Source organism: Dactylosporangium sp. NPDC050688, assembly GCF_040654515.1.
In the GTDB taxonomy this organism is placed as follows: domain Bacteria; phylum Actinomycetota; class Actinomycetes; order Mycobacteriales; family Micromonosporaceae; genus Dactylosporangium.
This window is the reverse complement of the sequence record NZ_JBFAIC010000009.1, coordinates 160,133-212,165: the sequence shown is the minus strand read 5'-3', so window position 1 is coordinate 212,165 and position 52,033 is coordinate 160,133. Positions and strand designations below refer to the sequence as shown.

At 71.9% G+C, this 52,033-nt stretch carries 44 protein-coding genes (1 of these 44 only partly in view); 19 read left to right on the top strand and 25 right to left on the bottom strand.

Features of this window, described 5'->3' with window-relative positions:
• Window positions 1–344 precede the first annotated feature (344 nt).
• The 12 genes from AB0H83_RS12085 to AB0H83_RS12030 all read right to left on the bottom strand — a co-directional run bounded on the left by AB0H83_RS12085 (window position 345) and on the right by AB0H83_RS12030 (window position 12,455).
• On the bottom strand, window positions 345–1,853 hold the full coding sequence (locus tag AB0H83_RS12085) for a GAF domain-containing protein (protein ID WP_360091045.1): 1,509 nt from the start codon (window positions 1,851–1,853) through the stop codon (window positions 345–347).
• Between the two features lie 336 nt (window positions 1,854–2,189).
• The gene (locus tag AB0H83_RS12080; protein ID WP_360091042.1) at window positions 2,190–2,399 is read right to left on the bottom strand and encodes a hypothetical protein; all 210 of its coding nucleotides are present in this window, start codon (window positions 2,397–2,399) and stop codon (window positions 2,190–2,192) included.
• Between the two features lie 306 nt (window positions 2,400–2,705).
• The gene (locus AB0H83_RS12075; RefSeq protein ID WP_360091039.1) at window positions 2,706–5,054 is read right to left on the bottom strand and encodes a LuxR C-terminal-related transcriptional regulator; all 2,349 of its coding nucleotides are present in this window, start codon (window positions 5,052–5,054) and stop codon (window positions 2,706–2,708) included.
• A 370-nt stretch (window positions 5,055–5,424) separates the two neighbouring features.
• Window positions 5,425–6,162 carry a GAF and ANTAR domain-containing protein gene (locus tag AB0H83_RS12070; protein WP_360091036.1) on the bottom strand — a complete coding sequence of 246 codons (738 nt, stop codon included), beginning with the start codon at window positions 6,160–6,162 and terminating at the stop codon, window positions 5,425–5,427.
• Window positions 6,159–6,767: a GAF domain-containing protein gene (locus AB0H83_RS12065; RefSeq protein ID WP_360091073.1), complete on the bottom strand. Its 609-nt coding sequence runs from the start codon at window positions 6,765–6,767 to the stop codon at window positions 6,159–6,161. The genes AB0H83_RS12070 and AB0H83_RS12065 overlap by 4 nt, the downstream gene beginning before the upstream one ends.
• Window positions 6,768–7,125: 358 nt before the next feature.
• Complete coding sequence (locus AB0H83_RS12060; protein WP_360091033.1) at window positions 7,126–7,281, bottom strand: hypothetical protein; 156 nt, start codon at window positions 7,279–7,281, stop codon at window positions 7,126–7,128.
• Between the two features lie 102 nt (window positions 7,282–7,383).
• Window positions 7,384–7,818: a hypothetical protein gene (locus tag AB0H83_RS12055; protein WP_360091030.1), complete on the bottom strand. Its 435-nt coding sequence runs from the start codon at window positions 7,816–7,818 to the stop codon at window positions 7,384–7,386.
• Between the two features lie 207 nt (window positions 7,819–8,025).
• On the bottom strand, window positions 8,026–8,886 hold the full coding sequence (locus AB0H83_RS12050; protein WP_360091027.1) for a sigma-70 family RNA polymerase sigma factor: 861 nt from the start codon (window positions 8,884–8,886) through the stop codon (window positions 8,026–8,028).
• A 173-nt stretch (window positions 8,887–9,059) separates the two neighbouring features.
• Window positions 9,060–9,575, bottom strand: coding sequence for an inorganic diphosphatase (locus AB0H83_RS12045; RefSeq protein WP_360091024.1), 516 nt, complete (start codon window positions 9,573–9,575; stop codon window positions 9,060–9,062).
• 263 nt (window positions 9,576–9,838) lie between these two features.
• Window positions 9,839–10,849 carry a glycosyltransferase gene (locus tag AB0H83_RS12040; RefSeq protein ID WP_360091021.1) on the bottom strand — a complete coding sequence of 337 codons (1,011 nt, stop codon included), beginning with the start codon at window positions 10,847–10,849 and terminating at the stop codon, window positions 9,839–9,841.
• On the bottom strand, window positions 10,846–11,976 hold the full coding sequence (locus AB0H83_RS12035) for a glycosyltransferase (protein ID WP_360091018.1): 1,131 nt from the start codon (window positions 11,974–11,976) through the stop codon (window positions 10,846–10,848). The genes AB0H83_RS12040 and AB0H83_RS12035 overlap by 4 nt, the downstream gene beginning before the upstream one ends.
• Window positions 11,977–12,203: 227 nt before the next feature.
• Window positions 12,204–12,455: a hypothetical protein gene (locus AB0H83_RS12030; RefSeq protein WP_360091015.1), complete on the bottom strand. Its 252-nt coding sequence runs from the start codon at window positions 12,453–12,455 to the stop codon at window positions 12,204–12,206.
• Between the two features lie 587 nt (window positions 12,456–13,042).
• On the opposite strand from AB0H83_RS12030, the gene AB0H83_RS12025 reads away from it, so the two are divergent.
• The 9 genes from AB0H83_RS12025 (at window position 13,043) to AB0H83_RS11985 (ending at window position 24,831) form a co-directional block, all read left to right on the top strand.
• Window positions 13,043–14,074 carry an acyl-CoA desaturase gene (locus AB0H83_RS12025; protein ID WP_360091012.1) on the top strand — a complete coding sequence of 344 codons (1,032 nt, stop codon included), beginning with the start codon at window positions 13,043–13,045 and terminating at the stop codon, window positions 14,072–14,074.
• Window positions 14,075–14,095: 21 nt separating this feature from the next.
• Window positions 14,096–14,560 carry a DUF5994 family protein gene (locus AB0H83_RS12020; RefSeq protein WP_360091070.1) on the top strand — a complete coding sequence of 155 codons (465 nt, stop codon included), beginning with the start codon at window positions 14,096–14,098 and terminating at the stop codon, window positions 14,558–14,560.
• A 173-nt stretch (window positions 14,561–14,733) separates the two neighbouring features.
• On the top strand, window positions 14,734–15,390 hold the full coding sequence (locus tag AB0H83_RS12015; protein ID WP_360091009.1) for a GAF and ANTAR domain-containing protein: 657 nt from the start codon (window positions 14,734–14,736) through the stop codon (window positions 15,388–15,390).
• Window positions 15,391–15,430: 40 nt separating this feature from the next.
• A complete protein-coding gene (locus tag AB0H83_RS12010; protein WP_360091006.1) occupies window positions 15,431–16,159 on the top strand; it encodes a GAF and ANTAR domain-containing protein in 729 nt (242 codons plus the stop codon).
• A gap of 615 nt (window positions 16,160–16,774) precedes the next feature.
• The gene (locus AB0H83_RS12005) at window positions 16,775–17,713 is read left to right on the top strand and encodes a nitroreductase (protein ID WP_360091003.1); all 939 of its coding nucleotides are present in this window, start codon (window positions 16,775–16,777) and stop codon (window positions 17,711–17,713) included.
• Between the two features lie 464 nt (window positions 17,714–18,177).
• On the top strand, window positions 18,178–19,938 hold the full coding sequence (locus tag AB0H83_RS12000; RefSeq protein WP_360091000.1) for a thiamine pyrophosphate-dependent enzyme: 1,761 nt from the start codon (window positions 18,178–18,180) through the stop codon (window positions 19,936–19,938).
• Window positions 19,939–19,943: 5 nt separating this feature from the next.
• Window positions 19,944–22,976: an FAD-binding and (Fe-S)-binding domain-containing protein gene (locus AB0H83_RS11995; protein WP_360091067.1), complete on the top strand. Its 3,033-nt coding sequence runs from the start codon at window positions 19,944–19,946 to the stop codon at window positions 22,974–22,976.
• Window positions 22,973–24,082, top strand: a complete 1,110-nt coding sequence (locus AB0H83_RS11990; protein WP_360090997.1) for an enolase C-terminal domain-like protein — start codon at window positions 22,973–22,975, stop codon at window positions 24,080–24,082. Before AB0H83_RS11995 ends, AB0H83_RS11990 begins: the two co-directional genes overlap by 4 nt.
• 140 nt (window positions 24,083–24,222) lie before the next feature.
• Window positions 24,223–24,831, top strand: coding sequence for a hypothetical protein (locus tag AB0H83_RS11985; RefSeq protein ID WP_360090994.1), 609 nt, complete (start codon window positions 24,223–24,225; stop codon window positions 24,829–24,831).
• Window positions 24,832–25,035: 204 nt separating this feature from the next.
• On the opposite strand, the gene AB0H83_RS11980 is transcribed toward AB0H83_RS11985, so the two are convergent.
• On the bottom strand, window positions 25,036–27,459 hold the full coding sequence (locus AB0H83_RS11980; RefSeq protein WP_360091064.1) for a choice-of-anchor D domain-containing protein: 2,424 nt from the start codon (window positions 27,457–27,459) through the stop codon (window positions 25,036–25,038).
• Window positions 27,460–27,578: 119 nt separating this feature from the next.
• On the opposite strand from AB0H83_RS11980, the gene AB0H83_RS11975 reads away from it, so the two are divergent.
• A complete protein-coding gene (locus tag AB0H83_RS11975; protein ID WP_360090991.1) occupies window positions 27,579–28,463 on the top strand; it encodes a hypothetical protein in 885 nt (294 codons plus the stop codon).
• 190 nt (window positions 28,464–28,653) lie between these two features.
• Here the strand turns inward: AB0H83_RS11975 and AB0H83_RS11970 are convergent, their stop codons facing one another.
• From AB0H83_RS11970 to AB0H83_RS11960, 3 genes are all read right to left on the bottom strand, one after another.
• Window positions 28,654–28,806: a hypothetical protein gene (locus AB0H83_RS11970; protein WP_360090988.1), complete on the bottom strand. Its 153-nt coding sequence runs from the start codon at window positions 28,804–28,806 to the stop codon at window positions 28,654–28,656.
• Window positions 28,807–28,998: 192 nt separating this feature from the next.
• Window positions 28,999–29,418, bottom strand: a complete 420-nt coding sequence (locus AB0H83_RS11965; RefSeq protein WP_360090985.1) for a DUF1801 domain-containing protein — start codon at window positions 29,416–29,418, stop codon at window positions 28,999–29,001.
• Between the two features lie 22 nt (window positions 29,419–29,440).
• Window positions 29,441–29,893, bottom strand: a complete 453-nt coding sequence (locus AB0H83_RS11960) for a carboxymuconolactone decarboxylase family protein (protein ID WP_360090982.1) — start codon at window positions 29,891–29,893, stop codon at window positions 29,441–29,443.
• 165 nt (window positions 29,894–30,058) lie between these two features.
• Between AB0H83_RS11960 and AB0H83_RS11955 the strand changes: the two genes are divergently transcribed.
• Window positions 30,059–32,317: a helix-turn-helix domain-containing protein gene (locus AB0H83_RS11955; protein ID WP_360090979.1), complete on the top strand. Its 2,259-nt coding sequence runs from the start codon at window positions 30,059–30,061 to the stop codon at window positions 32,315–32,317.
• Window positions 32,318–32,468: 151 nt separating this feature from the next.
• Here AB0H83_RS11955 and AB0H83_RS11950 read toward each other — a convergent pair whose 3' ends face one another.
• Window positions 32,469–34,337, bottom strand: coding sequence for an adenylyl cyclase (locus tag AB0H83_RS11950; protein WP_360090976.1), 1,869 nt, complete (start codon window positions 34,335–34,337; stop codon window positions 32,469–32,471).
• 400 nt (window positions 34,338–34,737) lie between these two features.
• Between AB0H83_RS11950 and AB0H83_RS11945 the strand changes: the two genes are divergently transcribed.
• From AB0H83_RS11945 to AB0H83_RS11930, 4 genes are all read left to right on the top strand, one after another.
• Complete coding sequence (locus AB0H83_RS11945) at window positions 34,738–35,511, top strand: RICIN domain-containing protein (protein ID WP_360090973.1); 774 nt, start codon at window positions 34,738–34,740, stop codon at window positions 35,509–35,511.
• A gap of 48 nt (window positions 35,512–35,559) precedes the next feature.
• Window positions 35,560–36,111, top strand: a complete 552-nt coding sequence (locus AB0H83_RS11940; protein WP_360090970.1) for a GTP-binding protein — start codon at window positions 35,560–35,562, stop codon at window positions 36,109–36,111.
• Window positions 36,112–36,311: 200 nt separating this feature from the next.
• Window positions 36,312–38,384 (top strand): fibronectin type III domain-containing protein, encoded by a 2,073-nt coding sequence (locus AB0H83_RS11935; RefSeq protein WP_360090967.1) that lies wholly within the window; start codon window positions 36,312–36,314, stop codon window positions 38,382–38,384.
• A gap of 266 nt (window positions 38,385–38,650) precedes the next feature.
• Complete coding sequence (locus tag AB0H83_RS11930; RefSeq protein ID WP_360090964.1) at window positions 38,651–39,262, top strand: FMN-binding negative transcriptional regulator; 612 nt, start codon at window positions 38,651–38,653, stop codon at window positions 39,260–39,262.
• A gap of 20 nt (window positions 39,263–39,282) precedes the next feature.
• Here AB0H83_RS11930 and AB0H83_RS11925 read toward each other — a convergent pair whose 3' ends face one another.
• The gene (locus AB0H83_RS11925; protein WP_360090961.1) at window positions 39,283–40,323 is read right to left on the bottom strand and encodes a suppressor of fused domain protein; all 1,041 of its coding nucleotides are present in this window, start codon (window positions 40,321–40,323) and stop codon (window positions 39,283–39,285) included.
• A 59-nt stretch (window positions 40,324–40,382) separates the two neighbouring features.
• On the opposite strand from AB0H83_RS11925, the gene AB0H83_RS11920 reads away from it, so the two are divergent.
• Window positions 40,383–40,847: a PPOX class F420-dependent oxidoreductase gene (locus AB0H83_RS11920; RefSeq protein WP_360090958.1), complete on the top strand. Its 465-nt coding sequence runs from the start codon at window positions 40,383–40,385 to the stop codon at window positions 40,845–40,847.
• A 581-nt stretch (window positions 40,848–41,428) separates the two neighbouring features.
• Here the strand turns inward: AB0H83_RS11920 and AB0H83_RS11915 are convergent.
• The 4 genes from AB0H83_RS11915 to AB0H83_RS11900 form a co-directional block, all read right to left on the bottom strand.
• Window positions 41,429–44,320 (bottom strand): tetratricopeptide repeat protein, encoded by a 2,892-nt coding sequence (locus AB0H83_RS11915; protein WP_360090955.1) that lies wholly within the window; start codon window positions 44,318–44,320, stop codon window positions 41,429–41,431.
• Between the two features lie 35 nt (window positions 44,321–44,355).
• Window positions 44,356–45,174 carry a hypothetical protein gene (locus AB0H83_RS11910; protein ID WP_360090952.1) on the bottom strand — a complete coding sequence of 273 codons (819 nt, stop codon included), beginning with the start codon at window positions 45,172–45,174 and terminating at the stop codon, window positions 44,356–44,358.
• Between the two features lie 161 nt (window positions 45,175–45,335).
• Window positions 45,336–46,280 (bottom strand): helix-turn-helix domain-containing protein, encoded by a 945-nt coding sequence (locus tag AB0H83_RS11905; RefSeq protein ID WP_360090949.1) that lies wholly within the window; start codon window positions 46,278–46,280, stop codon window positions 45,336–45,338.
• Between the two features lie 70 nt (window positions 46,281–46,350).
• Window positions 46,351–47,025: an alpha/beta fold hydrolase gene (locus AB0H83_RS11900; RefSeq protein WP_360090946.1), complete on the bottom strand. Its 675-nt coding sequence runs from the start codon at window positions 47,023–47,025 to the stop codon at window positions 46,351–46,353.
• Window positions 47,026–47,078: 53 nt separating this feature from the next.
• Here AB0H83_RS11900 and AB0H83_RS11895 point away from each other — a divergent pair, with 53 nt between their 5' ends.
• Entirely contained in the window at window positions 47,079–48,065 is a 987-nt protein-coding gene (locus tag AB0H83_RS11895) for a YafY family protein (protein WP_360090943.1), read from the top strand.
• Here the strand turns inward: AB0H83_RS11895 and AB0H83_RS11890 are convergent.
• Genes AB0H83_RS11890 through AB0H83_RS11880 form a run of 3 tightly spaced genes read right to left on the bottom strand, consistent with a single transcriptional unit; the run spans window position 48,018 to window position 49,871 of the window.
• Entirely contained in the window at window positions 48,018–48,329 is a 312-nt protein-coding gene (locus AB0H83_RS11890) for a DUF5808 domain-containing protein (RefSeq protein ID WP_360090940.1), read from the bottom strand. The genes AB0H83_RS11895 and AB0H83_RS11890 overlap by 48 nt on opposite strands.
• A 22-nt stretch (window positions 48,330–48,351) precedes the next feature.
• Entirely contained in the window at window positions 48,352–49,533 is a 1,182-nt protein-coding gene (locus tag AB0H83_RS11885; protein ID WP_360090937.1) for an RNA polymerase sigma factor, read from the bottom strand.
• Entirely contained in the window at window positions 49,530–49,871 is a 342-nt protein-coding gene (locus tag AB0H83_RS11880) for a YciI family protein (protein ID WP_360090934.1), read from the bottom strand. Before AB0H83_RS11880 ends, AB0H83_RS11885 begins: the two co-directional genes overlap by 4 nt.
• Window positions 49,872–49,936: 65 nt before the next feature.
• On the opposite strand from AB0H83_RS11880, the gene htpG reads away from it, so the two are divergent.
• Together htpG and AB0H83_RS11870 are read left to right on the top strand one after the other, a co-directional pair.
• Complete coding sequence (gene htpG / locus AB0H83_RS11875; RefSeq protein ID WP_360090931.1) at window positions 49,937–51,790, top strand: molecular chaperone HtpG; 1,854 nt, start codon at window positions 49,937–49,939, stop codon at window positions 51,788–51,790.
• Window positions 51,787–52,033 carry the 5' portion of a nuclear transport factor 2 family protein gene (locus AB0H83_RS11870; protein WP_360090928.1) on the top strand. Its footprint extends 131 nt past the window's final position, so 247 of the gene's 378 nt are visible here — the first part of the coding sequence; the start codon lies at window positions 51,787–51,789; the stop codon falls past the right edge of the window. The genes htpG and AB0H83_RS11870 overlap by 4 nt, the downstream gene beginning before the upstream one ends.

Sequence of the window (52,033 nt, the reverse complement as noted above, 5' to 3'; positions counted from 1 at the left end):
CGGTGACTGGATAACCCCGTGTACCCGATCAATCACCCGAAAAACCGCAAATCATCACACCGGCCGATCACTCGAAGCACCCGGAACCGCAGCACCCGTGATGTGCGGTGTGCTCGCCGAGGACGGCGGCGATGCAGCGCAGTTCCTCCGGCTCGTTGACGAGCGGGAGGCGCTGTCAATCGGCCGAGGCGCGGTGATCTTCACCACCGGCCAGGCGCAGGCAAGCGGTCCAATCGCGCGGCGGTTCTTTCGGTCTCAGGCGTGGCAGCCCGCCCACCGGTGTCATCCAGTCCAGTGGTGGCGAAGCCGTTGTGAGAGCAAGGCGAGCCGCTGCGGCCGCTCACTCAATCGACATCTGCCAGCGCAGGGTCAAACCGCCCGGAGTCGATGTCGGTCGGGAACATGATGCACAGTGACGTCGCCACACCTGCCGGACGTGAGATCTGCAGGCGTCCCCCGTGTGCCTCCACCCAGTCGGTGAGGCCCACGAGTTCCGTGCCGAGGGCCAGGCCGGCTCCTCCGACACCGTCGCCGCGGACCGAGACCACGAGGAACTCGCGCCCGGCCGCGAGGTCGACGGTGACGTCGACGTCGACGTTGATCGAGAAAGCGTCCGTGTCCCCGGCCGCGTTCGCAAGCACCTCGCATACGATGTCGTACGCGGCCACCTCGACGCTGCGGGGCAGCCGGCGCCCGGGACCGGGGCCGATCGTGACCGGGACGGCCGAGCGCCGTGCGAGCGCCTTGAGCGCAGGCATGAGCCCGGCCTGGGTGAGGATGGCCGGGTGGACGCCGCGTGTGATCTCTTCCAGAACCGTGAAGAGGTTTGTCAGGCCCTCGATCGTGCGGGAAAGCCGCGCCTTGAGTTCGTCGAGTTCGCCCGGCACCAGCGCCTCAGCCGCACGAAGCTCCAGGCCGAGCGACACCAGACGCTGCTGGACGACATCGTGCACGTCGTGTTCGAAGCGACGACGGCTCTCCTCGACGCCATGGACGATCCGGGCACGTGACGCGCCGCTCTCGATGTTCGCCACTGTGGTGGCCATGCCCTCGGCGAACTGTGCCAGCCGCTCCTCGGCGCCGGGTGGCGGTGGATCCCGGCCGGACCACAGCACCACCAGGTAGCCCCACATGCGGCCACCCACCGTGATCGGCGCGGCGACCGATGAGTTGTAGCCTTCGCGGCGCGCCAGGTCGGCGAAGGCACCGGGACGATCGTTGTAGCTGTCCACCCTGGCCGGGCGGAAGGCGCGCAGCACCGGCTCCGTAACGTCGCCTTCGACTTGGAATCGCCGACCCAGCCAGGTCTCGGTGCCGGGCTTGCCGTACCCGGCGAGGACGGTGACGGTGCCAGCGGACTCATAGCGCATCAGCCCGGTGGCGTCCGCGTCCAGCAGCGCGGCGGCCTCGGCGACGACCCCAGCGAGCACATCGGCCGGCGGCGCACCGGACGCGACGAGCACCGCCACCCGCCGCAGACCCGCCTGCTCCGTCGCGAGGTCGTGCAGTTCGTCGCGGCTCGTCCGTAAGGACTCGGCCATCGCCTTGTACTCGGTCGCGACTGACAGCAGGGTCTCCAGCTGGGGCACCACGCGTTCGCGGAGGCGCTGCAGGGTCGGCTCGGGCAGGTCGGCGGGGACGAGGAGAGTTCCGAGCCGCGAGCGGTGCCGCAGCGGCAACGCAACCCGGCGCTCGTCGCCTGGGACGCTGTCGAACTCGATCGCAGCGAACGGCAGCCGCAGTTCCCGCGCCAGGCGGCGCGAAACCTCCGGCAGCACCGACCGCGGATCGTCCGCGCACAGCATGAGACGGCTCAGCACGGCAAGGAAGTCGGCCTCCTGGTATGCCTCCATCAGCGGCCCCTTCGCCGACCAGACGTACTGGTGCCACACTATGCCGGTCACCGGGTGGCTACCGGGTGAGGCACTGGGTGACCAACCACCGATCGACCGACCCGACCCCGAACTATCGACGCTTCGGGAAACGCACGTCGTAACGGAGGCAGAGCGAGAAGCTGTCTCACGTGTGCGCGATCTGCCCGCCGGACTCAGCGCGGCGTGACCGAGTCCTCCGAGCACCGGCGCTGCTGGCGCAAGGCGTCCGCCGCCGGTGGCGGCGTCACATGCACGGTGTTGCCTACGACATTCCGGGCGGCTACGGACGATGCCGGTTCAGTTCGGACACGCCGCCTACTCGTGAGGTCCGTTTGCGTCCGGAGAAGGTACCAGCGTCAGGCGCAGGCCATCCCGCAGTTCCTCGATGCGGAAACGTTCCGCTCGGCCGCTGTCGGGCAGCATGGCGTCGTAGAGCTCAGCGTTGCTGATCTCGATCGTGCCGCCTGCCCGACCGATCAGCACCTTGAGGACGGCGCGCAGATTGACGTCACTGAGATACTCCACAGGGACCGCCTCTATCCGTGACGTGTCTGGCGCCAGACGGTACGCAGTGCGCCGCCGTTCACAGATACTACCCGGCTCATACCGCGGCCCGCGGGTTCCGCCGTCACCGGCACCTTCGACACACGACGGTCTGCACGCGCCGACATCTGCGCAGCACCCACCCTGATGGCCGGCACCGGAATGCTTCTCGCCACCAGTGGGACGGCCTTCGGATTCATCGGGGGGCAGGCGCACGGCAACCTGCCCATCGGATTGAGCTGCGGCCGACCGTTGCGCGTCACCGCCACGGCCTGACCCTACGGTCGGTCAGCAGCCTCGTTCTGTGTCGTCCGGCACAGCGCCCGACGGAACCTCATCGATGGGGAGGATGCCGAGGGCGAGTGCGGCGCGAATGGCGTCGCGTCGGGTGTGGACTGCCAGCTTGCGGTAGATCGACGCGACGTGGGTCTTCACGGTGTTCGGGGAGAGGTGCAGCTCGGCGGCGATTTCGTGGACGGTTCGGTGTCCGGTCAGGTGTCGTATGACCGAGTTCTCACCTGGGCTCAAGGGATCGCCGGCCGGCGGGGTGATGGCCGTCAGGGTGAGCTGGTTGGGGGTGGGGCCGAGCAGGTGGTGGTTGGCGTGGAACGGGTGCCGTAGCTGTTCGGGGTCGGCGAGGGCGATGGCCTCGCGTAGCAGGTGTGTGGCGTGCTGCGTGTTGCCGGTGGCGTTCGCCTGGTGCGCCAGGAGCAGGCGGAGCTCGACCTGATGGAACAGCGAGATGTGCGGCTCGTCGAGCAGAGGCCGCAGCAGCTGATCGACGCGGGCCTGCGGTTGCCGGGCGAGCAGGAGCTTCGCGGTGGTGATCGTGGCGGTCGACGCGGGGACGGCGGCGGCGTCGGCACGCCAGTGCCGGTGGGCGTCGTGGAGCCGGCCGGTGGTGACGAGGAGTTCGACCCGCAGCACGCGTGCGGCCCATTGCGGGACCAGCAACGCATCGGCGCCGTCGACGATCAGCCGTTCAACGGCGCCCAATGCGGCGGCATCGTCGTGTTGTTGCTGGCAGAGCAGCGCGGCCTGGAACTGTTGGGCGGCGACGAGCGCAGGGACCGACTGCCACAGTTGGACCGCGAGCGCGTCGAGATGCTGTACGGCCGCGTCGGGTGTGCCACGTTGGACGGCCACCTCGGCAAGAACCAGCCGCGCCCAGCCGTCGTCGTGGGAACCCACGAGGCCGTTCGCGCGAACGTCCTCGCCGAGGGCGTCGGCATGCCGGACCGCGTCGCGCAGCCGGCCGGTCATACGGGCGATGACGGCGTGCAGGCGCAGTATTGTATGGCGCTGCAACGGACTGCGGCCGGTCGCTGCCGCGTCGGAGATCAGCGCGGCTTGCGCCGCTGCGTGAGCCCCGCTTCGTAAGGCACGCCAGATGGGTTGGGCCGAGGGCTGGATCACATCAGCGGGCCCCGCCGCGTCCCACCGGAAGGTGGCCGCCGAGTGCCGGACCGTGGACGGCGGGGCCGCGGTGTTGTCGCTGACGCCGCGGTGCACGGCGAAGGCGTGGGCGAGTGGTGCATCGTTGGCGAGCGACGCCCAGGGACCCGGCGCCGCCGCGGTGACAGCGGCCTGCGGCGTGCCCTCACGGATCTGCATGCCGTGTTGCTGCACGATCCTGATGGCCGACGACCGGTCGGCCGCGGCCAGCGCGTGGCGCAGCCCTTCGGCGGGCTGGGCGTGTGCGGCGTACCAGTCGGCGGCGGTGGCATGCAGGTGACGCGCGTGGGCGGGGTCGTCCTCGCCGAGTGTGGTGTAGAGGGCGGTGCGCCAGAGCCGGTGGTAGCGGTACCAGGCGGACGCGTCGTCAAGGCGGGTGGCGAACATATCGTCGCGGGCAAGGTCGGCCAGGACATCGGCGGCGTCGGCGCGGCCGGTGAGCGCGGCGAACAGGTCCGGGCAGACGGATTCGACCACGCTGGCGTCGCGCACAGCTTGGCGGAGCTCGGCCGGATACCGGCCCAACACATCCCGCATCACATATTCCGACAGCCCCGCGCCGGTGCGCAGCAGTTGCTCCAGGACGCCTTCCGGCTCATGCGGTTGCTCGCTCAGCGCCGCGATCGCGACCACGAGACCCGCAGCCCACCCATCGGTGATGGCATACAGGCGTCTGCTGACGGCCGCCGGCAGGTCAAGCCCTCGCTGAACGCAGAGGGCGGCCGTTTCGGCGGCGGTGAAGGCCAGGTCACGCCCACGGAGCGCGCTGACCCGGTGGTCCAGATGCTGCGAGGAGTCGTCCAGTGGGGCGTGCCTGCCCAGCAGCACGACGTGCAGGCGGTCCTCACCGGCGGCAAGCCGCCGTACCTCGGTCAGGAAGCCGGTGCCGACGACCCGCTCGGTGCCGTCCAGCACCACGATCACCGAGCCGCCAGCGTGTTCAGGGATGTCTTCCTGCAGCGCCTGGGCCAGTTCGGCCGTGTTGACCGGCCACGACGGCCACCACGAAGGTGACCGCAGCGGTGCCTGCCACCATCGGGCGGTGTTGGACGCGGCGAGGTCCACCAACACCGAGCGGTGCTCCGCGCCGACCGCCTCGATCCAGCCCACGACGAGGTCGGTCTTGCCCGCACCAGCCGGAGCGTAGACCGTCGTGATCGACTTTCCGCCCGGCGCGGCCAATGCGGCGTGCAGCCGGGCCCGGCGAAGATGACGTGACCGTGACGCGTTTGCCGCGGCGGCCCGACCACCGACGGCGGTCGCAGGTAATGACACATAACCGGCCATCATGACCCTCTGGGTGATGTCGAATCCGTGACTTACGGAATTCGCCACCGGGGTCCGAGGTGACATCCGACGATATCGCAACCCGGTCGGCCGTTCCAGCCCAGCCGGCAAAGCGGCCGCGCAGGCCCTGCCACGCAGGCTGGATGACGGTGCGGCTCGACCGTGACAGCTTCAGGCGTTGCAGTTCGCGCGGCTGTGCCCTGCGGGCGTCCGATGCGAGGACCGGCGCGCGGGCAGGCTTCGATCAGGGTGCTGCCGCGGTGCGTCAGGTAGTGGTGAGGTCAGGAAGACTGCCCAGGTCGGTGACCACGAGGTAGGCGACGTCGCTGAGCCGCCGGTTGGTCCGCCGGGCGTAGGCCCGGAGCAACTCGAACGCGGCGTCGACGGAGATGCGGTGCGCCTGCGCGACGGCACCTTTGGCCTGCTCGATGACGATTCGGCTGTTCAATGCCCCTTGGAGTTGTTCGGTGAGGATCTCGCCGCGGTGGATCGTCCGTTCCTGCAGCAGGCCGATTGCGGCGACGTCGGCCAGTGCCTGCACGATCTGTACGTCGGTGCCGTCGAGGCCGGTGCTGCCGGTGCTGCCGGTGCCGAAGACGCCCATCGCGCCGATGACGTCGTTGCGCAGCCGCAGCGGGAACGCGTGTACGGAGCGGAACCCGGCGGCCGTGGCGTAGGGCGCGAACCTCGGCCAGCGGGGCCCGGCGACGCTGAGATCGGCGTTGACGACCGGCTCGGCGGCGCGGAACGCGTCCAGGCAGGGGCCGTCCTGCCACTGCAGTTGGAAGAGATCCAGCAGCTTGGTTGTCTCGTCAGAGGCGGCCATGAACCGCAGCCGGCTCTGCTCATCGGCCAGCAGCAGACCCACCGTGGCGGTGTCGATGAGCCCGGCGACGCGGTCGGCGAGCATCTGCATGAACTCGATCAGGTCGAACTCGTCGACGAGGGTGTCGGCAACCTCGACGAAGATCCGCGCCAGGCGTTGCTCGGATACGGTGGTCATGACGGCGTCCCGGCCTTCCTACGATCGTCGTCGCGGTGGTCATGCGTGGTCGGTGTCGAACCGCAGGCGGCGGGCGACGATGTCCGTGGCCACCTTGCCCAACGGCCGATTCTTGGCGTAGGCGTAGGCCCGCATCCACACCAGGGCATCGCCGAGGGGGATGCCCACTGGATCATGACCATGCCCTGGGCCTGGAACAGCTCGGCGCGGTGCTCGAACATCTCGTCGAACTCGCCGGCGCCGGCCCACTCCTGACCGTCCAGCAGCGTCACCACCATCAGGTCGGCGAACGTGAACGCCTGACCCAGCTCCGCTCGGGACAACGAGCCGGGGCGGGCGCGGAACACGTCCAGGACGCCGAGGCGGGCCGCACCGATCTGCAACGGAAACGCGAACACTGCCCGGACCCCGGCGTCCCGGCCCGCGGGCGTGTACATCGGCCATCGACTCGTCGCTTCACCTGCCAGATCGCTCACCAGAACCGGCCGGCCGGACGCGAAGGCGTCGATGCAAGGGCCTTCGCCGAGGGTGAACTGCAGCTCCTCGATCCGCGCGGTACGCGGGTCCGAGGCTACGGCCATGCCGTGCACGCCGTCGCCGGTCATCACGCTCACCCCGGATCCCGAGGCGGACAGCGCCTGCACGACGTCGACGCAGACGCGGCTCCAACAGCTCAACCACGCTGGTCGGCGTGCGTGACAGCCTGGCGTCGCAGATGAGGCGTGGCGCCTGACGTATGAGCATTGACTGCGCCGATCACGGTGGCCCAGGGCAACGGCTTACAACGTCGGGCGACGTGTCGGTAGTGCGTGCGCATCCGCCGCACCCTTCCGCAGACCGGCACTGCCGGCGTCAAGGCAGTCAGGCGTCGAGGCCGACGTCGTGTCGCTGACGCTACTCCCTGCTATGCGCCGAGACAATGCGGGCAGCGCAGGCCGGCGACATGGCCGCGGGCCGGGGCCATCAGCTGCCCGGCGCCGCGCCCCAGTGCCCGAGCAGCCGCGGCTTGACCCGCTCCGGGGCGAGCGGCTCACGCAGCAGCGGGTTGCCCATCAGGTAGATCTGCGGCTGGACAGGAAACCACTCCACCACGTCACTCAGGGCACGTATCAGGAGCATCCCGCGGTCACCCGCGCCGAGACCATCGAGCGGCCCGCAGCCCTGTCCCGGCTCAGGTGCCACGACGCCGGAACCGGTAGATCCATCCGGTCGCCGGGTGCCTCAACGGTCATGACCGGCGCCCGCGGAGCGTGCGAGCAGCGTGTCCAACTCCATCTGGATCTGCCGATCAAACATCGCCCGCAGATCCATCGGCTGTTCGTCCTCCAACGCTACGGCCATACGGGCGGCCCAACGGTCCCCGGCGCGCCTGGCGGCAATGGCGTAGATCCACCCGACGGCGTCGGTCTCACGCTCGGGGGAGCGCCCGGCCAGCCGCCAGACCTCGATGAATGTGGCGTTGGTGACGGCAGCGACGTCGGCCGGCCCGAGCGGCACCGTGGCTACGTGCGTGGCCAATCCCGGGCGCAGTTGCGCGTGCAGCCTGGCGAACGCGGCCCGATCTGCGCGCGCGATCCGGATCATGAGGGCGGCCAGCCCGTTGGTGTTGACAGGGTTGACATGTCGAGGCTGAGCGCGATATGTCCGGAATGTCACGACGACTCCCTCGGTTCGAGACGTGACCGCCTCGCCACCGGGGTCTGGGGCGGCTGCCGTGTGCGATCGTCACGCTACTCGGTCAGTTCGATCCGTGCAGCACTTCGAAGTCGGGCATCGCGAATCACGCGACCAGCGGCCATGCGGTCCGGACCGAAGAGACGACGCCAAGGATCGCCTGGGTGGCGGTGGGTCGATGGTGCCTCCTCATCGCCTGAGCGTGACCGGCCGTGGCGGCTCGGGGACCGCGCCGGACGGGTTCCCGATGCCGGACCGCAGCTCGTGCAAGGAGCGTCGCAGCAGCCGGGACACGTGCATCTGCGAGATGCCCAGCTCGCCGGCGATGGACGCCTGGGTCATCTCGTCGGTGAACCGCATGGCCAGGATGCGCTGCTCACGGACCGGCAGCGTTGCGACCAGCCGGCCGAGCAGTCCGTGCGAAAGGCGCTCGTCGACGGCGGCGAGCCGCGGGTCGGTGGCGCCGACCACGTCGAGCAGGCCGGCACCGTCGTCGGTCAGGCCGGTGTCGAGCGAGCTGAGGCGGTACACGTCCCTGGCGCCGATCGCGACGGCCAGCCGGCCCGCCTCGACATGCAGATGTGCGGCGAGTTCGGCGGGCGTGGGGGTGCGGCCGTGCAGCTGCTCGAGATCGCCGGTGGCGGTCCGCAGGTGCATGGTGAGCTCCTGGACGGCGCGCGGCACCCGCATGGCCCATCCGGCGTCGCGGAAGTGGCGTTTGAGCGCGCCGGTGATCGTGGGCACGGCGTATGCGACGAAGGATGCGCCCCGCGACGAGTCGTAGCCGTCGACGGCCTTGACCAGTGCCAGTGCGGCGACCTGCGCGAGGTCTTCGAGGCGTTCGCCGCGTCCGGCGTACCGCCGCGCCAGCCGGTTGGACATCGGCAGCATGCCGAGAATCGCCTGCGTCCGCAGTGTCGAGCGGAGCGGGTCGCCGGCCGGCAACCAGTCCCGGGCGTGCAGCAGCTGCTGCACGCTGGCCGAGGCGCCCGGCACCTTGCCCGCCCGGGGTCGTCCGGCGGTCGCGATGGCGATCGGTGTCGATGGCATGGAAAGACCCCTGTCGGTGGGCGCACGTCCATCCCGGATGGACCGCCGGCCGCCGAGGTCCGGAGCAGCAACACCCACCCTACGCCGGTTGGCGTCGGAGACACCCGATCCCGGAGGCCACCATGTAGCCTGCCCCGCCGGGGTGCCACGGCCGGCGACGCACCGGCGGGCGGCTACCCTACGGGGCCGTGCACGACGGACACGGCCCGCGCGGCGCGCATCCGGGACCGGGTGACCTCCGCCTCGGCCTCCGCTCGGTCGGCCCAGACGCCGTGTTCGGTGTCGATGGTCTTGTCCGGCTCGAGATTCTCGTAGATCTCGAAGAAGTGCTGGATCTCCAGCTTGTGGAACGGGTCCAGGTCCGAGAGGTCCTGCAGGTAGGCAAGGCGCAGATCGGCGGTGGGGACGCAGAGCACCTTCGGGTCCTCGCCCTTGGCGTCGCGCATCCGGAACATGCCGAACGCCCGGCAGCGGATCTGGCACCCCGGGAATGTTGCCTCACGCACCAGCACGAGCGCGTCGAGCGGGTCGGTGTCCTCACCGAGGGTGTCCTCGATGAAGCCGTAGTCCTCCGGATACTGCGTGGCGGTGAACAGGGTGCGGTCCAACCGGATCCGGCCGGTGGGCCGGTCGACCTCGTACTTGTTGCGGGTGCCCTTGGGGCTTTCGATGGTCACGTCGAATTCCATGTGTGCCACGTCTCCCCGCTCACCGCGGTGCGGTCGGGGGCTCCTCGGCGCGGCTCGCCACATCGGGCGCGGCGGGGACTCTGGACTTCGCGGTGGTCATGGCTGCCTTCATGGTGCGGCTGAGCCTGGCGGCCGCCCGGGACCGGGCGGCACGTCCCCACGGTACGCCTGATCGGCGGCGAGCGCCGCGCCGCCGGCCGGGGCGGCGCAGGGCATCGTCGCCGGCCGGGCGCCGTCGCCGGGCGCTGCCGTGACGCCGCGGGTCAGCCCTGCCGGTGGGCGTGCTGGAGGGTGGCCAGTAGGGCCAGGGTGGACTCGGCGCCCTGGTTGGCGTTGTACCCGCCGGCGGTGAGCCCGTCGTAGCCCCCGCCGGTGTCCGGATCGCGGAGGCTGACGCCGCCGTCGTTGTCCCCCAGGAACCAGTCGACGGCGCAGACGAGTCCGGCCTTCCACCGTGCGTCGCCGGTGACGTCGAGGGCGCGCGCGCATGCCTCGGCGATGGCGGCCGCCTCGATCGGTTGCTGGTCGAACGCGGGTGGCCGCTCGCCGGGCCGCCGACCGCCGACCGGCGTGCAGGACAGGTGCCCGTCGAACGTCTCCTGGTCCAGCAGCCAGTCCAGCATGTGCAGCCCGTCGGCGAGCACGGCCGGGCGCCCGAGGTGCTGACCGGCCGCGATCACGGCATCCGCGAGCAGCGCGTTGGCGTAGGTCAGCCCGGGCTCGGGCCACGGCCAGCCCGGGTCGGCGCGGATCGGGCCGATCGTCGCCGCGGCGTCGTTGAGCAGCCACCGCGCGCCGGTGTGATCGGGGCGCACCGACAGGATCTCGGCGGCGCCGAGCGCGGCGTACGCCATCGACCGGGACCAGCGGGACCGGCACCGCGTGGCGAGTTCGAAGCACGCCATCGCGGTCTCCCGCACGGCTCGCCGGGGGCTGCGCGCGGCAGCGGTGCCGGCCCCCCACATCGCGCGTCCCCACCAGTCGCCGGTGCTGGGCTCGTCCAGCCAGCGCCGGTCGTACCCGAGCCGGTTGTGGAACGTCCCGTGCGAGGACTGGGCACGCACGATGAAGGCGAGGTAGATCTCCGCCTGGCGCAGCAGCCGCTCGGACGGGTCCGGCTCCCGGCAGATCACCACCAGGCCGCGCGCCACGTCGTCGACGCAGTAGCCGTGGCGGTGCCGGGGCTCGGCGTGGTCGGCGTGCTCGAGCAGCCCGACGTCGTCGCTGAGCCGCAGTAGGTGGTCGAAGGAGAGCGGCGGGTACCGGCCGGTCACAGCGACACCGGCGTCCGGCTCAGCAGTGTCGCCGCCAGCGCGCGGTAGCACTCGGCGACGGTGCTCCAGCCGCTGTGCTGAGCGATGCGGCTGGCCTCGTCGTGCATGCCGGCGACGAGGGCGGGTTCGGTGAGCACTCGCTTGAGGGCGGCGCCGATCGCCGGGCCGTCCCGATGCGGCACCAGCATGCCGGCGCCGCCGCCGAGCGCCTCCACGGCGTGGGGAAAGGTGGTGGCGATGACGGGCTTGTGCGCTGCCAGCGCCTCGACGAGCACACCCGAGGTGGCCTGGTCCGGCGAGTCGTACGGCAGCAGCACCACGTCGGCGCGCTCGATCAGCCGGTCGAGGCGGTGCTGCTCGAGGTAGGCGCGCTCGAATGTGACGAGGCCCGCGACGCCGAGCGCCCGGACCCTCGAGTACAGCATGAGGCGGTACGCCTCGCCCTGCTCGGCGAGCACCTTGGGGTGCGTCTGGCCGGCGATCACGTACCGCGGCCGCGGCACCAGGTGGCGGACCAGCCGCAGCCCGGCGATCGCCCACTCGATTCCCTTGCCGGGGCCGAGCAGCCCCCACGTCAGGATCACCGGCTTGTCGGGCGCGCTGAGCAGCCGCATCGGCCGTCCTTCCGGCGCGCCGTGCGGGATGACGGAAACCTTGGCCGGGTCCACGTCGTACTCCGCGACCAGCCGCGTCCGGGCCGCCGCGGTCATGACGACGGCCGCGCCGGCGAGCGCGACGACCTGTTCGAGCACCGCTTTCTGGTGCACCGTGGGCCGGCCCAGCACGGTGTGCAGCACCACGATCACGGGGATCCGCAGCCGGCACAGCACGGGCAGCAGGTCCTCGCCGTCGGCGCCGCCGTAGATGCCGTACTCGTGCTGGACGATCGCGACGTCGTGGCGCTCGAGCGCGTCGACGGCCGGCCCTTCACTGTCGGTGGAGTGCAGCATCAGCTGCGCGACCACTTCGGGGCGGTCCGCCCAGGTGGGCGCCTCGACCACGCGCACGACGCCCGCGCGGTCCCCACCAGCCGGTGAGGTGAGCGCGCGCAGCAGCGACGCCGTGAACGTCGCCAGCCCGCACTGGGTCGGCGGGTACGTGCTCAGGAACCCGTAGGAGATCGTCATCGTCGAAGACCGGCCGACCTGGGACCGGTATGGACACTGCGGTCGCCGTGCGTCGTTGGCATGAAACCCACCTTTCGTGGCGGGTGCGGCGCCGGCCGGCGAGCGCAGAAGACTACCCGGCGCTGGTCATTCGATGCGAGCACCATGACGGCGACGATCCGCCGCCGACGACCCGGAGCAGAAATGAATCGAGACGGGTCAACGCTGCCGACCGTAGCACGCGGCCGTCAGAACGATCCGGTGCGCGTTTCGCTGTAGGGAGCGAGCCGCGCGCCCACCACGTGGCGGAAGTTGAGCAGCAGCGTCGAGGTCTCGTCGTCACCGAACCGCGAGACCGTCAGCGCGTGCACGGTCTCCTCGGTCATCCACGTGGTGAGATGCTCGGTCGTGAGCTCGGTGCCGTGCACCCGCAGCACAAGCTCCTTCTCCCGGCCCGCGGTCAGCAGGTACAGCAGGCAGGTCGGATGATCGATCGTCATGGCGCGCCCCTTCGACGAGTCACGATGTCGCGGACCGTCCAAAATGGACGCAGGGCCTCGGTTTGCCGAGGTCTTGGGCGGCACTGTCATCCTACGCCGCTGTGCCGCGCCGAGGGTGGTGCGCCGGTGGCTGGGCAGTGGTAGCGTCAGGCCTCTTCGATGCCACCCCGGTCCCCGGTGGCGCCGGCCCGATGACGAGGCGCCGCCGCGAGTGGACGGGAGGCTCCATGACGCACCGCACCCCGGTCGGCCGGGAGGTTCCGGCTGCGCTCGCAGCCTCGCCCTGCTGACCTTCTTCGCATCCGGGGGGAGGGCTCCCGGGCGGCACCGCGGTGCCGCCCGGGAGCTCTGGGATGTCCCCGTGCGAACGCGCGTCGATGCGCTGCAGCCGATCACCCCGGTCGGCCGCCATGGCCGTCGAAATGCCGCCGGTCAAGGAAATCGCGGTCCCTCCGGCGTACGCCGGGTCGAGGCCGCGAAACGGCTTGTGACGAGCATGTTGCCTAGGCACGGAGTACCGTCGGAGGTGCGGCCCAGGACCCCGGCGGCATCGTGTTGTCCTGTCGTCGATCTGGAAGCCGCACATCATGCTGGTTCAATCCTCTGCTGCCGGCCCGCCGCCGCGCGCCGGCAGCCAGTACGCCCAGTTGTCGCGCCGGGTGAAACAGGCCGGCCTGCTGGAGCGGCGCCCCGGCTACTACGGCGTCCGTATCGGCGTCGTCGGCTTCGCCTTCGTGGCGACGTGGGCCGTGTTCGTGCTCGTCGGTCCGTCGTGGTGGCAGCTGTGCACGGCGGTGGTGCTGGCCGTCCTGTTCACCCAGGCCGGGTTCCTCGGCCACGACGCGGGCCACCGCCAGATCTTCCGGTCCCGTCGCGCCAACGACGTGACGGGTCTGCTCCATGCGAACCTGCTGATCGGGCTGAGCTTCGGCTGGTGGGTCGACAAGCACAACCGGCATCACGCCAACCCGAACACCGAGGGGGCCGATCCGGACATCGTAGTGGCGCCGCTGGCGTTCACCGCCGGCCAGGCGCGCCCGCTGCGAGGTGCACGGGCCGCGATCGTCAGGTGGCAGGGGTACCTCTTCCTGCCGCTGCTGACGCTGGAGGCGCTGAGCCTGCACCTCAGCAGCGTGGTGGCCGTGTTCGGGCGCCGGATGAAGCGCCGCCGCACCGAGGTCGCCCTGCTGGGCCTGCACGCGGCGCTCTATCTGTCGGTGGTGTTCCTCGTGCTCAGCCCCCTGCAGGGGGTGGTGTTCATCGTGGTCCACCAGGGGCTGTTCGGCGTGTACCTGGGCAGCGCGTTCGCCCCGAACCACAAGGGCATGCCGATCCTGCCGGCCGGCAGCACCCTGGACTTCTTCCACCGTCAGGTGCTGACCTCCCGGAACGTCCGGGGCAACGCGTTCATCGACGTGGCGCTGGGCGGGCTCAACTATCAGATCGAGCATCATCTGTTCCCGAGCATGCCGCGCCCGACCCTGCGCCGGGCCCAGGTGCTCATCCGCCAGTTCTGCCGCGAGCACGGCGTGGAGTACTGCGAGACGACGCTCTGGCGGTCCTGGCGTGAGGTGCTGCGGCACCTCGACACCGTCGGAAGTGCACCCGACCCCGTCTGAGCGTCGGCGCCGAGCGGTCACATCGATGCACGTCGAGAAGAGGTACCCCATGCCGTCCGCGCCGACCTCCGCACCGCAGTCCCCCTCGGCCCGAGGCTTTCGCTCCCGGCGGTGCGCGCCGCCCGGGCCGTCCTGGACGGAGGTTGGTGGCCCCGCTCGCTCGATGCCGCGGTCGAGCTGTCAGGGCTCGTCCTGGCGTTGGACGAACGCTACGGGCACATCCGCCGGCTGATGCTGTCCAGCGCCACCTGGGACGGACGCTTCCGCCGGCTCGGGGTGGGCGGGCGGGAGACCCGGATCGGATGGTTCAGCACCGTGGATCCTGCCGTGCTCATCGCCACCACCGACAGCGGTGATCAGGTCGACCTGCTCGTCATGCCACCCCACACGCCGGAGGCCGTCGCGCACTCCGCGATGGCGACCGCCGCCGACCCGGCCAACCGCCTGCGCGGTCCGGCGGTGCTCGCCGCCGCCGGCCGCGGGTGAGCCGTCGCTGTTCATGGCCCGTTCGGCGGCGCAGTGCGATAGGGTTGAGTGTTACTCCATCCGCCGTGCCTGGTCCCGCAAACGCTTCGCTTCGAAGGACGTGACCATGACCGGACGCCGGGCAGGAAGCCGCCGCCGGGATGCTGCGCCCGGATTCGCGCGGGGTGCCCCCCGTGGCTGAGGTGCTGGAGCGGATCTGCGTCGACACCACCCAGGCGCTGGCGGCCTCCGGTGCCGGCCTCAGTGTGATCCTCGCCAGCGGTCTGCACGGTATGTCGGTGGCCTCGGACACCGCCGCCGCGCGGGTCGAAGAGCTGCAGTTCACGTTCGGGGAAGGCCCGTGTATCGACGCCTTCGCGACCGGCCGGCCGGTCCTCGTCTCCGACGTCGCAGAGCAGGCGACAGGCCGATGGCCGGTCTACGCCCCCGCGGTGCGGCAGCTGGGCGTGTGCGCGGTGTTCGCGTTCCCGCTGCAGGTGGGCGCGGCGCGGCTCGGCGTCCTCGACGTGTTCCGGGACCGTCCGGGTCCGTTGTCCCGCGCCGAGCTGGGTCAGGCCTTCATGCTCGCCGAGCAGGCGGTGCTGGCGCTGCTGGACGGCCAGGAACGGGACGGGAGCCACGGGCAGGCGACGCCCGGGTGGAGCGATGTGTTCGAGCGCCGGGCCGAGCTGTTCCAGGCGCAGGGCATGGTCATGGTCCAGCTGGGAATCCCACTTACGGACGCCCTTACCCGCATCCGGGCTCACGCCTACGCCACGAGCCGGTCAGTGCGCGAGGTGGCCGCGGACATCGTCGCGCGCCGCCTCCGCTTCGACACCGACGACACATGATTACCGCCGCGACGAAACACGGAAGGGCCGGGAAGCTGTCATGACCACCGTATCCGAGCAACGCCTGGCGGAGATCTTCGTCGAGGTCGCAGACACCCTGGTCGACGAGTTCGACGTCATCGACTTCATGCAGATGCTGGCCCATCGCACCGCCGCGCTCGTCGGCGGCGCGACGGTGGGCCTGCTACTGGCCGACGAGCGCGGCCTGCTGCAGTTCATGGCCGCCTCCGACGAGACGACGCGGCTGCTGGAGCTGTTCCAGCTGCAGTGGCAGGACGGCCCGTGCCTGGACGCGTTCCGCACCGGCGAGCCGGTCGTCAACGCCAACCTGGCCTCGGCCGACGACCGGTGGCCGCAGTTCGGCCCGTATGCCAGCGCCGGGGGCTTCCGTTCCGTGCACGCGTTTCCGCTGCGCCTGCGCAATGACGTGATCGGCGCGATGGGGATCTTCGGCACCCGCTCGGCAACGCTCGACGAATCCGACGTGAGGATCGTGCAGGCGCTGGCCGACGTCGCCGCGATCGGCCTGCTGCAGGAGCGGACCATCCACCGCAGCGAGGTCCTCACAGAGCAGCTGCAGGGCGCGTTGAACAGCCGGATCGTCATCGAGCAGGCCAAGGGAGCCGTCGCGCAGGCACGCGGGGTGTCCGTCGATGACGCCTTCCAGCTGCTACGGGCCCACGCCCGGCGCACGAACCTGCGTCTCATCGACGTCGCCCGAAGCGTCGTCACCGACATGCGCAGCCTGCACGAGTTGAGAGGCGGCTGACTCCGCCGCCCGTTCGGCACCCCCGGAAAACCTCCGGCGACCTCGGCACGAGGCCGCCGTTTGCCGTGCCTCGCTACGGGGTATGCCGCGCCCTGATCGGCTGCGGCGGCGATGACTCCGCCCGGCCGGACTGGGCCGCCCGGACACCGCGGCACACCTTCGGCGCCCATCCCTCGGGCGATCCCACCACCGCGCCTGGAGGCGCCGTGGCGCTGCCGAGCCCCGAGCACACCGCCGCTGCGGACGTGCGCCGCTGAGCGCACCGCCGTCCGTCGGTGCGCGATGTGCACGGCTGCTGCGCGGACAGATGACATCCCGGCATCGTGCTGGTCACCGGGCTGCTCGTGGCCGGGGCGGCCGCATGCTCCTCGTCCAGACCGGTTGGCGACGTACTGTTGAGCGCAGGGTGCCGCGTCGTGCGTGTTCACGCGACGGCCGTACATCTTTTCTGCCATTCCATCCATATCGACGAGGCGGGCCCGGTACGCCGAGACCTTGTCGTGCTGCGTCGGGTGGTGCCGCCCATGCGAAAGGCCCTCAACACCCCCGCTACGCCGGATCGGAGGCGCGAATATGAGTGAGACCCAGCGACCGGCGTCGTTGTCGGCCCGGGATGTGTTGTACGAGGCGGCGCGTGTCGCCTGCCTGGCCCCGTCGATCGCGAACTCCCAGCCGTGGCGCTGGCGTATCCGCGGCGACACTCTCGAACTGCACGCGGACCGCGCGCGCCAGTTGACCGACGCCGACCCGCAGGGCCGGTCGATGATCATCAGCTGCGGTGCGGTCCTGCATCATGCCACCGTTGTGCTCGCCGTCCTCGGCGCCGCCGCCACAGCCGAACGGATCAACGATCCGGCCGATCCGGACCTGCTCGCCAGACTGACGCTGACCGGGCCCCACCAGGTGACAGCCGAAGACATGCGCCTACACCATGCCTTGCGCACACGTTGCACCGATCAGCGCCCGTTCCTGGGCATCGGGCCGCTACCGGACGAGGTGATCGACCTGCTGCGCCACGCCGCCGAACCGTTCGAGGTCAGCACGCACGCACTCGACCCGTCACAGGCGGACCTCCTCACCCTCGCCGCACGGTCAACGGCCGGGCGCCACGTCGCCGGCTATCAGGACGAGATGCCAATCTGGACGACCCGCCCGGACGTAACGATCCGCGACGATGTGCCGAAGGCGGGGGCCGCACCGGTAGGCGACGACGCGCCCGGCGCGTCCCCGGGCCTGACCCCCGGGCCTGGGGACGACCGGTATACGACCTACCTCGCGTTCACGACCACACACGACACCAGGGCGGACTGGCTGCGCACGGGCGAAGCGCTCAGCGCGGTCCTGCTCACCGCCACGACCATCGGGCTGGCGTCGTCGGTGATGAGCGATGTGGTGGAGGCTCCGGATGTGCGGGCGACCCTGCGTGAGGTGGTCGCACCGGCCGAGTATCCACAGCTGACCGTCCGGCTCGGGGTGAACGAGAGCGCCCCGGCGGCACCGCTGACACCGCGCCTCCCATACGACGAGGTCATCGAGGTCGTAGCGACGAGATAACCAACGCCGGACCCCTTCCCCCTGGCTAGCAGACCGAAGTGATCTTCGGACGTCCTGATTCCCAGCAGGTGCAGGAGTCATCACATTGAGTGACAACATCGATGAGTGGTCAGGCCAGGCCGTCGACCGCGCGGTTGGGCGTCGAGATGGCGTTGTGTTCCTGATGCGATCGGACGTAGCGCAACCGTCGAGCACAACCTGCACCAAACCAGCACGGACGCCCCGGCGCTCGCGAGTCCGGCGGTGCCGGTTTTGCCCGGGTGACGGGGGTAGGGACGCATGTATCGGGGAGCGGTTGGTGCTCCAGCCCGGTGCCCAGTGCTGGCCCGGGACCCGGCCGGTGGTGCCGGCGTGGTCGTACAGCAGATGCCGGTGCGGATCGAGGACGACGGGCAGCTGGGCGGACTGACCCCGCAACCCCGGCCAGGCAACGCCAGCCGGCCAGCGGAAAGGACCGACGTCACATGGAAACGATCACGTCTGAGGTACTCATCGCGCGCCTCGCCGACTGGGGTGTGGACACGGTGTTCGGCATTCCCGGCGACGGCATCAACGGGATCATGGAAGGGCTGCGGCGCAACGCTGACCGGGTGCGCTTCGTCCTGGTGCACCACGAGGAGGCGGCGGCGTTCATGGCCACGGCGTACGCCAAAGCTACCGGGAGGATCGGCGTCTGCCTCGCCACGTCGGGGCCGGGCGGGATCCACCTGGCCAACGGGTTGTACGACGCCAAGCTCGACCACGCGCCGGTGCTGGCGATCACCGGGATGCAGGAGACGTCGGTACTGGGTACCGGCTATCAGCAGGAGGTGGACCTGACCCAGCTGTACGAGAACGTCAGCGTCTACAACCAGCTCGTGGTCAACCCGCAGCAGCTGCCGGCGCTGGTCGACCTCGCGATCCGGCACGCGTACGCCCGGCGCGGGGTGGCGCACCTGTGCGTGCCGAACGACATCCAGGTCGCCCCGGCCGGTGCCGACCCGTACCAGCATGTCGCGCCGGCCAGCTCGCCGGCCGTCGCCGCGGTGTACCTGTCCCCGCCGGTCCGCCCGCGCGACGAGGACGTGGCCCGGGCGGCGGAGGTGCTCGCCGCGTCGCGGAAGGCGGCCATCCTCGTCGGGGTCGGCGCGCGGGGGGCGGGTGCGCTGGTCGAGCGGCTGGCCGAGACGATCGGCGCCCCGGTGGTCAAGACGCTGCCGGGCAAGATGGTGCTCGCCGACGACTCGCCGTACACCACCGGCGGGATCGGGCTGCTCGGCACCGCGCCCAGCGAGGAGCTGATGGGCGACATCGACACGCTGGTGATGCTGGGCACCAACTTCCCGTACACCAAGCACCTGCCGGAGGCGGGGACGGTCAAGGTCGTCCAGGTCGAGATCGAGGAGACCCGGGCGGGCGTGCGCCTGCCGACCGACGTGCCGCTCGTCGGCGACGTGGCCGCGACGCTGGAGGCGTTGCTGCCCCGTCTGCAGCGGCGCACCGACCGGTCGCACCTGGAGAAGTACCAGGCGCAGATGCGCGACTGGAACGCGAAGATGCGGGCGCTGGAGAACGGCGAGCGGGACCCGATCGCCCCGCAGTACCTCGCCTGCTGCCTTGACGACATGGCGCACGAGGACGCGGTGCTGTGCTGTGACTCCGGCACGATCGCCACCTGGGCGGCGCGGCACTGGAGCATCCGTGGCGGCCGCGAGTTCTACCTGTCGGGCAACCTCGCCACCATGGCGCCCGGCCTGCCGTACTCGATCGCCATCCAGCACGCGTACCCGGGCCGCCAGGTCATCGCCTACCAGGGCGACGGTGGCTTCGCGATGCTCATGGCCGAGTTCCACACCGCATGCCGGTACAGGTTGCCGATCAAGGTGGTGATCAACAACAACAACGCCCTCGGGCAGATCCTGTGGGAGCAGATGGTGCTCGGCTTCCCGGAGCACGGCGTGCGCTTCGGCGACCCGCATCCGGACTTCGCCGCCTGGGCACGCGGCTGCGGTGGCTTCGGCGCGCGCGTGGAGAAGTCCGGCGACCTGGGCCCAACGCTGGTGGAGGCGTTCACCCACGCGGGACCGGCGCTGGTGGACGTGGCCGTGGACCCGGACGAGCCGCCGATGCCTGGCAAGGTCAGCTACGAGCAGGCGAAGAAGTTCGCCCAGTCCTTCCTGCACGGCCAGCCGCACAAGGCGTCGATCGCCACGACCCTGTTCAAGGACAAGATCCAGCAGCTCTAGGAGGACTGATGACGACCCTCCTGCCCAATCCCCGGGTCCGTGCCGCCCGTGCCGGCGGCGGTGTCCCCGTCGACGCCGGCGAGCTGACGAGCGCCCTGCGTGGCCGCGTCCGGGGCAATGTCCGGTTCGACGACGGCACCCGGGCCCTCTACGCCACCGACGCCTCCAACTACCGGCAGGTGCCGATCGGGGTGGTGCTGCCGCGCACCCTCGACGACGTGGTCGCCACCGTGGCCACCTGCCGGGAGTACGGCGCGCCGGTGCTCTCCCGCGGCGGCGGCACCAGCCTGGCCGGCGAGTGCTGCAACGTCGCCGTGGTGCTCGACTTCTCCCGGTACCTGCACGAGGTGGAGTCGATCGACGCCGAGCGGTGCCGCGCGATCGTCCAGCCGGGCATCGTGCTGGACCGGCTCAACGCCGCCACCCGGCCGCACGGCCGGCTGGTCTTCGGGCCGAAACCGGCCACACACAGCCACTGCACGATCGGCGGGATGCTCGGCAACAACTCGTGCGGCTCGACGGCGCAGTGGAGCGGCACCACCGCCGCCAACGTCGAGCGGCTGGAGATCCTCACCTACGACGGGGTCCGGATGTGGGTCGGCGCGACGAGCGACGAGGAGTACACCCGCATCCAGGCCGCTGGCGGCCGCCCCGCCGAGATCCACCGCGCGGTGCGGGACCTGCGCGACCGGTACGCCGAGCGGATCCGGGCCTTTCCCGTGCTGCCGCGGCGCATCTCCGGGTACAACCTGCCGGCGCTGCTGCCCGAGCACGGCTGCAACCTGGCCCAGGCGCTGGTCGGCACCGAGTCCACCTGCGTGACCGTGCTGCGGGCCGAACTGCGCCTGCTGCCGGAGCCCAAGGCGCACGCACTGGTGCTGATGGCGTTTCCGGACATCGCCGCGGCCGCCGACGCGGTGCCGGTGGTCAACCGGTACTCCCCGATAGCCCTGGAGGGCCTGGACGACAAGCTCGTGCGCTACGAGGGCGAGGAGCACATGCAACCGGAGGCGCTGCGGCTGCTGCCCGAGCCGCGGCACAGCACCGGTCGCGGCGCGGCCTGGCTGATGGCCGACTTCGGCGCCGACACCGTCGCGGAGGCCACCGGCCACATCCACGACATGCTGCGCGAGCTCGGCCACGACGAGGCGAAGGTGTTCGACGACCCGAAGCACCGGGAGCAGCTGTGGGCGGTCCGCGAGGCCGGACTCGGCGCCACCGCCCGTACCCCCGGCGGGGGCCCGGACACCTGGCCCGGCTGGGAGGACTCGGCCGTCCCGCCCGAGCGGCTGGGCGACTACCTGCGCGACTTCACCGCCCTGCTGCACCGCTACGGCTACGACGCCGCCAGCCTGTACGGCCACTTCGGCGACGGCTGCCTGCACACCTCGATCCCGTTCGACCTGGTGACCGCGCGGGGCGTGCGCGACTTCCGCGCATTCGTGGAGCACGCCGCAGGCCTCGTCTCGCGCCACGGCGGCTCGTACTCCGGTGAGCACGGCGACGGCCAGGCCCGGGGCGAGCTGCTCGACCGGATGTACGGCGCGGACGTGGTCCGGGCGTTCGAGGAGTTCAAAGCGATCTTCGATCCGGACAACCGGATGAACCCCGGCAAGGTGGTGCACGCCAACCCGCTCGACGGCCAGTTGCGTCTCGGCCCCAGCTACGCCCCGGCCGAGCCGGCCACCTTCTTCCGGTACGCCGACGACGCCGGCAGCTTCGCCCGGGCCGCGCTGCGCTGCGCCGGCGTGGGTGAGTGCCGCCGGCCGGAGCCGGACAAGGGCGTCATGTGCCCCAGCTACCAGGTCACCCGCGAGGAGCGGCACTCGACCCGGGGGCGAGCCCGGCTGCTGTTCGAGATGCTGCGCGGCGAGACCGTCACCGGCGGCTGGCGGGAGGAGCCGGTCGCCGAGGCGCTCGACCTGTGCCTGGCCTGCAAGGGCTGCAAGCGCGACTGCCCGATGCACGTGGACATGGCCACCTACAAGGCCGAGTTCCTCGCCCACCACTACGCCGGGCGGGTACGGCCCCGGTCGCACTACTCGTTGGGCTGGCTGCCGATGGCGGCCCGCCTGGCGGTGCCGGTCGCGCCGCTGGTCAACGCCGCCACCCACGCACCCCTGCTCGGCGGGCTCGTCAAGCGGCTCGGCGGCATTGATCCGCGCCGCGACGTGCCGCGCTTCGCCGGGGCCAGCTTCCCCCGCTGGTTCCGGAGCCGGAAGCCGGGCGGCAGCGGCGAGCGCGGCACGGTCCTGCTGTTGCCGGACACGTTCACCACGTACCTGTCGCCAGGCATCGCCGCCTCGGCCGTCGGGGCGCTGGAGGCACTCGGCTTCCGGGTGGAGCTGCCCCGCGGACCGGTGTGCTGCGCGCTGACCTGGATCTCCACCGGCCAGCTGGGCGTCGCCCGCCGGGTGCTGCGGCGCACCACGGACGTGCTCGCGCCGTGGCTGCGGGCGGGCGTACCGGTGCTCGGGCTGGAGCCGTCGTGCACGGCGGTGTTCCGCGGCGACGCGCTGGACCTGCTCGGCCATGACCAGGACGTGCTGCGGCTGCGCAAGCAGACCCGTACCCTCGCCGAACTGCTCGTCGACGACCACGACGTCCGCCTTCCCGAGCTGCGCGCCGAGCACGGCGGCCGGCCGCACGCGATCAGCCAGACGCACTGCCACCATCACGCCGTCCTCGGGTACGACGCCGACAAGGAGCTGCAACGCCGGGCCGGGCTCGACGTCGAGCACCTGGCGTCCGGCTGCTGCGGACTGGCCGGCGACTTCGGCATGACCCCGGACCACCGGGAGGTCTCGCTCGCCGTCGGGGAGCAGGTGCTGCTGCCGGCCGTCCGGGCCGCCGCGGCCGGCACGTTGATCCTCGCCGACGGGTTCTCCTGCCGTACCCAGATCGAGGAGGCCGGCACCGGCCGGCACGCGCTGCACCTCGCGGAGGTGGTCAACGCGGCGCTGCGCGGCGTGCCGGCGGGCGAGCGGCCCGAGCGCGCACTGTCGGTGCGGCCCGAGGCGAGGGCCGTGCGGTCATGACCGTCGAGGCACCGGTCGAGGGGGTCAGCGCCGCGGTGTACCGGATCCCCACCGACGCACCCGAGGCCGACGGGACCATCGCGTGGGACTCGACGACCATGGTGGTCGTCACCGTCTCCGGCGGTGGACGGACCGGGCTGGGCGCCAGCTACACCGCGCCCGCCGCCGCTCAGCTCGTTGAGCAGACCCTCGCCCCCGTGGTCACCGGCGGGTGCGCCCTCGACGTGACCGCGGCCTACCAGACGATGCAGCGGGCCGTGCGCAACATCGGCCGGCCCGGCATCGCCGCCACCGCCATCTCCGCCGTCGACATCGCCCTGTGGGACCTCAAGGCCCGCCTCCTCGACCTGCCCCTGGCCCGGCTGCTCGGCGTCGTGCACCCCGCCGTACCCGTCTACGGCAGCGGCGGCTTCACCACCTACGACGAGCAGCAACTCGCTGCGCAGCTCGGCGGCTGGGTCCACGAGCAGGGCATCCCACGCGTCAAGATGAAGATCGGCGAATCCTGGGGCACCAACGTGACGCGGGACCTGAGCCGCATCCGCCACGCCCGGCAGCTCATCGGCCCGGCCGCGGAGCTCTACGTCGACGCCAACGGCGGGTACGCCCGCAAGCAGGCCATCCGGGTCGCACACGCCGCCGCCGAACACGACATCACCTGGTTCGAGGAGCCGGTCTCCTCCGACGACCTCGACGGACTGCGCCAGGTCCGCGACGCCGTCACCCCGGACGTGGCCGCCGGCGAGTACGGCTACCACCTGCCCTACTTCGCGAAGATGATCGGCGCCGGGGCGGTCGACTGCCTTCAGGCCGACGTCACCCGCTGCGGCGGCATCACCGAGTGGCGCAACATCGCCGCACTCGCCGCCGCCGGGGGCCTGCAGATCTCCGGCCACTGCGCCCCGCACCTGCACCTCGACGTCGCCGCGGCCACCCCCAACCTCCGCCACCTGGAATGGTTCCACGACCACGCCCGCATCGAGTCGATGCTCTTCGAGGGCGCCGCCGCACCGGACCACGGCGGCACGCTCACGCCGGACCTGTCCACCCCGGGGCACGGCCTGGTCCTCAGCCAGGCCCGCGCGCAGCCGCACCGGATCGGCTGACCGGGGTCTTTTCCGCCCTTGCCGGTCATGCCCGCCGCCGCATCTGTCGAGCAGCGGACGGGCCTGCTGCTCGAAGCCGACACCGAGGTATGTGATCAAGAAACTACGATCACTGGCTCTGATCACCGGAAGGCGTTGGCATGACCCCGCAGCAACAGACATTCACACTGGCCAGTGGCATCGAATGGGCCCGTCGCCTGGGCGTCGCCGCCCTGGCCGGCGGCATCGCCGGGCTGGTCGCCGGAGGCATCGGCGGGCGGCTGTTCATGCTTGTCCTGGCCCGCCTGAACCACCCCCGGGCAACTGGGATCATCAGCGATGACGGCTTCGTCATGGGCCAGTTCACCTTCGCCGGCACGCGCAACCTCCTGATGGTTGGCGCCGTCCTCGGCGTGATCGGCGGGCTGGTCTGGTTCGCCGTCCGGGGTCTGCGCTTCGGTCCGCCGTGGTGGCAGCGGGTCAGCCTGCCGCTCGGGGCGACCCTCGTCATCGGGAGGATGATGGTGCACAGCGACGGTGTCGACTTCGTTGTGCTCGACCCGCCGCTCGTCGCCGTTGCCCTCACGCTCAGCGTCCCGCTGCTCGCGACCATCCTCGTCACCTGGCTCGGCGACCGCTGGATCGGCAGCGACCAGACCGTCTGGCAACGGATGCCGGCGCCGGTCGCCTGGACTGCCAGGGCCGCGCTGACCCTGCTCGCCGGCGTGGCCCTGGTCGGCCTGGTCACCGACATCAGTCGCATCCTCTGACGGGAAGGACGACGGCGGTGCGGGCATCGTCGTCACGGTCGCCGGTGCGCTCGCACCGCCGCCTGCAGGCCTTCCTCGGTCGTGCGCTGGACTGAACCCGGCCGAGGCCGCCCGTGGTGTCCCAATATGCAGTGAAGCTGGAACCGTTGTTCTGCAACGGTTCCAGCTTCACCAAACCCTGCCGCCGACCTGCGGCGGCCACTGCTACCGCAGCTGTTTGACGCGCGCCGGTGACTGCGCCGCAGGCACCACCCCGGCCGGGCTCGCCGAGGAGGTGTTCCAGCTGGATGGTGCCGAAGGCGGGTACTGGTAGAAGGTGCCGACGACGTCCACGACCACGTCGCAGGAGCCGCCGGCGTTGAAGACGTTGAACTTGCCGTCTGTGCCGATCATGGTCTGCACCGCGTTGGGCACGATCGACCCGGCGGTCGGGTTGAGGTTGGACGTGTTCGGCCTCACGGCTCCGCTCGGCCAGACCGTCAGGTACGTGGCCGTGGTCGGCAGCACGGCGGTCACGTTGGTCGCCAGCGCCCGCGTGTCGGCGTTCGTGACCGAACCCGGTGCCGCGATCGACGCTGTGGCGCCCGGGCCGAGCCGCGACGGCCAGCCCAGCCCGTCGCGGGTGTCCGCGATCCGGGTCGGCACGCTCGGCGAGAACCGCAGCCCGTCGGGCAGCCAGCCGTCGTCGTAGAACCCGACGATGTCGACGATGATGTGCGCGCCGGCGCTGGTGTACACGCCGATCGACGGCAACTCGTTGGCGCTGCCGCACTCGCTGCAACCGGTCGTCGGCACCACGGCGAAGTTCGGCACCGTGGCCTTCGGCGTGTAGTTCAGCGTCGACGTGTCGGGCAGGCTTCCCGGCCACCCGTTCCAGGCGGTCAGGTAGCCGCCCCCGATCGTGTCGGTGGCGGTGACGTTGACCGCGAACGCGCGGACGTGCGGGTTGATGGTGGTGTTCCAGGAGGCGACAGCGTTGACGTAGTAGCCGCCCGGGACCCGGCCGACCCCCCAGTCCCGGGTGTCGGTGAGGCGGACCGGCTGCGCCAGCGGGTAGTACCTTCCGCAGCCCACGCAAATGGGGCCCGGGCTCGTGTCGCGACCCTTCGAGTAGTAGCCGTACACGTCCGCGATGAGGTGCACCGGACCGCCGGCGTTGTAGAAGTCCACCCTGCCGTTGGCACCGAGCTGCACGGTGACCGAGTTCGCCCCGGTCCAGCCCTTGGTGTAGTTGAGCGAGGACGCGGTCGGGCGGGCCACGCCCGTCGGGTACACCGTGACGTACCCGCCGGCGGCGGCCTCGGTGGCGGTCACGTTGAGCACCACGGCCGAGGCGTCCGAGGGCATGACGATCTGCAGGCTCACCACGTTGTTCGGGCCGACCGTGCCCTTGCGCACCCCCGTGCCCGAGCGGGTGTCCATGACGCGGGAGGGCGGCAGCGGGGTGTAGGTGCCGCGGTGATCGTTGAACCCGTTGACGCTCAGGCTGAGCTGGGTCGAGCCGGCGAAGCTGTCGTCGGGCAGGGAGATCACCGCGCCGGCCGGCCCGTTCGTGGTCGGCCGGGCGACCGCGGTGATCGAGCAGGTCTGGCCCTTGGCCAGCGTCTTGAACGAGCAGTCGTCGTCCGTGATCTTGAAGAAGTCCGGGTTCGGGCCGGTGAGCGACGCCTTGCCGAAGGTGATCGGCAGCATGCCCGCTCCGGTCAGCGTCATCGTCTTCGGCGCCGACGTGTCGTACATGGGGACCGGGCCGAGATCGAAGTACGCCGAGGAGGGCGTGGTGTCGCGCGGATCGAAGCCGGTCAGCGACAGCAGCCAGGTGAGGCGGCCGGCCGCCGAGTCCTCGGCCAAGGTCAGCTGCGCGGTCTGCTCGCCGAGCGCCGAAACCTTCGGTGTGATGCTCAGCGTGCAGGTTTCACCGTAGGAGAGGGTCCTGCCTGAGCAGGTGTTCGCCGAGATCTGGAACGCACCCGGGTTCGCCCCGGACAGCGCCGCCGCGCCGAAGGTGGTCGGCTGCGTGCCGTTCACCGCGACGGTGAGGTCCTGCGGCGTGCCCGCCTGGCCCGCCGGCTGCGGGCCCAGCTGCGCCCGGGACTCCCAGTTGTCGGTGGCCTGGTAGCCGAGGCCGGACTGGAAGCGGATCTCTCCCTTGGCGACCCTGTCGCCCCCGCAGGGCATCGAGTAGCTCGCCGCGAAGGCGGTGAACTTCCCCGTCGCGTCGTCGTAGTCCGCCTGGGCGACGTTCAGCGTGCCGGGCGTCCCGTAGTAGTCGCAGCCCTGGCCGTCACCGCTGACATTGAGCACCGTTGTGTGCGCCAACGGGCTGAAGGCGGGCTGGGCCGGGTACGACGTCCCGGCGGTGAACCGGGTCCCGATCGGTGGCGTCACGTCCAGGAGGTGCCAGTGGCTGCCGTTGAATCCGCGCATCATCAGCGCGTAACCGTTCGGGGTCTGCTGGTAGACCTCGAGCGTGTTGCGGGACGCCTCGTAGGAGAAGCTTCCGTCGATATAGCCCCAGCCCTCGAAGTGCATCGTGAGTGCCGTGTACGGAGCCGCCGGCGCCTGGGCCGCGTGTGCGGCACCGGGCGCCACGGTGAGCGACAGCAGGAGTGTGATGGCGCAGATCATCAAGGCGCGAATTGTGCGCATGTGGTCCCCGTTGGATGTCGATCGCGCTGGAACGCCGGGCGACGGCCCGGCCCGCCAGTGAAGATAGTGATCCGCTCCAGCGGGGGCAAGGAACATCGATGCCCCCCGGACGGCCCGTATCGAGGCGGCGTCCCGCCCGGCTCCGGCGGCTGCTCGACACCCGCGAAGGCGGCGGGGCGCTGCCGGGGTTCTACTACGCCACGGTGCTCGCGGACTACGGCGCGGCGGCCAACCCGCACGTCAAAGCGCTCGCGGTGAACATCACGGCGGTCGACCCGCAGCAGGGCGGATACCTCACCGCGTGGAGCGGGGAGCACGGCCTGCCGGATTCGTCCACGCTCAACTTCAAGCCGCGCACGGTCGTGCCGAACTTCGCGATCGTCCCGGCCGCTCCGTGCACGGTCGTGCCGCAGTGCGCGGGCATCCCATCGATCGCGATCCTCAACGCGTCGGGCGGGGCCACGCACATCGTGGTCGACGTCGTCGGCTTCTACGACGACGCGACGCTCGGCGGCGGTCTGCGGTTCCACCCGCTGAACCCGACGCGGATCACCGACACCCGTGAGGGTCTCGGCGCGCCGGGCGTGCTCACCGGCGGCAGCACCACGACCATCACCGCGCCGGGGCAGGTTGCGACGGCCGGCACGGTGGCGCTGGTCGCCAACGTCACCGGGGTCGACCCGTCGAACGCGACGTACCTGACGGTGTGGCCGGCCGGGCGGCAGCGGCCGACGGCCAGCACGCTGAACCTGACGCCGCACGAGGTCCGCTCCAACGCGTCGATCGTGCTGCTCAACGGCGACAAGCGGTTCAACGTGTACAACGCGGCCTGGAACGTCCACCTCGTGCTCGACGTCGCGGGGACGCTCGATCGTTACCCGTACCCGCTGCCACCGGCCGCGGCCGGCACGACGTCGTCGGCCGCGCCGGCCATGAAGCAACCACCGACCCCGGGTGTCCCTCTCGTACGGCCCCTGCCCTGAAGTCGAGGCCCCGGCGCCGGCCGCCGGGGCCTCACCGCCGGCGTTGCTCGCCCAGCTCAGACGCTTCTGAGCTGGGCGAACTCGTTGCGGACGATGGTGTAGCAATCGCAGGCAACGCCAGCGAGGCCGCTGCGGTCGTCGATGGTGATCACGCCGCGGGTTGCACGTGGCGGCGGTGCGGCGGCGAGGGTCAGTGGTTCGACTCGTCCCAGCGGTCCAGCTCGGCGTCGATCTCGCGCTGGTCGGCGGCCCTGTCGCGTTGGTCGGCGACGCGTTCGCGGAGGTCGGCGAGGCGCTCCCGCTCGTCGGCGAGCGCGGCCCGGGCGGCGCTGTCGTGGTCCACGGAGCCGATGCTACGACGCAGACGGGCCGGTGTGGCGCGCTGCGTGCGCCCCGGCCCGGCTCCGGATCGCCGCTGTCCGGCGGTCGAAGTGCCCGCCGCCGTCCGGCGGTCGAAGTGCCCGGCGCCCTGCGGCGGTCGAAGTGCCCGGCGCGGCGGCGGGAGAAGGATCCCCCGCCGCCCGGCCGGACGGGGTCAGCTCACCGCCTGCCTGACCAGCGCCGCGAGCCGGGTCTCTTCGGCCGGGGTCAGCTCTTTCAGCGCGAAGGACGTCGCCCACATCGTGCCGTCGTCGAGGTTCGCCTCGTCGCTGAAGCCGAGGGTCGCGTACCGCGTCTTGAACTTCGCGGCGCTCTGGAAGAAGCACAGCACCTTGCCGTCGCGGGCGTAGGCGGGCATGCCGTACCAGAGCTTCGGGGTCAGCATGGGGGCGTTGGCCTTGATGACGGCGTGGAGGCGTTCGGCGATCACGCGTTCGGTGCCGGCCATCTCGGCGATCTTCGCGAGGACCTCCGGCTCGGTGTCGCGGCGGCCCTTCGACTTCAGCTCCTTGGCGCGCTCCTTCATCGCGCCGCGCTCTTCCTCGGTGAAGGCCTCGTGCTTGGTGGTTGCCATGACAACGGTCCTTTCGGAGTGGTCAGGACCCGGCCGGCTGGCGGGTCGGTACGTTGAGCCGGTCGAACATGTTGGTGACCGCGATGCCGAGCAGCAGCACGGCCAGCTCCTTCTGGTCGAAGTGCTTGGCGGCCAGGTCCCAGACCTGGTCCGGGACGGGGTCGGGACGGTCGGCGAGCCGGGTCACGGCCTCGGTCAGGGCGAGCACGGCCCGCTCCTCGTCGCTGAACCACGGCGTCTCCCGCCACGCGGCGACGGTGTCCACCTGCTGCGGCGTCGCGCCGTGCCGGCGGGCCCGGTGCGCGGCACCGGCCACGCCCGGGCCGCAGCCGTTGATCTGGCCGGCCCGCAGGTGGCTCAGCGCCAGCAGCCGGCCGTCCACGCCGGCGCCGGCGACGGCCCGGTTGAGCGCCGTCAGGGCGTCCATCGCCCCGGGGACGAGCATCGCCGGGTTCGGCATCCGTTCGGTCGACATCGCCTGCTCCTTGGAGGTGGGGCTCGCTGACAGGAGTCATCACAGCACCGCGGCACCCCGTACCGCGCCCGCCGTGGGACACCGTGGGACACCGGCAACACCCGTGAGCAGCCAGGGCACCGCGCCGATCCGGTGCTGCGGGGCGGGACGGGTACGGTGTTGCACGTGTCGAGCCCGCACGAACAACTGGTGGCGCAGCTCGCCCGGATCAAGGATCTGAGCGGACTCAGCCTGCGGGCGCTCGCCGCACGGGCGGGCCTGAGCAGCTCGTCGCTGTCGCGGTACCTGACCGGCCGGCTGGTGCCGCCGTGGGAGGCGGTCGTCGCGCTGTGCAAGGTCGTCGGCCGCGACCCCCGGCCGCTGCGCGCGGTGTGGGCCGAGGTGTCGAAAACCGGCGCCGCGCCCGCCCCGCGCCGCAACGACCTGCCGGCCGACCTGTTCGACTTCACCGCCCGCGAGGCGGAGTCGGCGCTGGTGGAGGAGCTGCTGCGCACCGCAGGCGCGGTCGCGGTCGACGGCATGGGCGGCGTGGGCAAGACCAGCCTCGCCGTGCACGTCGCGCACCGGCTCGCCCCCGCGTACCCGGACGGCGGGTTGTACCTGGACCTGCAGGGCTTCACACCCGGCCAGGAGCCGCTCGAGCCGCAGGCCGCGCTCGGCCGGCTGCTCGGCGCGCTGGACATCACGCACCCGCCGGCCGGCGCCGCCGAACGCGCCGCGCTGTGGCGCTCCGAGCTGTCCCGGCGGCGGGCGCTCGTGGTGCTCGACAACGCGGTCGACGCCGAGCAGGTGCGCCCGCTGCTGCCCGGCGCCGGCCGGTCCGCGGTCCTGATCACCAGCCGGCACCGCCTGGTCAGCCTCGACGGGGTGCCGCCGGTGTCGCTCGCACCGCTCGCCGACGGCGACGCGGCGCGCCTGTTCGGCCGGGCCGCCGGCCTCGCGGACACCACCGAGGACGCGGTCGGCCAGGTGCTGCGGCAGTGCGGCGGGCTGCCCCTGGCGCTGCGGATGGCCGGCGCCCGCCTCCGGCACCGGCCGGGCTGGACGGTCGCCGTCCTCGCGGAGCGGTTGCGCGACACCGCCGGCCGCTTCGACGCCGTGTTCGGCATGTCGCTGCACCAGCTCGACGCCGGCCAGCGGCGCATGTTCCGGCTGCTGGGGGTACTGCCGGGCGCCGACTTCGACGCCGGGGTGGCCGGGGCGCTCGCCGGCGTGCCCGGCGACCGGCTCGCACCGGTGCTGGACGAGCTGGTCGACGCCCACCTGCTGCAGGAGCCGTCGCCCGGGCGGTTCCGGATGCACGACCTGATCCGCCAGTACGCCGCCGACCTCGCCGCCGATGAGGAACCGCAGGCCGGTGCCGCGCTGCGCCGGGTCCTGCAGCACTACCTGGAGCAGGCGGTCGCCCACGACCGGACGCTGCCGTCGCCGCACCGCCCGCAGCCCGCGGCCGGGGACCCGGCGCGGGCGATGGCCTGGTTCGACCTCGAGTACGTCAACCTGGTCGCCTGCTTCGACGCCGCGGTACGCCTCGGTGCCGACGAGGTCGTCGCCGAGCTGCCGCAGGCCATGCGGGTCTGGTTCTTCCGCCACCGCGGCACCGACGACCAGGTCCGCATGCTGGAGGCCGCCGCGGCCGCCGCCCACCGGCTCGGCCGGGCCCGGGAGCGGGCGGCGCTGCTCGCGGACCTCGGCTTCGCCCACGCCGCCGCCGGCCGCCTCACCGGGGCGCTCGCCGCCTACGAGGCCGCCGAGCACGGCGCCCCCGGCAGCGACCCTGACGATGACCTCGCCGCCGCCCTGGCGCTGCGGATCGGGCTGGTCCGCCGCGACCTTGGCGACCTGCCCGCGGCGCAGGCGCAGCTGCGCCGGGCCCGCGACCTGTTCGAGAAGCTCGGCCGCCCCGCGGGGCAGTCCCAGGCCCTGGCCTTCGACGGCTGGGTGACGCTGCACCTCGGCCGCCGCGCCGAGGCCGCCGAGCTCGCCCGCGCGTCCGTCGCGCTGGCCGGCGGGCCGGCCCAGGTCACCGGGCTGGTCACGCTCGGGCTCGCGCTGGCCCCCGACGACCCGGCCGAGGCGCTGCGCACGCTGCACGAGGCGCTGCGGCTGGCGCAGGAGCACAACCTGCAGCACAACCAGGCGTGGTGCCACAACGCCATCGGCATCGCGCTGCGGCTCACCGGCTCACCCGAGCAGGCCCTGGAGCACCACCGGCAGGCCCTCGCCCTGCTGGAGCCGCTCGCCGAGGTGCAGCTGGAGCTCGACTGCCGGCACGCGTTCGCCGAGACCTGCCGCGCCGCGAACCGCCCTGCCGAGGCCCTGGCCCAGCTGGACCGGATCATCGACCTGGCGCGCCGGCTCGACCGCCCGCACGACGAACGCCTGGCCCGCGAGGCCCGCGACCGGCTGCCGCCGGCACCCTGATTCGCCGCGGACCTGCCACGACCGCGGCGCGCGGAGGTCGCGGTCTGCGCGCGCGACCCGGGCGGGCCGGGCCGGCCACCCGGTTCACGCCGGAACGGCGGTGGGCCCGCCGCGATGATCGCGACGGGCCCACCGGTGTGGTGCCTAGGTGTTACGCGGCGGGGTAGTCCGCGAGGTAGATCGGCACGCCGATCATGGTGGTGTCGGCCGGGTTGCCCACGCCGTTGACGACGTGGTCGATGATGCCGGCGCTCAGGTTGACCGTCATGATGTGGTGCAGCTTGACGCCCGGCGTGTTCGGGACCTCGAAGCCGTTCTCGGTGTGGATCGCCGGGTTGTTCTGGTTGAAGACGTACACGCCCGCGCCGTACAGGTTGTGCGTCTTCACCTTGTTGTTGACCTTGTACCCGGCGTAGCCCTCGACCGAGCCGTTCATCCAGTCCGCCTGCGTGGGCGGGTCGTACGGCAGCTCGTTCTGGTACAGGATCGTGGTGCCCCGCTCGCCGTTCCAGACGGTGTTGTACTTCTGGAAGTGCTCGACGAAGAGGCCGGTCGCGGTCACGTTGTCGCCGTTGATGACGGCGCCGTAGCGGCCGGTGTTGGTGACCCAGCGCTGGTTGTCGCCGTTGACGCCGCCGGTGAAGCCCTCGACGCCGTGGTCACCGCGCCACACCCAGGTGTGGTCGATGAGCACGTTGTCGCTGTTGACCTCCAGCGCGACGTCGGTCTTGCCGATGTGCGGGCCGCCGACGCGGAAGTACACGTCCGACAGCGTGGTCGGGTTCTTCGGGTCGCTGATGCCCCAGCCGTGCTCCTTGCCGACGCGCAGCAGGACCTTCGACTCCTTGAGGCCCGCGTCGATCGTGACGCCGGCGACGATGATGCCGGGGACGTCCGCGACGTCCAGCGGGGTGGAGCCGTTGACCGCGGTCAGGGTGGCGTGGCCGATGCCGAGGACCACCTGGTTGGGCCAGCGGACCTCGATGCTGCGGGCGACGTCGTACACGCCCGGGGTCAGCAGCAGGTGCTTGCCGGCCAGCAGGGCCAGGTTGATCTTCGCGATCGAGTCGCCCGGCTTGGCGACGTAGAAGTCCGACAGCGGGATGGTACGGCCGGCGGTCTGGCCGTTCGCCCACGAGACGCCGCTGGTGTTCTTCTGCGCGGACGGCACGCGGACCTGGTACTTGCCCTTGGCGTCCACGAAGAGGTACGGCTTCTCCCGGCTGACCGGGGTCTTCGCCAGCGTCGTGTACGGCGGGTCCGGGAACGCCGAGTCGTCCGGGGCGCCGACGACGCCCGAGAAGACCTGGTTCCACACGCCGTTGGACCAGGAGTCGACCTCGCTGTTGCGGGTCAGCCACTGCTGCTGCGAGCCGTTGACGATCGTGCCGGCCTTCGAGTCGGCGATGAAGCCGCCGCTGGCGTACTGCGGGCCGGCGGTGCAGTAGTCCATCAGCGACAGGTTGCCGCCGGTGACGTTGAGCCGGCGCAGCGAGACGGCCTGCGACACGGCCCAGAAGTTGGCCGAGGCGCGGCAGCCGTCCTGGTCCTTGCCGTTGACGTTGATCGACAGGTTGGACAGCGTGCGCCAGAAGTTGACCAGCGCGAGGCAGTTGCTGGTGCCGCCGTTCTCGAGGCAGCGGTTGTACACCTCGACCTTGCCGTTGATGACGACGTCGCCCGGGTTGGCGCCCAGGCCGGTGATCTCGGTGTAGTAGCCGACCTTGAACTGCAGCGGCTGCTCGGCCGTGCCGTACGTGCCGGGCTTGAAGTAGTAGGCGTACCGGGCGGTGCCCATCTCGTTGTCGACCTGCTTGGCGTAGGTCGCGTCGAGCTTGGCCTGGATCTCGCTGACCGGCGTGCTCGGGTCGAACACGGTGACGTTGGGGCCCAGGTCCTGCGACCCGCCGTGCGACGGGGTCGCGCCGGCCGCCGTCCCCATCGTCGCGGTGGCGGTCGTCGCCACCAGGCCGAGCACGAATGCTCTGCCGGCGTTGCGACGGCTGTACCACCGCCTCACGGAATGCTCGGACTGGATCGTCATACGGGTGCGTCCTCTCGATCATGCGGGCGGGTGTGAGGTACACGGGATATGAGGGGTGTAGGAGATTCGCGGGTATGCGTCGGCGCTGGCGTGAGAGCGCTCTCTCCAGGATGTTGTTTCTACCGTGTAAATCAGCCGTGCGCTACGTCCGGACGCCCCCGATTTTCTCCGGGGCAGGCGACCGGCCAGTGGAAATGCGGACGTTCGGTGCGATCCATCCGCGTCGTGCGGCAACGCTTCCGGCGTGATCGCGCGATCCCGGTACCGGATGCCGCCGTGAAAGCGCTCCAACAAACGGGTGAGGCGCAGGGTGATATCCGGGTTTCACCCGGTCCGGACCGCATAGGTCGGCACTGATGGCCGCTACCGTCGATCCATGCCTCCGGCCCTGGTCCGCCCGTACGTGAGAGTCATCGCGCACCACCAGATACCGCCCGCCGCGCACCCCGTCCGCACGCCTGCGGCGACCCGGCCCGTGCCGCCCCCGTATTTCCCGCGGCACTCCGGGACGACCGCACCGACCGCCACGGCGACCCCGAACGCCGCGGCGGTGTCCGCCGGGGTGGTGCCGCGTCCGCACCGCAGGCCGCGGCACTACCCCGCGCTGGCGTGGACGGTGCTGGTGCTGACCCTGGCCTCGACCGGCCTCGCGCTCGAGGCCGGCGACGGCGCCGCCACGTCGGCCCCGGACGGCGGGCCCGTCACCGCCGCGCAGGCCGGCCGGCTGCAGACCGCCGCCGTCCCGGCGCCGGCAGTGGCCGGGCTGGCGCCCGCCGCGCCAGCCGCACCCGTGGTCGCGGCCCCCGCTGGGACCGCTGCCGGGATCACCGCCGGTGCGGTGGTCGGCCCGGCCGGCCTGTGCCTCGAGGCCCGCGCCACCGGGGTCCAGCTGCGCCGCTGCACCGGTGCCGCCGGCCAGGCCTGGACCGCCCCGGCCGACGGCACCCTGCGCACCGCCGGCCGCTGCCTGCAGCCGGCCGCGTACCGCCTGGTCCTGGCCCGCTGCACCGGCGTCGCGGCCCAGCGGTGGGACGCCGCCCGGGGCGCGCTGGTCGCCCGCTCGTTGCGGCAGTGCCTGACCGGCCGGGGCGGCGAGGCGTACCTCGCCGCCTGCACGGGCGGTGCGAGCCAGCGCTGGCGGTTGCCGTAACCCTGCTGCGGTTGCGGCCCGTCCGGCCGCTGCTTCGCTGCAAGGGTCTTGTTCACTGCCCGCCGCCGGCGTCGTCGACGAGCCCGGCTCCGTCGACGACGGCAACCCCAGACCGGCACGCTCGCGCTGGAGCGCCGGCGCGGCATCACCATCAAGTCGGCGGTCGTGTCGTTCACCGTCGACGTCACCGTCAACCTCATCGACGTCCCGGGCCACCCCGACTTCATCGCTGAGGAGTACGGCCTCGACGTCGTGTTCCGCGACACCACCACGATCTGCATCGAGCTCCCGGCCGGCACCGGCTACTGGCCCCGGCAGAGCCACGCCCACCAGCACCGGGCACCACTTCCGCAGCCTCACATCGCTGGTCCTCATGACCGCGCTGCGGCGGGCCGGCACCGTGGTGCGCGAGCCCGTGCACTGTTTTCCTTGCCCCACAAGGGATGCGGACGGCCAGGAGCGCGCCCGGTGGGTGCCCGAGGCCGGATCCGGCCGCCCCGAGCCGGATCGTCACTAGCACGGCGAGCGTGCTCGCCACCTGTCGAAATGCCTTATTACCCAATTTGCTCCGAAAAGTACAGCACCGCCATACATTGCTAGGTGATGGCGCGTCGGCACCGGTGCTGGCGCCTCGCAACGGGGGGTTGGACGCAATGATTCACGTGAGCAAACCGCGCGACCGCCGGGCAGGGCCCAGACGCGGCCTGCTCGGCTCGGCGGCTGTTTTGACCATGACGGCGGGCTCCCTGTTGGTCGCCCAGCCGGCGTCGGCCGCAGATCTCACCGGGTACAGCGTGGCGGTGACGCCCACGCCGTTGTCGCTGAAGGTGGTGTTCACCAACACCGCGCCGGTGGGCCCAGCGGAGGACGTCGGCAGCTTCATCGCCTATGCGGACGGCCCCGACGCCGGATCGGACCCGGACTCGAGCTGCACCGTCAGCGCGGCCGGCGGGGCGGCGACCTGCTACATTCCGGACCTGGTCGCCGGCACTCTGTACACGGTGACCACCAAGGCTCGCAACCTCGCCGGCTCCGCCGACCTCGCGGCGGTGCCGAGCCCCGCCAGCAGCCCCGGCACGCCCGCCGCGCTGACGGCGCCCGGCACCGTGACCGCCACCCCGACCGGCGAGAGCGGCAAGGTCGAGGTCACCTGGGTCCCCGGCAACAACACCGGCGCCACCGTCAACAACTTCACCGCGACCGCGATGCTGGGCGCGAACGCCACTGACAAGACCTGCACCAGCACCAGCGGTTCGGTGTACAAGTGCACGGTGGAAGGCCTGACCGACGGCACGTCGTACACCTTCACGGTGGTCGCGAACGGCCCGAACTCGGCGGTGTCCGCGGCCAGCAGCCCCAGCGGCACCGCGACGCCGGGTGTGGCCCCCGCGGCCCCCACCAACGTCGTGGCCAGCACCACCGGTGCCGGCGTGCCGACCGTGTCCTGGACCCCCTCCGCCACCGAGGGTGTCACCGCCTACACGGTCGCCGCGTTCAAGAACGACGTGGCTGACCCGACCACCATCTGCGCCGTCGCCGACGCCAGCTCGACCGCGACGACGTGCACCGGCACCGTGGTCGCCGGTTCCCTGTACAAGTTCAAGGTCACCGCGACCAAGAGCGGCCTCACCTCGGCCGCCGCGGAGTCTCCCGAGATCAACCTCCTCGGCACCGCGAACCCGCCGACCAGCGTCGTGGCGGCCGGTGGCGACACCGAGGCCACGCTGACCTGGTCTGCACCCGCGTCGGGCACCATCGCCAGGTACCGGGCGAGCGCCACCGCCGGCGCCGTCACCAAGACCTGCGTCACCACCGGGCTGACCTGCACGATCACCGGCCTGACCAACGGCGTCGCCTACATCACCACGGTGGCGTCGATCAACAACAGCGGCACGCAGTCCGCCGAGACCGCCTCGGCGCCCACCACCGTGACGCCGGCCGTCGTGCCGAAGCCGGGCGCGCCGACCGTCACGCCGCCGGCGCAGGACGACATCACCGCGACGTCGGCCACCATCTCCTGGACGCCCGCCGCCCCGATCAACGGTGCCGCCGTCGTCTACTACACCGCCACGGCGACCCCGGCCGCCGCCGCGGGTGCCGGCGCCAACGCCAACGCCAACGCTGGTGCGGCCAGCGCCGGCTCGCTGAGCTGCACGGCGGTCGCCCCGGCCACCACCTGCGCGATCACCGGTCTGACCCCCGGCACCGCGTACGACGTCACGGTCGTCGCCTACGCCAGCCCGACGGTCTACAGCACCGCCGCCAGCACCACCCTCACGACCGCGGCCGCCGCTCCCGGCACCGCCGGCGCGATGCGCGGGCCGATCATCACCAACAGCGACGGCCTGGCGCAGATCTTCGCCCGTGGCGGCGACAACAACCTTTACACCAGCACCCAGGCCGCCAACGGCACCTGGAGCGCGTGGACCAACCTGAGCGGCCTCATCTTCAGCGACCCGACCGCCGTGCTCAACGCCAACGGCCGGATCACGGTCTTCGCCATCGGCGGCGACCACTCGATCTGGTACCGGCTGCAGAACAACGACGGCACGTTCGCCTGGTGGACCCGGCTCGGCACCGAGCTGTACGCCTCCGCCATCGAGGTCGCGCAGAACGCTGACGGCACCGTCGCAGTATTCACCCGCGGCACGGACAGCAACCTGTACCTGCAGGTGCAGACCGACCCGTCGGACCCGAGCCAGTGGTCCGGCTGGACCAGCCTCAGCGGTCTGATCTTCAGCGAGCCGACCGCGTTCACCCGCGCCGACGGCGTCATGGAGGTCTTCGTCGTCGGTGGTGACGGCCAGGTCTGGCACCGGGTGCAGTCCGCGCCGAACTCGGGCACCTGGTCCTGGTGGACGCACGTCTCCTGACGGCCGACCCGAGCCACAGCTAGCAACGGACGCCCCGGGGCCCTCCCCCGGGGCGTCCGCCTGTCCGGGCCCGGCATGATCTGCGGTATGCGCGTCACGACGCTGGGGGCGCTGGCCGTCGACGGGCGGCCGGTGAAGGGCGGCGGCCGGCGGCGGTCGTGGCGCGGGGGCTGCTCGACCGCGGGCGGCGCGCCCTGGAGACCGGCGACCCGGGCGCCGCGACGGCTGCCGCGGGGAAGCCCGATGCCTCGTTACGCTTGTCGCTCATGTACGTGCCGAAGCACTTCGCCGCCCCCTCCGACGCCGCCGTCCACGAGCTGCTGTCCCGGGCGGCGGCGTGCGACCTGGTCACCTGGGACGGGCAGGGGATGGTCGCGACCACGCTGCCGCTGCTGTTCGACCCGGCCGCGGGCACCCTCGTCGGCCACGTCGCCCGCAACAACACCCAGTGGCAGCACGCCGGCCGCGAGGCGCTGACGATCGTGCGCGGCCCTGACGCGTACGTCTCGCCCTCGGCGTACGCGACGAAACGCGAACACGGCCGGGTCGTGCCGACCTGGAACTACATCACCGCCCACGTCTACGGCACCCTCGTCGCCCACGACGACCCCGCGTGGAAGGAGGCCCTGGTCCGCCGCCTCACCGACCGTCACGAGGGCGACCGTGCCGCGCCGTGGTCGGTGGACGACGCGCCCCGCCCGTTCATCGAGGGCCAGCTCCGCGCCATCGTCGGCGTCGAGATCGTGGTCACCAGGATCGAGGCGAAGTGGAAGCTGAGCCAGAACCGCAGCGAGGAGGACGTCGCGGGGGTCCGCGCCGACCTGCTCGCGACCGGCGGTGACGCGGGCCGCCGGGTCGCGGAGGCGATGGGACTTTGATGTTCCCGGATCGCGGAGGGTCAGCCGATGCGTTCGACCACGTTGCCGTCGCTGTCGCGGATGAGGGTGGGGCGGACGTCGACGATCAGGCCGGGGGCCTCTGGCACGGGCGACACGCCCGCCAGCGGGACCAGGACGCCGGTCAGGTGGTCCAGCGCCTCTTCCGTCAGGACGATCTTCAGCAGGGACGGGTCGTTGCCGGTGCCGAGGGCGAAACTGCCGGATGAGAACTCGACGCTGCTGTCGGGGCCGTCGACGATGAGGGTGCGCCCGAAGCGCAGGCGGCCACGCAGGACCGCGGCGATGCGCTCGACCGCGTGGGCGCCGATGACCAGGCGGTACCCGTCGTCGTCGGGCATCCAGGCGAACTCCGCCACGGCGAGGTTGCTGGTCGACGAGCCGTCGCGGCGACGGCCGGCGGCGACCTTTTCGGCGAACGCGGGGATGTCGGTGAACGAGCCGCGGCCCAGGTCGGTGACGAACAGCGGGGCGTGTCCCGCGGCGAGGCCGAGCACCGCCTCGACGCTCCAGGTCTGGGTGGCCGCGTACTCGTCGAGGGTCAGACCGAAGATCTGCAGGAAGCGGACCTTGCCGAAGGGGGTGTCGATGACCCCGAGCTCCGGGTCCTCGACGAACGCGACGGCGCGGATCAGCGTCCGGTGCTCCAGGGCGATCGGCCCATTGAGGTCCATCTGCTGGTACGGCGCGAAACCGTTGCCGCTGCCGAAGTTGTAGCGGGCCAGGTTCTGCAGGAGATTGGCGGCCCAGACCGGCGGCTCGGCCTCGCCCGGTGCCCGGCGCACCCTGAACGTGAACTCGTAACCCCAGCCGGACCACTCCGCGTCGGGGTTCGGCGCCGAGTACAGCTCGCTCATGCCATAACTGACGATGTGCCAGTGCGGGACCGGCGACTCGCGGGCGTAGAAGCTGATGCCGTCCAGCGGGTCAGGGCCGCCCAGCGACCATTTGACCAGCGTGGCGTAGTGCTTCGGCTCGACGCCCGGGTAGAGGCGGTCGAGCGCGGCGTCGATGGCGTCCCAGCCGGGTGCGTCGGAGGTCACGAATCGACCTAACCACAGTTCGGAAATCCTTCAACCCTTGCTGCGACTAGGGTTGAGGCATGGGCCGTACCATCGCGACGAACACAGACGTGAGCCGCTCCGAACTCATCGAGTTCCTCTCCACCCGGCACCGGGCGCTGGTGATCACCACCCGGGCCGACGGCCGCCCGCAGGCCTCCCCGGTCGCCAGCGGCGTCGACGCCGAGGGGCGGATCGTGATCTCGACGTATCCGGAGCGCGCCAAGGCCCGCAACGCCCGCCGCGACAGCCGCGTCTCGGTCGTCGTGCTCTCCGACGAGTGGAACGGCCCGTGGGTCCAGGTCGACGGGGTCGCCGAGGTGCTGGACCTGCCGGAGGCGCTGGAGCCGCTGGTCGAGTACTACCGCTGCATCTCGGGCGAACACCCGGACTGGGACGAGTACCGCGAAGCGATGCGCCAGCAGGGCAAGTCGCTGCTGCGCATCACCATCGAGTCGTGGGGGCCGGTCGCCACCGGCGGCTTCCCGGCGCGCCTCGCCGACTGAAGCGGGGCAGAGCCCGACAGTGTGCCATGCCTGCGGCGATCTGCCCGCGGCGTTGCTGTTGCCGGGCCGATCCGCGCGTCGTTGGCGGCCTGCTCGGTGTGCGGTTGGCTGCTCCGCGCGCTGGCGTCGGGGGTGTTCGGCGCGCTGCTGGCGGTCTGTTCGACGCGCTGGTGTCGGAGTGGTCGGCGTGCTCTTGACGGTCTGCTCCGCGCGCTGGCGTCGGGTCGTTCGGCGGGCTGTTGGCGGTCTGTTCGACGCGTTGGCGGTCTGTTCGACGCGCTGGCGTCGGGGTGGTCGGCGGGCTGTTGGCGGTCTGTTCGACGCGTTGGCGGTCTGTTCGACGCGCTGGCGTCGGGGTGGTCGGCGGGCTGTTGGCGGTCTGTCCGGCGGGCTGTTGCGGGGCCGCTCCGGGCGCTGCCGTCGGGTCGCTCCGCGGGGCTGCCGTCCAACGCTGTCCAGGATTGCCGCGGCGCGGGGTGCCGATCGGCCCGATGCGCCGCGGGTGCTCTGGTCTGGGTCGGGCTCGCCCGGGGGTTGATCGCTGCGTGCGGCGCGTTCGCGGTGAACGTCGCCCGGCGCCGTCAGGTGGTGGCGGGTTCCGACGTCCGTAACGTCGCCGGCGGGCGACGGGCCTTCGGCGGTGGCAGCTCTGGCAGGGTGGTGGCGGGCACCGGTGCCCGCATGGCCGGTGGCGTCCGCTTGCGCTCTGCGCCGGCGAGGTCGAGGTCGTCGAGCCGGGTCCTGACCTCGGCCGCCTTCGGGTGCGCGAGCCGCTCGAGCGTCTCCACCGCACGCAGCCACGCCTGCCGGGCCTTGTCCCAGCGTCCGGCGCCGGCCCACGCGTCACCGAGCCGGACCGAGGTGTCGGCCTCGTTGAAGCGGTCGCCCTGCTCCGCGTATCGCAGCAGCGCGTCCTGGTACCGCGCGATCGCCCGGTCGTGCTCGCCCAACCTGTGGTGGACGTAGCCGAGGCTGTGGAGCGTCGCCGCGACCCCAGCCGCGTCGCCGAGCCGCTGCTGCAGCGCCAGTGCCTCCTCGCAGCGGGCGAGCGCCACCTCGTGGTGCCCGAGCCGGGCATGGTGCCAGCCGGCCGAGTTGAGCGCCCGCGCCTGACCGACCGGATCGTCGGCCAGCCGGAACAGGTCCAGCGCACGCTCGTCGTGCGCAACCGCCTCGGCGAACCTGTCCTGGGTCTCCAGCAGCCACGCGAGCGCGCGCTGACACCTGGCCGCCCCCGCGTGGTCGGCCAGCTCGACGAACAGGTCGAACGCCACCTGCAGATGCCGCCGCGCCTCGGCGTGCCGGCCGCTGCGGATGTATCCACTCGACAGGCTGCGGTGCGCCAACGCCAGCGCCGCCGTGTCACCGAGCCGCTCGGCCGCACCGACCGCGGCCCGCTGCGTCGCGATCCAGTCACCCCAGTGCCCGCCCCGGTCGAGGTGGTCGGCCATCGCCCAGGCCAGCCGCCACGCCTCCCGGTCCAGCCCGCAGACGACCGCCAGCTGCATCGCGCCGATGAGCGCCCGCCGCTGTGTCCCGAACCACTCGGCGGCCGCCGCCTCATCGGCGGGCAGTTCGTCGGCTGCGTCCGGGCTGCTGTCGCCGACGGGTGCGCCGTCGGGGCCGGTGGCGGCTGGATCCGGTTGGACGGCAGCCGGGGACGGCGGCTCGTGAGAGCCAAGCGGTGTCGGACAGGGATCGCGGGAGTCTTGTGCGGAAGAGGGGTCGCCCGGATGCCGCGCGGGAAACAGGTCGGGCGAGGGCTGGCTGGAAGAGGAGCCGGCCACGGCACCCGGCACGGATTCGCCCCGTGCGGCGGCCGGCGAATGCCCGACCAGCTCAACGGGTGATCGCCTCGCCGCCGACGAAGCAGACCCGCGCTGCCCGGCGGCCGGAACAGGCCCGCGCTGCTCGGCGGCGGCCGGGTCAGACCCGCCCTGCTCGGCGACGGTTGACGGCCGCGCGGGGAGGTCGAAGCCCTGCACGCCAGCCGGATGGCGGGACGGGTTGAGGGTCATCGCGGCGCTCGTGGCGGCCCGTGTGTAGTGCTCGACGATGCGGCGCCGGGCGGCGGCGCGCTCGGCGACCGGCTCCGCACGGTCGGCGAGGCCCGACGCGTAGGCGCCCAGCAGATCGTGCATGCCGAAGCGGCCGGGCCGGGGCTCGATGACGAGCTGCGCCCGGACCAGCTCCGCCAGCAGCGGACGGACCTCGGCGACGGGCAGCCCGGCCAGGGCGGCGGCGGCCGGCACACCCAACTCGGGGCTCGGATGCAGGCCGCCGAGCCGGAAGAGGCGCTGCGCCGGCGGCGTAAGCCGCTGATACGACCAGGAGAACACCGTCTCGACGTCGGCCTTCGGGTCGTCGGAGCGCAGCGCGTCGAGGCGGCCGTGGGCGCTGGACAGCTCGGCCGCGATCGCCGCCAGGCTGAAGTCCGGGTGCAGAGCGGCGCGGGCGGCGACGACGGACAGGGCGAGCGGCAGCCGGGCGCAGGCGGCGACGATGCTGTCGACCGCCTCGGGCTCACGGTCGGTGCGTGCGGTGCCGATACGGCCGGCGAGCAGCGTGCGGGCGTCGGCGGCGTCGAGCAGGTCGAGGGTCACGGGGCGGGCGCCGTCGACGGTGACGAGCGCGGGCAGGTGGACGCGGCTGGTGACCAGGACGAGGCTGGCGCCGCTGCCGGGCAGCAGCGGGCGGACCTGCTCGGCGGTGGCGGCGTTGTCGAGCACGATCAGCATCTGCTTGTCGCGCAGGAGGCTGCGGTACATGCCGGCGCGCGACTTCGGCTCGGCCGGGACCTGGGCGGGCGGGACGCCGAGCAGGCCGAGCGCCACGCCGAGCGCGTCGGCCGGGGCGACCGGGTCGCGGCTGCTGGGCCCGAACCCGCGCAGGTCGAGGAACAGCTGACCGTCGGGGAACAGCCCCGCGGCCTGGTGCGCCCAGTGCACGGCGAGGGCGGTCTTGCCGACGCCGGGGGTGCCGGACAGCACGATCGGGCGCCGCTCGGCGGTGAGCCGGTCGAGCAGGGCGAGCTGCCAGGTCCGGCCGGCGAACGTCGTCAGGTCGGCGGGCAGCTGCCGCGGCGCGACCCCGGACCGGTCGCGGAGCCGCTGCTCGGTGTGCTCGGCCCCGGACCGGTCGCGGGGGCGCTGCTCGGTGTGCTCGGCGGCGCGCTGCTCCTCGACCCGGTCGCGGGCCGAGGCGAGCGCGGCCTGCTCGGCGGGGGTGGCGCCGAGCAGCCGGACGAGGTCGTCGAAGCGGTCGGTCGGCGGCAGGACCCGGCCGGCGAGATACTCGCCGATGATCCCGTGCGACCAGCCCGTGCGGGCGGCGAGCTGCCGGTAGGTCAGCGGCGGGCGGCCGGTGCGGCGGGACTGCCGGCGGCGCAGGTCGCGCAGGAGGCTCGCAAGCTCCGGCATGGTGCGCACCGTCGCCGTGCTGGCCTGCATGTCGTCCACTGCTGCGATCCTCACCTGCCGCTCGTCGGCGCGAATGCCAGTGTCGCCGGTCATTGCAACCTGCGGACCTCGCGCGGCAGGCTGCGCATCCACGCCCGCAGCAGCGGCGTCACGGTGCGGGTCAGCGGGCTCGCCGGCGCGTCGTCGATCGGCGAGGCGAGATGGTCGCCGGCGAAGACGAACGGGTCGATCAGCGGCGTCGGCCGGTGCCGGTCGTGCGCGTCGCTGCGCTCCAGCGCGTCCTCCACCAGGGCGCGGAAGCCGGTCGCCGGCACGTCCTCGCGGACGGCGCGGATCGCCTCGTGCAGGTGACGTCGGACACCGAGCTGCTGCTCGTGGGCGGGCGAGCCGACGCCGACGAGGAACGTCAGATAGGTGCGGACGAGCCTGCCGTCGGTGCGGTCCAGGTAGCACTCGACGGAGCGGGTCCAGCCGGCGCGGGCGACGGAGAAGCCGAGCCCGACGGGCGTGCCGTCGGCGGCGACCAGGCGGTGGCAATTGCCCGCGCGCAGCGGGCCGGCCAGCTCCGGCGACCACACCGGGCGGTGGGCACCCGCGGCGACCATGCGCTCGACGGCGGCGGCGGCCGCGGCGGCGACCCGGCCGCCCGCCACGCTGCCCAGGCCGAGCACGACCGCGGGCGCCATCGGCGTGCTCGCCCGCTCGAAGCTGGGGATCACGTCGGACAGCAGGACCGCCTCGAGGGTGCCGCCGGGCGTGACCCGGGCCATCGGATCGCCGATGGTGAGCGCGGCCATCGACACGAACGCCGCGCCGGCGAACTCGGCGTCGGTCGGGTCGTCGTCGGGGACGAGCGCCGCCGGGCCGCCGAGGATGCGCCGAAGCAGGGGGTCGACCTCACCGACCACCGCGGCGAACAGGCCCGGTGGACCGGCCGCGGTCGAAAGAGCCCGCCGGTGCGGCGTGCGGCGGTGGACGGACTGCTGACGATGTCTACGTTTGTGGCTACGACCACGACTCCCCGGACCCATGCCTGCAGTCTGCACCCACCCACCGACAAAAAATCGGCTCACACACCCCGGAACGCCCGCCGATATGCGTGCGGACCAGTACCGATGATGCGTTTGAACCTGTCCCGGAATGCGGTCGGCGAGCCGAACCCGACGTGACCGGCGATGCGCTCCACGGGCTCGGTGGTCGCCTCCAGCAGGTGCTGCGCGCGCCGGATCCGGGCCCGGTGCAGCCACTGCAGCGGGGTCGTGCCGGTCTGGTCGCGGAACCGGCGGTTGAGCGTGCGCACGCTCATGCCGGCCTGCGCGGCGAGCCGCTCCAGGGTCAGCTCCCGGCCGAGGTTGTCCTGCATCCAGCGCAGCAACGGCTCCAGCTCGGCGCCCTGCGGGGTCGGCGGCTGGTCATGGACGATGAACTGCGCCTGCCCGCCCTCCCGCTCCAGCGGCATCACCGACAGCCGGGCGGCGCCGGCCGCGACCGCGGAGCCGTAGTCGCGGCGGATCAGGTGCAGGCACAGGTCAAGCCCGGCGGCCGCGCCGGCCGACGTGAGGATCTGGCCGTTGTCGACGTACAGGACGCCGGGGTCGACCGTGACGGCCGGGTACGCCGCGGCGAGCTGGGCGGCGGCCGCCCAGTGCGTGGTCGCCCGCAGCCCGTCGAGCAGGCCGGTGGCGGCGAGGACGAACGCCCCCGAGCAGATCGAGGCGATCCGGATCCCCACCCCGGCGGCGGCGCGCAGCGCGTCCACCACGTCGTCCGGCACCGGGACGGTGATGTCGGCGCAGCCGGGCACGATCACCGTCGCCGCCGATCGCATGACGGATAAATCGGATAGATCAGATACCTGGAAGGCGCCCGCCGACACCGACCGTGCCGGCGAGCACACCACGACCCGGTAGCCGGGCCGGCCCGACGGCAGCAGCGTCCGGCCGTACACCTCCAGCGGCGTGGCCAGGTCGAACGGGATCACTCCCTCCAGCGCCAGCACCGCCACCGTCAGCATGGCCAGAACCTACCGCCGGTGCCCGATCCTGCCACCGCGCTGGCCGGAACCCGTGGGAACGTGGCCGGATCTACGACACCAGCTCGTGCAGCATCGCCGCGAGGTCGTCGGGCCGGCTGAACATCGCCCAGTGGCCGGTCGGCAGCTCGTGGACCCGGTAGTCGCGCCGGTCCAGCCCGCTGAAGAACGGATGGCCTTCGTCGATCATCCCGTGTACGACCTGTGCCGCGAACGTCGTGCACACCAGATCCGTGGGCGGCTGGTCCGCGCTGTGCAGCTTGAGCGGCGACTCGGCGCTGGCCATGGGGTGCGGCACGGCCCGCGCACGGATCCACGCGGTCATGCCGTCGAGGCCGGCGAACTGCACCGGATCGTCGGCCGGGTCGAACGACGGCGGCGGGATGAGCTCGCCCTCCACCGTGCCCGGCGGGCTCACGTCGGCCTGCGACACGCCGTCGGGCAGCGGCCCACTGTCCACATAGATCACCCGGGCGACGCGTTGCGGCACGCGGTCCGCCGCGCCACGCACGGGCAGCCCGCCGTAGCTGTGCCCCACCAGTACCACATCACCTGCATCGGCAACGGCGGATGTCACCTGCTCGATGTGGGTGTCGAGGGTCGCCCCCGCGCTCAGGTCGAGGGTGAGCGCGGTCACGTCGTGCCCGGCCGCCCGCAGCCGCGCCGCGACCGCGTCCCACGCCCAACCGCCGAGCCACATGCCCGGTACCAGGATGAAGTTCGTCATGCCACGACCGTAGAACCGAATGCGGGCCGGTTCCGCCCTGATATACAGAACGGGTGGCGCAGTCCACCGAAAAAGTCCTCGCGATGCTGGAGCTGCTGCAGGCGCAGCCCGGCCTGACCGGCCCTGAGCTGGCCCGGCGCCTCGGCGTCGACGGCCGCACCGTGCGCCGCTACGCGGACACCCTTGCCGACCTGGGGGTGCCGGTCCAGGCGACGCGCGGCCGGCACGGCGGCTACCGGCTGCTGCCCGGCTACAAGCTGCCGCCGCTGATGCTCACCGACGACGAGGCGGTCGCGGTGGTGTTCGGCCTGCTCGTGGCCGCCCGCCAGGGTGTGACGACCCCGCTCGCGCTCGCCAAGATCGAGCGGGTCCTGCCAACCCAGCTGCGCGAACGGGTCCAGGCGGTCCGCGAGACGCTCAGCTTCGTCGCGCCCGCCCGCGATGCGGCGCCGCCGCCCGCCGGCCACCTCCTCACGCTCGGCGCGGCGACCCGCGCGCACCGGCGCGTCCGCGTCACCTACCGCTCGTGGCGCGGCGACGACACCGAGCGCGACTTCGACCCCTACGGCGTAGTCGTCCACAACGGACGGTGGTACACGGCCGGCCACGACCACCGCAGCGGCGAGCCGCGCACACTGCGGCTGGACCGGATCCGTTCGATCAGGGCCCTCGATGTCGGCTTCGAGCCGCCGGAGGACTTCGACCCGGCCGCCCACGTGATCGCCGGGCTCGCGGCGGTGCCTTACCAGCACGACGTCGAGGTGCTGCTGCACACCGGGCTCACCGAGGCCGCCCGCCGCATCCCGTCCGTCGTCGGCACCCTCACCGACCGGCCGGACGGCGTCCTGCTCACCTGCCGCGCCGAACGCCTCGACGGCGTGGCCGGGCTGCTCGCCGGCCTCGGCTGCGACTTCACCGTCCACCGCCCCGACGCGCTGCGCGCGGAGCTGCTCGCCCTGGCCCGCCGCCTCGAACGGGCGGCCGGGCGCGGCTCAGTCGTGCACGAGGGTGGTGTGCAGGACGATGGTCGCGACGAGTGAACCGATCGTCAGCCAGACCAGGCGCCAGGTCCATTTGTGGGCGAGGTTGAGGGTCCAGCCGGCGCCCTGGCGCTTCGGGACGAAGAGCGCGGGGTCGTCCGGGTTGACGTAGAAGTTGCCGCGCCACGCGCGTGGATCGGCGCTCATGCCGCGGGCGTCGCCGCCGTCACGGCGCCTGGGTGCGGGGACCGCGACGATCGCGAGGGCGAGGACGGCGACCATGAAGGCGATCGCGAGGAGCTCGGCCAAGGCTGCGTGGTTCACCATTCGAGCGTGCCACCGCTCGTCACCGTTCGGAAGAGCTTCGTGCCTGAAGGTATGACCGCTGCACGTCGTTTCCGGCGAGATCGGCCGCCCGGCGGAACGCCTCCCGCGCCTCCGGCTCGCGCCCCAGCCGCCGCAGCAGGTCGCCGCGCACGACGTGAAACACGTGGTAGCGGGGCAGATCCAGGGCCTCGACCAGGTCCAGCGCCGCGGCCGGACCGGCCACTTCGGCGACGGCGACCGCCCGGTTGAGTGCCACGACGGGCGTCGGCGAGAGGTGCAGGAGCTGGTCGTACAGTCGCAGCACCTGCGGCCAGTCGGTGCTCGGGCCGTCGGTGTGCACCGCGTTGATCGCTGCCTGCAGCTGGTAGGGGCCGGGGTGGCCGTGGTCCAGGCACTGCCTGACGAGCCGGTGGCCTTCAGCGATGAGGCCGCCGTCCCACCGGCTGCGGTCCTGGTCGCGCAGCAGGACCTGCTCGCCGCCGGATCCCGTCCGCGCGGCCCGCCGCGCCTCGGTGAGCAGCATCAACGCGAGCAGCCCGGTCGCCTCGGGCTCGCCGGGCAGCAGCTCGTGCAGCAGCCGGCCCAGCCGGATCGCCTCCGTGCACAGGTCGTCACGGATCAGTCGCGGACCGGAGCTGGCCGCGTACCCCTCGTTGAAGATCAGGTAGATGACGGCCAGGACGGCCTGCAACCGGTCCGGCAGCTGGCTTCCGGACGGCACACGGTACGGGATCCCGGCGTCGCGGATCTTCTGCTTCGCCCGGACGATGCGCTGGGCGACGGTCGCCTCCGGCACGAGCAGCGCGTGCGCGATCTCCGTGGTGCTGAGCCCGCCGAGCAGCCGCAGGGTGAGCGGCACCTGGGCGGCGGTGGACAGCGCCGGGTGGCAGCAGGTGAAGATCAGCCGGAGCCGGTCGGGCGGCTCCTCCCGCGCCTCGCCGGGGAAGAGCAGGGCCGCCTCGCGGTGCCGGTCCTCGCGCTTCGCCTCGCGGCGCAGCCGGTCGACGGCCCGGTTGCGGGCGGTGGTGATGATCCAGCCGGCCGGGCTCGGCGGGCCGTTGCGCGCCCAATGCTCGACCGCCGCGGCGAACGCCTCCTGCACCGCCTCCTCTGCGAGGTCGATGTCGCCGAGGAGTCTCACCAGGACGGCGACCGCGCGGCCGTACTGCTCCCGGAACGCCTCCTCGACCGGATCGCTCACCGGAACGGCCGCACCTCGATCGGCAGCCGGGTGGCGCGCATCGCCTTGCCCGCCCACTCCAGGGCCTCGTCGAGGTCCTCGACGTCGATGACACAGAAGCCGCCCAGGTGTTCCTTGCCCTCGACGAACGGCCCGTCGCTCAGCAGCGCGCCGCCGTCCTTCGGCCGGAGCACGGTGGCGGTGGCCGGCGGGAACAGCCCGCCCGAGAACACCCACACGCCGGCCTCGCGCAGCTCCCGGTCGAACTCGGCCACGTCCGCGGCGATGTCCGCCAGCTCCTGCGGCGACGGAGGGTCGCCCACACTGGGTTCGATGACGCTGAGCAGGTACCGCCGCATGGTCACCTTTGTACCGCAGCACCCACGTATTCTTTTCTGCGGCATCTTCACGGAAGGGGTTTCACGTGAGCAGCGAAACGCTGGAGTTTCAGGCCGAGACGCGGCAGCTCCTGCAATTGATGGTCCACTCGATCTACTCGAACAAGGACATCTTCCTGCGGGAACTGATCTCCAATGCATCCGATGCTCTGGACAAGCTCCGGCTCGAGTCGATGATCGACAAGGAGCTGGTGGCCGACACCGAGGATCTGCACATCTCACTGGCGGTGTCGGCCGAGGACCGGACCCTGACGGTCCGGGACAACGGGATCGGGATGTCCCGTGACGAGGTCGTCCAGCTGATCGGCACGATCGCGAAGTCGGGCACCGCCGAGCTGCTGCGCAAGATGCGCGAGTCGAAGGACGCCGCCGCGAAACAGGAGCTGATCGGGCAGTTCGGCGTCGGGTTCTACTCGACGTTCATGGTCGCCGACAAGGTCACGCTGGTGACCCGGCGGGCCGGCGAGACCGGGGGCACCCGCTGGGAGTCCACCGGCGAGGGCACGTACGAGATCGAGGCCGTCGACGACGCGCCCCAGGGCACCTCGGTCACCCTGCACCTCAAGCCCGAGGACACCGAGGACCAGCTGCACGACTACACCGCGGAGTGGAAGATCCGCGAGATCGTCAAGCGCTACTCCGACTTCATCGCCTGGCCCATCCGCCTCAAGGGATCGGAAGGGCCGCTGAACTCGATGAAAGCGCTCTGGGCCCGGCCCCGCAGCGAGGTCAGCGACGAGGAGTACCACGAGTTCTACAAGCACGTCTCGCACGACTGGACCGATCCGCTCGAGACGATCCACATGAAGGCCGAGGGCACCTTCGAATACGAGGCCCTGCTGTTCATCCCGTCGCGGGCGCCCTTCGACCTCTTCATGCGCGACGGCAAGCGCGGCGTGCAGCTTTACGTGAAGCGCGTGTTCATCATGGACGACTGCGAGGCGCTGACCCCGCAGTACCTGCGGTTCGTCAAAGGCGTGGTCGACGCGCACGACCTGTCGCTCAACATCTCCCGCGAGATCCTGCAGCAGGACCGGCAGATCCAGGTGGTGCGCCGCCGGCTGGTGAAGAAGGTCCTGTCGACGCTGTCCGAGCTGCGGGAGAAGGACGCCGAGAAGTACCGCAGCTTCTGGGACGAGTTCGGCCGGGCGCTCAAGGAGGGCCTGCTCGACGACACCGACAACCGCGACACGCTGCTCGACCTGCTCCTGCTGCCGTCCACCGCGTCGAGCGAGCTGACGACGCTGCGCGACTACGTGTCGCGGATGAAGGAGGACCAGAAGGACATCTACTTCATGACCGGCGAGTCGCGCGCCATGGTCGAGCACTCGCCGCACATGGAGGCGTTCCTCGCCAAGGGGTACGAGGTGCTGATCCTCACCGATCCCGTCGACGAGGTGTGGGTCGAGCGGATCACCGAGTTCGACGGCAAGCCGCTGCAGTCGATCGCCAAGGGACAGGTCGACCTCGGTGCCTCCGAGACGCCGCCGGAGCAGCGGGAGGAGTTCGCCCCGCTGCTGACCTGGCTCGGCGAGAAGCTCCAGGACGACGTCAAGGAGGTCCGGCTCTCCTCGCGCCTGACCACGTCGGCGGCGTGCATCGTCGGCGACGCGCACGACATCACCCCGACGCTGGAGAAGATGTACCGCGCGATGGGCCAGGAGATGCCGCACACCAAGCGGATCCTGGAGCTGAACCCGGCGCACCCCCTGGTCACGGGGCTGCGGTCGGCGCACGCCGCCGGCACCGCGGATGAGGCCGGGCTGGTCGAGACGGCGGAGCTGCTGTACGGGGTGGCGCTGCTCGCCGAGGGCGGGGAACTCACCGACCCGGCGCGCTTCACCCGCCTGGTCGCCGACCGCCTGGCCCGCACACTGTGACCAGCACCGCGACGCTGGAGAGCCTGCAGGTCGCCGAGCGGCGCCTGCAGGCCGCCCAGCTGGCCGGCGACGTGGCGGTGCTCGACGAGCTGATCGACGAGCGCCTGGTCTTCACCGGTCCGGACGGGCAGCTGTACGGCAAGGACGACGACCTGCGCCTGCACCGCTTCCGCGCCCAGACGATGACCGCGGTGCAGGAGGAGGATCTGCGCTGCCTCGTCGACGGGCGGACCGGCGTCACGT

Coding starts and splice junctions, on each gene's coding strand:
- AB0H83_RS12085 (WP_360091045.1), bottom strand. CDS start 1,853: ATGGAGGCATACCAGGAGGCCGACTTCCTTGCCGTGCTGAGCCGTCTC.
- AB0H83_RS12070 (WP_360091036.1), bottom strand. CDS start 6,162: ATGACCACCGTATCCGAGCAACGCCTGGCGCGGATCTTCGTCGAGGTT.
- AB0H83_RS12065 (WP_360091073.1), bottom strand. CDS start 6,767: ATGACCGGCGACGGCGTGCACGGCATGGCCGTAGCCTCGGACCCGCGT.
- AB0H83_RS12060 (WP_360091033.1), bottom strand. CDS start 7,281: ATGCTCCTGATACGTGCCCTGAGTGACGTGGTGGAGTGGTTTCCTGTC.
- AB0H83_RS12050 (WP_360091027.1), bottom strand. CDS start 8,886: ATGCCATCGACACCGATCGCCATCGCGACCGCCGGACGACCCCGGGCG.
- AB0H83_RS12045 (WP_360091024.1), bottom strand. CDS start 9,575: ATGGAATTCGACGTGACCATCGAAAGCCCCAAGGGCACCCGCAACAAG.
- AB0H83_RS12035 (WP_360091018.1), bottom strand. CDS start 11,976: ATGACGATCTCCTACGGGTTCCTGAGCACGTACCCGCCGACCCAGTGC.
- AB0H83_RS12030 (WP_360091015.1), bottom strand. CDS start 12,455: ATGACGATCGATCATCCGACCTGCCTGCTGTACCTGCTGACCGCGGGC.
- AB0H83_RS12025 (WP_360091012.1), top strand. CDS start 13,043: ATGCTGGTTCAATCCTCTGCTGCCGGCCCGCCGCCGCGCGCCGGCAGC.
- AB0H83_RS12010 (WP_360091006.1), top strand. CDS start 15,431: ATGACCACCGTATCCGAGCAACGCCTGGCGGAGATCTTCGTCGAGGTC.
- AB0H83_RS12000 (WP_360091000.1), top strand. CDS start 18,178: ATGGAAACGATCACGTCTGAGGTACTCATCGCGCGCCTCGCCGACTGG.
- AB0H83_RS11990 (WP_360090997.1), top strand. CDS start 22,973: ATGACCGTCGAGGCACCGGTCGAGGGGGTCAGCGCCGCGGTGTACCGG.
- AB0H83_RS11985 (WP_360090994.1), top strand. CDS start 24,223: ATGACCCCGCAGCAACAGACATTCACACTGGCCAGTGGCATCGAATGG.
- AB0H83_RS11980 (WP_360091064.1), bottom strand. CDS start 27,459: ATGATCTGCGCCATCACACTCCTGCTGTCGCTCACCGTGGCGCCCGGT.
- AB0H83_RS11975 (WP_360090991.1), top strand. CDS start 27,579: ATGCCCCCCGGACGGCCCGTATCGAGGCGGCGTCCCGCCCGGCTCCGG.
- AB0H83_RS11965 (WP_360090985.1), bottom strand. CDS start 29,418: ATGGCAACCACCAAGCACGAGGCCTTCACCGAGGAAGAGCGCGGCGCG.
- AB0H83_RS11960 (WP_360090982.1), bottom strand. CDS start 29,893: ATGTCGACCGAACGGATGCCGAACCCGGCGATGCTCGTCCCCGGGGCG.
- AB0H83_RS11945 (WP_360090973.1), top strand. CDS start 34,738: ATGCCTCCGGCCCTGGTCCGCCCGTACGTGAGAGTCATCGCGCACCAC.
- AB0H83_RS11930 (WP_360090964.1), top strand. CDS start 38,651: ATGTACGTGCCGAAGCACTTCGCCGCCCCCTCCGACGCCGCCGTCCAC.
- AB0H83_RS11920 (WP_360090958.1), top strand. CDS start 40,383: ATGGGCCGTACCATCGCGACGAACACAGACGTGAGCCGCTCCGAACTC.
- AB0H83_RS11905 (WP_360090949.1), bottom strand. CDS start 46,280: ATGCTGACGGTGGCGGTGCTGGCGCTGGAGGGAGTGATCCCGTTCGAC.
- AB0H83_RS11900 (WP_360090946.1), bottom strand. CDS start 47,025: ATGACGAACTTCATCCTGGTACCGGGCATGTGGCTCGGCGGTTGGGCG.
- AB0H83_RS11880 (WP_360090934.1), bottom strand. CDS start 49,871: ATGCGGCGGTACCTGCTCAGCGTCATCGAACCCAGTGTGGGCGACCCT.